The organism is Acidimicrobiia bacterium (assembly GCA_036396535.1).
Classification (GTDB): Bacteria; Actinomycetota; Acidimicrobiia; order Spongiisociales; family UBA5794; genus DASWKR01.
This window is the reverse complement of the sequence record DASWKR010000056.1, coordinates 1-56843: the sequence shown is the minus strand read 5'-3', so window position 1 is coordinate 56843 and position 56843 is coordinate 1. Positions and strand designations below refer to the sequence as shown.

Below are 56843 nucleotides of genomic sequence, written 5' to 3'. Positions count from 1 at the left end.
ACGGTGTGGCCCTCGGCGTTGCGATGGAGATCGAGGGTGTCCACGTGTACGCGGTGCCGGGGGTTCCCGGCGAGATGTCCGCCATGGTCGATGAGGAGGTGCTGCCCAGGTTGCGGGAAGCCTCCGGCGAACCGGCCGTGGTGCGCAGCCGCGTCATCAGGACCTGGGGGCTGGGGGAGTCGCGGGTGGCCGAGATCCTCGATGACCTCTATGCCTCCGCGAACCCGACGGTCGCCTTCCTCATCACGGATTCAGAGGTGAAGGTGCGCATCACCGCCAAGGCCGAGTCCGTCGCCGCCGCAGACGCCATGATCGACGAGCTCGACGCCGTGGTGGCATCTCGCCTCGCCGGCGTCGTGTTCGGGAGGGACGACGAGACGATCGAATCGATCATCGTCACGCGCTTGCAGGACTTGGGGTGGCGGATCGCCACGGTCGAGGAGGTCACCCTCGGCACGGTCGGGTCGAGGATCGCCGAGGCGGCGGCGGGCACGGCCGTCTATGCCGGGACGCTCACGGTCCCATCGGGGGCGGCGGTGAACGAAGGGCGGGCAGCCGAGTTGCTCGGCGTCGTCGACGGGTTTCTCGAGGCCGACGTCGTCCTGGCCATCGGCGGCGTCGACAGGCAGGTCACGCCGGACGACTCCACGAGATCGGTCGGCGTGGCCGTCAGGACCCCTGCCGGGACGACGACGGACACCGTAGCCCTGTACGGCGGAGACGACCGAGTCCGCAGGTTCGCGGCGGTCGGAGCGCTCCACGCCCTCCGAAGGGCACTCGCCTAGGCCGACCCGGACCGGTTCCGGCGTCCCGGCGGGTCATATGTGCGACGGAGGTACGCCGGAACGGGTCGTCCTCTGTGCGATAGTCGCTCCATGACGTCTCCCCACACGGAGTTGCGAACCGGTCGGCTGGTGCTGGCGCCGCTCGAGGTCGACGACGCCGAGGAGATGGTCGCGGTACTCGGGGACGCCCGCATCTACGAGTACACGGGCGGCGACCCGCCGAGCCTCGACGACGTCGAGTCTCGATATCGATTCCAGGTGGCGGGGTCGCCGCGCCCCGGCGAGGTGTGGCACAACTGGATCATCAGGCTCGCAGGCGTGTCAGTCGGGTACGTCCAGGCGACAGTCGTCGGGGCGACGGCCGACGTCGCCTGGGTGGTCGGCGTCCCGTGGCAGAGACGTGGGATCGCATCCGAGGCCGCCGGCGCCATGTGTGATTGGCTGACTGCCGGCGGCGTCACACGGCTGACCGCCCACATCCACCCCGACCACACCGCGTCGGGGCGGGTCGCCTCATCCGTCGGGCTGACGCCGACCGGAGAGATCGACGAGGACGGTGAGGTCGTGTGGGCCTCGATGTGACATGCCAGCCGGACCGAGTCGGCGATCGATCGCCACCGGGGAGAGCGGGAAGGAGCCCGGATCAGCCGTTCATCGAGGCGGCGACCGCCTGGGCGGCCGCCTCCTGCGAGAGTGGCAACTCGACGACCTCGCCGCTCGCGGCAGAGAGGTCGGCGGCCATGTAGACCTCCATCGTGGTCCGGGCGAGGCGCGGCTCGACCATGACGGGACGGTCGAAGGCGACCGCCTCGACGAAGTGGATCGTCTCGCGCTCCATCGGACCGGCGTAAACGTGGTCGACGTACTCGCCCGGCATCGTCGACAGCGGGAACACGACGCCGTTCTCGACAGTGTTGAGGACGACGTCCCGGTGGCTGTCGTCGGCGATGATGGCACCGTCCGTGCCGATGAACTCGATCCACGTCGTGCAGGCGTTCGGATAGCCGGGGGGCAGCGACATGCCTGCCTGGACCGTGACCACCACGCCGTCGTCCATCGTGATGACGCTCATCTGCGTGTCTGCGAGCCCGTGGATCGGAGCCCGCACCCCGTACGCCGATTGCGAGTAGACCCGCACGGGACGCCGGGGCTGCAGGCACCACAAGGCGAAGTCGATGTCGTGGGTCGCCTCCATGGCTGCCGGCGACAACTTGATGCGGCCCCCGATCTTGGCACCGAGGGATCGGGTGATGTGCCGGCTCACGAGGACGCTGACCGGCTCACCGAGGGTGCCCTCCATCAGGCTTCGCTTGATCATCGCCTGCTTGGCGCTGAAGCGCTGCGAGTAGCCGATCGTCAGCTTGAGCCCACGCGACTCGGACGTCTCCACGAGGTCGTCGGCCTCGTCGAGCGTGAGTGCCATCGGCTTCTCGAGCAACACGTGCTTGCCCGCCTCGAGGGCCGCCTTCGTCATCGGATAGTGGAGCGTCTCGGGGGTGGCGGACACCATGATGATGTCGATCGCCTCATTGGCGACCAGCTCCTCCCAATTGGCGGTGGCCGAGACCGGGTGGGTGAGCGCCTTGACCTCGTCGAGTCGATCGGGCCTGGTCTCCGCGATGTGGAGCTCGTCGACCAGGGCGCTGTTGGCGCACGCCACGGCGCGGATGCCGCCGCACCATCCGGTGCCGATGATGCCGACGTTGACCTGGGTCATCGATCGTCCCTCCGCTGGAGCAGTGCATCAGGCTCGATCGGGAGCACGACCGCTTCACCCCTCCGAGCCGAATAGTCCATCGCCATCGTGAGCATGAGGTTGTTGTGACCGTCGCGGGCGGTGGCGTGCGGGGTCTTGAACCCCTTCGCCAGCCGGTTGTACCAGGTGAGCGTCTCCTCACGCATGGGGCCCCACAGCATCCCGTCCGACACGTCGCCCGGAGGATACGAGCCGACGAAGTCGACATGGCGCGGGGCAGCCGCGTCGAACCCGCGACTCCTGTACCCGGCGCCTTGGGCGACCTCGGAGGCGATGATCACGTCGCGGTGGGTGTCCTCGATGTCGATGACCCCCTTCGTTCCGACGATGCCGATCTCGAGGCCGTAGACGGCGCCCGGCCAGACCTCGGGCAGCGCCCAGTTGATGCTCATGGAGAAGACCGCCCCATCGTCCATCGTGACGACTCCGAATGTGCCGTCCTTCGTACCCCACTCTCCGAGGACGGCATCGACGGAGCGGGCGTACACCTCGATGGGCGTCTTGCCCTCCATCAGCCACATGCACATGTCGAGTGCGTGGGTGCCTGAGACGACCATTGGGGTCAGGTTTGTCCGATCCTCGGTCTTCTGGAGCGTGGCATAGGGGACCATGCGATTCATGAACGCCCTGGTCACGACGCTGGTGACGTCGCCGATCTGCCCGTCGCGGAGGCGCTGCTTGACGGTGAGGAATCTCCGCCTGAATCGCTGCGTGTACCCGACCACGGCGTCGACGCCGGCCTCCTCGATGGCGGCGAGCACCCTTGCAGACTCGACCGGATCCGTCGCCAGCGGCTTCTCGATGAACAGCGGAAACCCGTGCGCGACCGACTGGAGGATCGGGTCGACGTGATCGTTCTCGGTCGTGGCGACGATCACGGCAGTCACCTGCGGCTGTGCCAGCAGGTCGGCGACGTCGGTGGTGACGAAGTCGGCTCCGGTGTCGGCGGCGAGCCGCTTGGCAGTCGGCTCGTGCGTGTCGCACAGGCCGAGCCAGGCGATGTTCGGGTGCTCACGTGCCAGCACGGCGCGGACGCGCCCGATCGTGCCGCACCCGATCACGGCGAGCCCTATGCCGGCCATGCCGTTCACACCCTCCTTGGCCTAGACGATCCCGAGCAAGCGGGCTGCGTTGCCGCCCGCGATGAGGTCGATCTGTTCCTGGCCGAGCCCCGGGACCCGGCCGAGGAGCCCGAGCGGGTCGTCCTCGCCCATGTCGAACGGGTAGTCGGTGCCCAGCATCACGTGGTCGGCACCGTACTTGTCGACGAGGAATCTCACCTGATCAGGATCGAACACCATGGTGTCGAAGTAGAACTTGCGCAGGTAGGTGCCGGGCGGATTGGGGACGCCGGCCCGCACGTCTTGCCGGGCGCGCCAGGCGTGGTCGATTCTCCCTGCGTAGGAAGCCAGGTAGCCGCCGCCGTGCACCATCACGATCTTCAACCCGGGATGGCGCTCCATGACGCCGTCGAAGATCAGCCCCGCCGTCGCCAGCGTCGTCTCGAAGGCGTGGCCCAGGATGTTGAGGAAATTGTGCTCCTGGAGGCGGGCCCGCTCGGTGTGTCCGTTCGTGTGGACGACCACGACGGAGCCGAGCCGCTCGACCTCGGCCCAGAACGGGTCGAGCCTGGCGTCCGAGATCTCGGAGCCGTTGACGTTGCTGTTGATCTCGAGGCCGCGAAACCCCAGCTCATCGGCGCAGTAGCGCAGCTCTGCGATGGCGGCGTCGGCGTCCTGGAGAGGGACGGAGCCGAGGGGGAGGAGGCGATCTGGGTATTTGGCGGTCGCCTCAGCCAACTCGTCGTTGACGACTCTGGCGACCTTGGCGCCGATCTCGGCGTCCGCCCAGTAGTAGTACTGATACACCGCCACTGCGACCGCTTGCACGTCGACGCCCATGGCGTCCATGTCGGCCAGCCGGTGCTCGAGGCTCTCCATCTTCGGGCGGATCTGCTCGAGCTGCTTGCGGTTCACCTCCCTGGTGAGCTCCGAGCCGTACTGGAGCCTCACCCGGCCGAGACGTGCCTCCTCGGCCTCCATGATCTCGGTTGCCGGCACGCATTCCCGGTGACAGTGGATGTCGATGACCGGACCATCGGATCTCTTCGCTCTCGTCAACCCAGGACTCCTTCCCCGTGGAACAGGCTGCGCCCGAGCGAAGGTCCTCCCTTCTCGCCGCCGCCTTCCGATATTGCATGATATACGATCTGCGGATGAGAGCCTGCCTCCCACCAGACCGCAACCCGCGCCGCCCACAGACGGTGCTTCCCGCCGGGTCGATCGATAGCCACGTGCACGTGTTCGACCGCCGGTACCCGATGACCGCTGCCAGGGGATACGACCCGCCGGACTCGACGCTCGACGACTTGGGACATCTCCACGCGACGCTCGGCATCGACCGGGTCGTGCTCACGCAGCCGTCCGTCTACGGCACGGACAACGCCGCCATCCTCGATGCCGCCGATGCGCTCAATCACGAGACGCCCGGTCGGGCGCGCGCCGTGGTGGCAGTCTCCCTCGACGTGCCGGACGTCGAGCTGGCTGCGCTCGAGAAGCGTGGGGCTCGCGGCGTGAGGCTCAACATGGACAACGCCGGAGGCATGCCGATCGAGATCGGTGACGTACCGAGGCTGGCCGAGAGGGTCGGTGAGCTCGGCTGGCATGTCGAATTCCTCTTTCCCGGCGAGGCCATCGTCGAGCTGATGCCGGTCTTCACCCGGCTTCCCGTTCCGATGTCGATCGGCCATTTCGCGTACCAGAAGGCGGCCGCCGGTGTCGCCGCACCCGGGTTCCAGGTCCTGCTCGAGCTGGTGCGCCGCGGCAACACCTGGATCAAGATCTCCGGGGCAAACAGGGTGAGCGCCACCGACCTGCCGCCGTACGACGACGTCGCCCCGATGGCGCACGCCCTCATCGAGGCGGCGTCCGACAGGGTGATGTGGGGAACCGACTGGCCGCACCCCAACAAGTACGAGGCGAACCCGAACGACGGCGACCTGGTGGACGCATTCGGCGGGTGGGTCGCGGACGAGTCGCTGCGGGCTGCCATCGCCGTCGACAACCCCGCCGCCTTCTACCGTTTCTGAGCATGGATCTCGCAGTCATCGGGCTCGGGTTGATGGGTGGGACGCTGGCACGGCATCTCCTCGCAGACGGCCACGCAGTGGTCGGGTTCGATCCCGAGGCCGAGCGCGCCGGCGAGCACGCGGGGCGCGGTGGCGTCGTCGCCTCCTCCGTTGCGGAGGCGGTCGCCGGTGTGGAGGTGGCGCTGCTGTCCCTCCCGAACAGCTCGGTCATGCTCGAGGTGGTGCATGAGATCGCGTCCTCGACCCGCGACGGCCTCCTCGTGGTCGACACGACCACCGGCGAGCCCGACGATGCCGTTGCCGCATGGCGGGCGCTTGCGGAGGCGGGCGCCGACTTCGTCGACGCCACCATCTCCGGCAATGCCGCCCAGGCGGCGGTCAGGGACGTCATCTTCATGGCGGGCGGCTCGCAGGAGGCGGTGGCGGTGGCCACCACGCTGCTGCGGCCGCTCGGGCGGGCCGTCTACCACGTCGGGCCGGTCGGGTCGGGCGCCATCGCCAAGCTGATCGTCAACCACGTGCTGTCCATCAACAGAGCCGCGGTCGCCGAAGGGCTCACGGTTGCCGAGAAGGCGGGAGTCGACCTGGAGGAGATGCTGCTCATCCTGCGCGACTCGGCGGCGTACTCCAAGGCGATGGACATCTGGGGAGACCGCATGGTCGCCGCCGACCACTACCCGCCGTCGTCTCGCGTGCGGCAGAGCCACAAGGACTCGCGGCTCATCAACGGGTTCGCCGAGTCCGTCGGGGCGTCCCACGTGCTCGCCGACGCGGTGCGTCGGGCGCTCGTCGACGCCGAGGATGGTGGCCTCTCGGACGCCGACAACTCGTCTGTGATGGAGGTCATGCGGCGCAGAGCAGGGATCGGCCGCCACGAGTGATGGGGTTGGCCCACACGCGCCGCCTCCAGGATCGCTCCGATCATGGGAACAGCATTCGCTCCGGACCTGGCAAAACCGTCTGCTCGGCACGCTCCGAGCGGTCTCCCGTAGGATCGCCGGAGGGCAGGTTTCGGCGCCGATGACGGCATGAGGAGGACGGCGATGGCCGGACGGGAGATCGCATATCGCGAGATCGTGTACGAGGTGCGCAACGACGCGGCGTGGATCGGTATCAACCGGCCCGAGGTGCGCAACGCCTTCAGGGAGCAGACACTCGACGAGATCGCAGACGCACTCAACCGGACCCGGGAGGATCCGACCATCGTCGCCGTGGTGGTCTACGGGGTAGCCGGCCACTTCTCGGCCGGCGGTGACTTCCACGCCATGATGAGGCTCAACAAGGCGAACTCGGCGATGTGGAACGACCGCATGCAGATGGTCGCCATGACCTGCCGCAACCTTCCGATCCCCGTCATCGCCATGGTCGAAGGCGCATGCGTCGGCGGAGGCCACGAGTTGATGCTCTGGTGCGATCTCGTGATCACCGCCGAGGACGCGGTCTTCGGTCAGACCGGCGCCATGGTTGGCGCCTGCCCCACCGTCGGGGCCACTCAGTACATCGGCAAGCTGATCGGCGAGCGGCGCGCCAAGGGGATGATCTTCCTCTGCAAACGGTACACGGGCGCCGAGGCGGCTCAGATCGGGCTCGCCAACGAGGCCGTCCCGACGGAGCGCCTCGTCGAGCGTGTCGAGGAGATCGTGTCGCAGATCCGCGGCTACAGCTCGCAGACGATCAGGGCGACGAAGGTGTCGCTCAACTTCGACTCGGATGGGTTGTACCCGTCGTGGCAGCACGGCATGGAGTTGCTTGCCAACATCTGGGGAAGCGAGGAGTCCCTCGAAGGCATGAACGCCTTCCTGGAGAAGCGTCCCCCGGACTTCCATCAGTTCCGGGTCAGGAGCAAGGCCGCCCTGGCGACCTATCTCGACGACTTCGCCGAGGGCCGCAACCAGTCGAAGCGGTCGGCGGCTGCGAGGGAGGCCTGACCGGATGACGGCCCTTGCCGACCTGCGCGTGCTCGACCTGACCCGGGTGCTCGCCGGTCCGCTGTGCACGATGTGGCTCGGTGACATGGGGGCCGACGTCGTGAAGATCGAGCGCCCGGACGGCGGCGACGACACCCGATCGTGGGGGCCGCCGTTCGCCGCGGGGGAGTCCGCCTACTTCCTGGGTGTCAACCGGAACAAGCGCAGCGTGACGCTCGACCTCGGAGGCGAGGAAGGCATCGTGATCCTGCGCCGGCTGGCGGCGGGCGCCGACGTCGTCGTGGACAACTTCAAAGCGGGCACGCTCGAGCGTTGGGGACTCGACGACGCCTTCTTCGAACAGGTTGCGCCGCGGGCAGTGCGCTGCACGATCAGCGGGTACGGCTCCACGGGACCGAAATCGGGGATGCCCGGCTACGACTTCATCCTTCAGGCCGAGACCGGGCTCATGGCGATCACCGGAGAGCCGGGAGGCGAGTCCATGAAGCTCGGCGTCGCCATCGTCGACATCTGCACCGGCATGCTGGCGTCGATCGCGATCCTCGGGGCGCTCCATGCCAGAGACGTGACCGGGAAGGGCCAGCGGACCGAGGTGTCCCTGCACGACACGGGCATACAGATGCTCGCCAACGTCGCCGCCAATCACCTCGTGTCGGGCGCCGAGGCGGCCCGTCACGGCAACGGCCATCCCAACATCGTCCCGTACAGGACGTATGCGGCGGCCGACGGGGAGTTGGCGCTCGCCGTCGGAAACGACGCCCAGTTCGCCAGATTCTCGGCCGTCGCCGGCCGGCCCGATTGGGCGCACGATCCGCGATTCGCCCGCAACCGGGACCGCGTCGCCAACCGGGCCGAGATCGACGCTCTGATCGCCGGGGTCGTCGCCACGAGGACGAGGGCGGAATGGGTGGTGCTCCTCGAGGCAGCCGGGATACCGTCCGGTCCGATCAACCTGGTTTCGGAGGCGCTCGCCTCGGAGCAGGCGCGCGTCGCGGGCATGGTCACGGAGGTAACGCATCCGCTCGTCGGGACGCTGCCGATGACCGGCATCCCCTTCTCGCTCTTCGGCACACCGCCGACGATCCGCCGCCCGCCGCCCACCCTGGGCGAGCACACGAGCGAGGTGCTCGGCGAGGTGCTCGGGATCGACGAGTACGAGTTGGCTCGTCTGGCGGCGGCGGGCATAACCCAGGCACACCACGACGGCGAGGAGGGCGCATGAGTGGTGAGTGGTGGCAGGAGCTCGCCCCCAGGTGGGAGCCGACGACGGCGCAGAGGCCTCCCGCCAAGACCATCGACGTCCACACGCACCTGGTCGTTCCCGAGGCTGGGGCACTCGCCAAACCGTTCTTCCAGCCCGAGATGGATCCCCGGACGTTCTTCTCGCCCGCCGAGAGCAGGCGATACAACGAAGAGCTGAGGGCGGCGATGGCGCACAAGTTCGAGGAGCCGGAGGCGCGCATCGAGGACATGGACAAGCAGGGCGTCGACATGCAGGTCCTCTCCGTGGCGCCCCCGCAGTACTTCTACTGGCTCGACCCAGAGAACGGTCGTCGGGCGGTCCACCTCCAACACGAGCGATTCGCCGAGGTCGTCTCCGAGTTCCCCGACCGGTTCGTCGCGGTCGCCAACCTCCCGATGGAGCACCCGGACGTTGCAGTCGAGGTGATGGTCGAGGCCAAGGAGACGTACGGGTTCAACGGCTTCGAGATCAACGGCGACGTCAACGGGGCCGACTACGACGAGCGTCGCTTCGACCAGATCTGGGACAGGGCGTGCGAGCTCGGCATGACGGTGATCCTCCATCCGATGGGCTTCACGCATGGGCAGCGGATGGACGACTACTACCTCGTCAACGTGATCTGCATGCCTCTGGCCTCGACGGTTGCGGTCTCCCGGATGATCCTCGGCGGCGTCTGGGAGCGCCATCCCGACCTGAGGATGGTGGTCGTCCACGGCGGCGGCTACCTGCCGTTCTATTTCGCCAGGACCGACCACGCCTACGGAGTGCGCCCCGAGCTGCGCAAGCACATCAGCCGGCCCCCGAGCGAATACCTCCACCTCCTCAACTTCGACACCACGGTGTTCAAGCCGGAGATGGTGGAGTACCTGGTGGCCGAGTTCGGGGAGGACCACGTCCTCATGGGAACCGACTACCCGTTCGACATGGGTCCGACCGATCCGCTCGGTTTTCTGGCGGGCGCCCGGCTCACCGAGCGCCAGCGCGACCTGATCGTCGGCGGCAACGCCGCCAGGCTCTTCGGGATCCCGCGCTGATGGCACGTCTGCCGCTCGTCACGAACCGCCCGGTGCCCGATGGACCGCAGGCCGAGGCCTTCGACTGGATCGTCGCCAGCCGCGGGAAGATGATCAGGCCGTACGAGGTGCTCCTCCACGTCCCGGCGCTTGCTCGCCCGGCAGCCGAGTTGGGACACGTCATCCGTTTCGAGGGGACATTGCGCGACCACGACCGGGAGCTCGCCATCCTCACCGTGGCCGCCAGTCACGGATGCGCCTTCGAATGGGACAGCCACGTCGATCTCGCCAGGTCCGCCGGCGTCCGGGAAGCTGCGATCGGGGCGGTCCGCAGCGGAGCCGGCAGCCTGGACGAGTCGGAACGGGTGATCGTCGACTTCGTCACCGAGCTGTGCGCCGGAGCCGCCGTCTCCGACGCGACGTACGCCGCGGCCGCCTCGGCGATCGGCGAGACGGGTGTCGTCGAGTTGAGCGCCCTCGCCGGCTACTACACCTTCCTGAGCTACGTCATGGGGGCGACGGGGGCATGCTGAGGCCGGTCACCGCTCGTTGGAGGATCCCGGTCGGCGCGGTCGAGGCGCTCGGTCCGGCGGACGACGATCTCGAGGGCGTGCGGCATCGCAACGCCGAGAGCTTCATGCGAACGCCGACCGGCGCGTGACCCAATACCATCGATGACGATCCGATGAGGCGAGGGACTCTGGACGATCAGGAAACGGCAGACCGGCCGGCGCAGAACCTCCTCGAACGGATCATCGCCGTGCTCGAGGCGCTCGTGGATGAGGGCGAGCCCGTCGGCCCGCGCGCCCTGGCGCGAGCCACCGGCGTCGACCGCAGCGCGGTTGGACGCATCATGCAGCAACTCGAGGACATCGACGTGCTCGAGCGGGTCTCTTCGGGGTACATCGCCGGACCCCGCCTCTTCATGCTGTCGCGCATGCTCGGCTCGCTCGACACCCTCCCGAATGCCGTCAATGCCGTGCTCGCCGACCTCGTGGCTCGCTTCGACGAGGCCTGCTACGTCTGCATGCGGCGGGGCGAGTCGGTGGTCTTCCTGTACGAAAAACAGGCCACCAAGCCCCTCCGCTACGTCGTCGAGCTGGGCCGCCCGGTTCCGTTGCATGCAGGCGCCGCCGGCAGGGCGATCATCGCCGGCTTGCCGGACGACGAGGCCGCATCGCTGCTGTCCTCCGCTCCGCCGTACCCGCTCACCGAGTGGACGATCACCGACCCCGCCGAGCTGCTCGAGATGGCCCGCGCCGACCGGGAGCGCGGCTGGTCGGTGAGCCATCAGGAGCGTGTCGAGGGCGGCCTCGCCATCGCATCGCCGTTCTTCGATCACACCGGGGCATGCCAGGGCTCTGTGGTGTTCACCAGCCCGCTGAGCCGCATGGAGGGCCGCGACGAGGACCTCATCGGAGCCGGGGTGCGCGACTCCGCTTCGGTTCTCTCCGGTCGCCTCGGATTCCTCGTGTCACGGATCGCCACGTGACCGAGCCCGGCGGCACATGATCATCCACTGCCCGGGATGGCAGCGGCGTCGAGCGCCAGCCACCCGCGGCCGTCCCAAACGAGCGGATTGAGCTCGACCTCGTCGATCACGGGCGTCGCCACCAGGCCCGCACCGAGTCGAGCGACGACCGTCGCCAATGATTCGGCCGCCCCCTCGGTTCCAAGCCGTGCCACGGCAGCGGCCACCGGGGAGCGGGTGACCAACGAGCCCGCCCGACCGAAACCGAGCGGAGCTGGCGCCATGGCTACCGTCGAAACGGCCTCTGCGAGGGTCCCGCCGAAGCCGACGAGCACCACGGGCCCGAACGTCTCGTCGCGAAGGGCGCCGACGATCAGCTCGAGTCCCCTGACCTCACGCTCCACGAGGACTCCGTCGACGACGGCATCCGGCGCACGACTGGCTGCTGAGACGAGGATCGCCCGATGGGCGAGGCGAACGGCGTGCTCGTCGCCGACGGCGGTGCGGACGCCTCCGATCGCTTCCTTGTGGGTCACGTCGGGTGAGCTGAGCTTCACCACGACCGGGTAGCCGATGGCCGCCGCGGCGGAGACCGTCTCCTCCTCCGACGACGCCAGCCTTCCCTCGACGACCGGGATGCCCCACGCGGCGACGAGGTCCTTCGCCTGGCGCTCCGTCATCTGCCCGGGCGGCGACGACGGGGACACCTCGACGAGGACGTGATCCTCCTCTGTCGCGGCGCGCCGCGACATCATGCCGGCGAGCGCGATGATGGCGGCTCGCGGCTCTTCGGTGACCGGCACGTCGGCGTACCGCAGGTCGGCGAGGCCCTCGGCGCCGAGGTCGCCGGCCATCCACAGGTGCACGATCGGCGGATGGTCCGGGAGCCCGAGAAGACCGGAGACCCGCAACCGGGTGTGGGACGGAGGGTGCGCCGACGTCACGGCGAGCGTCAGGTCGTACTCACCCGAGGCACCGAAAGCTCCCACGGTCTCGGCGAACCGTCCCGGGCCTCCGATGATGCCCCCCATGTCGAGCGGATTGGACGGGCGGGCCTGTTCGAGGAGCGGTTCCAGCCGGGCGGCGAGCGAGGCACTCGGCGGGTCGAGCCTGAGACCGTGCCGCTCGGCGAGATCGCCTAGGAGGATGGCGATCCCTCCTGAGTGGGAGACGACGGCGGTCCGATCGCCCGCCGGCTGCGGAGTGCGCGCCATGATCTCTGCGACGTCGAGCATCTCGGCGGGCGTCTCGACGAGGGTTGCGCCGACGGAGATGCACACCTCCTCGATGACCCGCTCCTTCGTCGCCATCGCCCCGGTGTGGGTGCGCATCATCGCCCTGCCGCGGGCAGTCGTCCCGATCCTGTTGACGACGACCGGCTTTCCGGCAGCTACGGCAGCGCGCACGGCGTCCAGGAACGGCTCGCCTCGGCGCACCGTCTCGAGGACGACTGCGACGGCGCCGACGTCGGGTCTGGCGACGAGTGCCGCGATCCCGTCTGCGACGTCGAGGTCGGTCTCGTTCCCGGTCGAGATCGAGATCGCCAGCCCACCACCGCGCTCCGCCGCCAGGTTGTGCACGTAGCTGCCCGTGCCGCCACTCTGGGTCACCAGCCCGACGGGGCCCGGCCTGATCTGGTCGGCGGGGCGGTCGAGGCACGTGAGAAAGCTCATGGCGACTCCGTCGGCGGGTGCGATGACTCCTCCCGAGTTGGGGCCGACAACCCGGATCCCGGTGCTCGCCGCTGCGGCCCGCAGCCGTTCCTCGAGCTCGGCGCCTGGAGGTCCCGTCTCCGAGAACCCGCCCGAGAAGACGACCGCGAATGAGGCTCCGGCTGCGCCTGCCTCCTCGACGGCGCTGGGCACCCGTGACGCCGGGATCGCGATGACTGCGACGTCGGGAGCGGTGGCTAGATCGGCGATCGACGCGACGACCTCGACGCCGGGGATGGCCGGAAGTCGCGGGTTGACTCCGGTGACGGTGCCCTGGAAGCCGAGCTTGCCGAGGTTCGCCAGCACTCTGGCGCCGTGCTTCGCCTCGTCGGCTGAGAGCCCCACGATGGCGATCGACCGCGGGCGGAGGAGGCGGTCGAGAAGGGGGCTCATCTCACGTGTCCTCTTGATCGCTCGAGCATGCGTCCCCCGGTCCGCATGAGCACCGCGGCCGCCAGCATCGAGCCGGCGACCGCCAGCCAGGCGACCTCGTACGAGCGCCACTCGACGAGTGCCCCGAACATCACGGGGCCCACGGTGCCCCCTGCGTACGTGCCGGTTGCCACGATCCCCGAGGCGACGGCGGGAGCCTCCGGGGTCCGCGAGACGATGGCGAAGTTGAAGATGCCCGGCCAGGCCCACCCGAACCCGAACACGAGGACGGTGGCGATGGCGAGCGATGAGACGGAGCCGGCCCGTCCGAGTGCCGCGAAACCGAGGCTGCCGATCACGAGCATCCAGACGATCATCGAGACGTGCCACGCGTGGCGCACACCGCTGAGCCATCCCCAGGCGATGCGGGCACCGATCCCGAGGACGCTCCCGCCCGCCAGCAGCGTGCCCGCCACAGCCGGCGACCTCCCCGATGCGACTGCGGACTCGACATAGAACGCCGCCAGCGAGCTGCCGCCCACCACAGCGAGGGCGGCGGCGACGGCGAGCGCCACGAGAGCAGCCGTCGGCAGCCGGCCGCTTCTCGCCTTCGTCGCCTTGCCCGATCGCCTGCCGAGACCGCGGCCCACGAATACGAGGGGCAGTGCGATGAGCCCCGCCAACACGAACGCCCATCGCCATCCGACCGTCGCGCCGAGCGCCGGCACCGACGCTCCTGCCAGGAGCGTCGCGATCGGTCCGGCCGACTGCTTCAGCCCGAACGAGACGCCCTGGTGCCTGGCGGGGACGCGGCGCGCCAGCGCCACGTTCGACGCAGGAAGGGCGACGCCGTTCACAGCCCCTGCGACCATCATGAATCCGGTGAGAACCAGCCAGCTTCGTCCGAGGACGGCGACCCCGAACAGCGCAACCGTGCTCCCCACAGCCGCCAGAGCGATGCTGTTTCTCACTCCAACCCGCGTGGTCAGCCGGCCTCCCGGGACCGAGGAGAGCGCAGACGTCAGGTAGTACAGCGAGGCGGAGACCCCGAGGGCCGCCTCGCCGAACCCGAGCTCGGCGCGGATGAACACGGCAAGTGCCCCCAGGAGGAACACCGGCAGCGCAGCCAGGGCGATCGAAACGGTGGCGACCACGAGGGCGGCGACAGGTCCGACGACGCGCTCCGGCGCTCCGGTGGAGGGAGAGCTCGTCTGTTCGATCACCCCCGCCGCCACGTGACGGCGACGCCGCGCTCGACGAGAGCCGCAAGATCCCCCTCGGCGATCCCTGCCCTCTCCAGGAGGACCTGGTCGGTGTGCTCCCCGAGCATCGGGGCCGGCCGATTCGGCAGCTCCCAGCCGCTGAACTTCACGGGGCTCGGCTGGAACGTCACCTTCCCGATCGTCGGGTGCTCGTAGCTCTTGATCATGCCGCGCTGCTCGACGTGCGGGTCGGAGAAGAGAGAGGCGAGGTCGTTGACGGGCGCGGACGGAATGTCGTTCTCGTCGAGGATGGCGATCCACTCGTCTCGCGTTCTCGCCGCGAACGCCTCCTCGAGCACGGGCACGAGCCAGTCCCGATTGGCGACGCGAGCGGCGTTGTCGATGCTGCGCGGGTCCGACTTGAGCTCCGGTTTCCCGAGGGCGCCACAGAGGTTCTGCCAGAACTTCTCGTCGCGGGCGGCCACCACGACATGTCCATCGCTGGCCGCGAACGCCTGCCAAGGGACGATATGGGCATGTCCGGAGCCCTGCCGCTCGACGCTGGCGCCGGTCGTCAGGTGATCGAGGGCGTCGTAAGCCAGCAGGTGGATCATGGCGTCGAGCATCGCCACGTCTGCGTGGCGCCCCTCGCCGTGGAGCGACCGTCCGACGAGGGCGGCGAGGACTGCGATGCAGCAGTAGATGCCTCCGCTCAGATCGGCGAGAGGGACTCCGGCGCGGGCGGGCGATCCTCCCGCCTCGCCCGTGATGTCCATGTGGCCGCTGTACGCCTGGACGACGAGATCGAACGCCGCCTTGTCCTTGAGGGGGCCCGTCTCGCCGAACCCGGTGACGCTCACGGTGATGACCTGCGGGTTGTGACGCACCAGGCTCTCGTGGTCGATGCCGAGGCGAGCCATGACACCGGGACGGAAGTTGTCGACCACGACGTCCGCCGACGCCACGAGCCGGTAGAACACCTCGAGGCCCTGCTCGTCTTTGAGGTCGAGGACCACGCTCTTCTTGCCCCTGTTCATGAAGAGATGGATGGCGCTTTCGCCTCCGAGCGGCGCGATGCCGGCGTTGCGCGCCGTGTCGCCGCGCGGGGGCTCGATCTTGATGACCTCAGCGCCCAGATCGGCGAGGATGACCCCACCGAACGTGCCGGCGATCACCTGCCCGAGCTCGAGGATCGTCACGCCTTCGAGCATGCCCGCCAACGGTCACATCCCCCAGGTGATCGCAACGACCTCACCGGTCGTCGCCGACTGGTCGACGGCTCGCGAGACCGCCAGCACGTCGAGGCCTTGGCGACCCGTCGCCAAGATCGGGTCCTGCCTGCGCTGGCCGACGCTGTTGACGAAGGCATGGGTCTCCTCCTGCATGGCGCCGAAATGCTCGCCGAGCGCCCAGTCGCCCGGCATGTACGAGCCGAGCATCGCCACGTTCATGGTGACGTGTGGCGTGTACGGAGCCGGGACGGGCTTGCGGGACGCCATGAGAATGTCGCGGTGGTCGTCCTTGACGCTGATGACACCCTCTCTGCCGAACAGCTCGAAGTCCATCGAGGCGACATATGCCGGCCAGAACTCCGGCAGCTCCCAGCTCACGCCGAGGTTGGCGACGGCTCCGCCGTCGAAGGTCAGCACGCACCACGTCGAGTCGAGCGACCCGTACTCCTCGTGGATGGCGCCCTTGCCGCCCGCCGCGTATGCCGATACCGGCTTGGCGCCGCCCAAATACCAGATGAGCAGGTCGAAGAGGTAGGTCATGGTGTTGATCGAAGGCGTCGTCGTGCCCGCCCTCGAGATCACCGAGCGGGCCACTGCCTGGGTGAGGTAGATCGTCGCCTTGGCGCTCGTCACATCCCCGACATACCCCTGGTTCACGTGCTCCTTGATGGCCAGGTAGCGCCGCCTGAAGCGCTGGGTGAACCCCGTGTACACGTACACGCCGTATTCGTCGGCCGCCGCGAGCAGTTTCTCACCCTCGCTCGGCAGGATGGTGAACGGCTTCTCGATGAGGAGGTGCTTGCCTGCCTGGATCGCCGCCATGGCGGGCTCGAAGTGGCTGTCCTCGGTCGAAGCGACGATCACGCAGTCGACCTCGTCCCTCTCGATCAACTCTCGGGCATCGTGCGTCACGGCATCGGCCGAGCAGGCCTCGCCGAGACGCCGCGCCCTCTCGTCGACGACGTCGCACACCCCGATGAAGTCGACCGAAGGGTGGCGGTGGGCGATCTGGGCGCGTAGCGTCCCGATCGAGCCGGAGCCGATGACGGCGACGCCGACCCCGCCATCGATGTACCTGGTGCGATTCGACGTGCTCGCCATCACGACGCTCCTTCGGCTCGGGCGGCAGCGTGCTCGGCCAGCTCGGCACGCGCCAGCACGGCACGGGCTACTCGAGCTACGGCGTAGTCGACCATCTTCCCGTCGACTGCGATCGACGCCGATCCCGAGGCGAGGGCTCTCTCGAACTCTTCGATGATGCGGCGGTGGTGGGCGACCTCGGCGGCGGAAGGCGTGAACACCTCGTTGATCACCGGGACCTGGGCCGGATGGATCGCGACTTTCCCGACATAGCCGAGCCTGCGGACGAGCTGCGCCTCGACGTCGAGGGCTTCGAGGTTCCTGAAGTCCATGAACACGGCGTCGATGGGGTCGGTCACTCCGGCGGCCCTCGCCTCGAGCAGGACCCTTGCCCGGGCGTGGTGGAGCCCCGTCCCCTCAGGGGTCCACTCGACTCCCAAGTCGGCGACGAGGTCGCCCTGCTCGCCACCTCCGAACATGACGGTGGTGACCCGGTCGGCCGCCAGCATCATGTCGTACGTGTTGCGCACGCCGATGGCGCTCTCGATGAGGGGGACCACGACGATCGAGCCGACCTCGTGCCCGCTCGTCATCTCGATGGCGCGCAGGGCGCCGTCCACGGCCGTGAGCAGCTCGGCGTGCTCCGCCTTCGGGATGACGATGCCGGCGACGCCGGCCAGCCCGCATGCGACGACGTCTTCCCAGAACATCGCCGTCTCCGGCCCGTTCGTACGCACGAAGAGGGGAACGGTGGAGTCGGGGAGGTCGGCGAGGCCATCCCTGGCGCTCGACTTCTCGCCGATCGCCACCGCGTCCTCGAGGTCGACGATGACGGCGTCCGCTCCGGAGCGGATCGCCTTCTCGATGAGGTCTCTGCGGTGGCCAGGCGTGAACAACATCGAGCGGATCGGGTGCATCACGCCCGGCTCATTTGATCGCCATCGGGTTGAGCGGCGAGCCGACGGCTCGTGTGAAAGGCAGCGGAGGCCCGCAGAACATGAACTCGTAGACACCGTCGGCGGCGCAGTCGGCGGCGATCGGGTCGAGGTCGAAGATCTCGCCGAGCCACAGGCCCATGTGGACGATGAGCACGATGTGGAGTGGCTGGTTCGTGTCGGGAGTCTCGTTGGGCCTCACCTCCAGGCCCCACGTGTCCGTGGCGACGGCGGAGACGCTGCGCTCGGCGATCCAATCGACCGAGTCGAGCCCGAGGCCGGCCGCTTCGCCGCCTGCGTAGTCCCCCCACGCACCGCGGCGACGCACCTGGGTCATCGCCCCGGTGCGGACGAACACGATGTCACCTATCCCGACGGAGACTCCTGCGGCGGCGGCGGCGGCGTCGAGGTCATCGCCTCCGATGGCGTGGCCCGGCTCGAGCCACTCGACCCCCATGGTCCGGGCGACGTCGAGGAGGACGCCTCGTCCGACCATCGACCCGGCGCCTTGGGTGACGTCGTTCTTGAGGGCACCGAGGCTCGTCACCTCGGTCGCCGGGAAGCCGTTGTAGATGTGGTCCTCGAACACGACGTGGCCGAGGGCGTCCCACTGGGTACCGCATTGCAGCGGCATGATGACGAGGTCGTCCGTCCCCCTGAAATGCCGGTCGACCCCCCCGTAGAAGTCGCGAACGGCCGTGCCGGCGACGACGTCTGCCCCGTCACGGAGCATCAGGTGGATGGGATTGAACCGGCGCAGCCCACCCGTCTGTGGGCCGGCGTCGTCGAAGGGGAGTGCCATGGAGATCGCCTTCCCTTGCCGGACGAGGCGAGCGGCGCCGACGATGTGGTCGGGGGTGATGAGGTTGAGCGTCCCCTTCTGGTCGTCGTCGCCCCAGCGACCCCAATTGGAGTGGCGCTTGGCGAGGGCGCGCACGGTGTCGATGCTCGGCGTCGTCATGGCCATCCATGGTCGTCTCGGCGTGTGAGCGGCCGTCTTGCCTAGTGAGACACTGGCTTGCTGGCTGCGCCGACAATATGCTGTGGCGATCAAGGCTGTCAATCACGGGGGCCGCTTGGAGACGGATCTCACCCAGGAGCAGGATCTGTTCCGTTCGACGGTCCGTGACTTCTGCGAACGGGAGATCTCGCGCCAGTACGTTCGGGAGTGCGATCGGGAGCACCGCCCGCCGCGCCAGATGTACGACAAGCTCGGCGAGCAGGGATGGCTCGGGATCAACATCGCCGAAGAGCACGGGGGGGCAGGCGGGGGTGCGGTCGACGTCGCCATCCTGCTCCACGAGCTCGGCAGGGTGTTCCTCGACCTCTCGTTCTGGGTGTTCCGCACCGTCACGTGGGGCGGACTCGCCATCGGCCGTGACGCATCGGACGCGCTGAAGGCCGAGCTGCTCCCGCAGATCGCTGCAGGTGAGAAGACGATCTGCTTCTCGCTCACAGAGCCGCAGGCCGGATCGGACGCCGCCTCGATCTCCCTGTCGGCGGTCGCCGACGGGGACGACTTCGTGCTCAACGGCCAGAAGGTGTTCACCTCGGGGTTCAAGGCGAGCGACTACGACCTGGTCGCCACCAGGACGTCGACGGATGGCAAGAAGCACCACGGCATCACGAACTTCGTCGTCGACACGGACTCGCCCGGCGTGAGCGCCACTGAGATCGAGACCCTCGGCCATTGGCCGCTCGGGACCGCCATGGTCTTCTTCGACGACGTGAGGGTGCCCAGGAGCAGGATGCTCGGGAGGCTCCACGAGGGCTGGGCGGACCTGGGCGTCTACCTGCGCTATGAGCGGCTGTGCCTGTCGGCGGCTCGAACGGGGGCAGCCCAGGCGGCGCTGGCCGACTCGATCGCATACGCCAAGGAGCGCAAGCAGTTCGATCGCCCGATATCGGAGTTCCAGGCCGTCAGCCACCGTCTTGCCGAGATGCAGATGCTCACCGAGATCTCCGAGATGCTCGTGTACCGCTATGCCTCGCGGCTCGACACGGGTTCGGCCACCACCCGGGACGCCGCCATCTTGAAGCTGTACGCCTGTGAGGCGTACAAGTCGGTCGCCGACATGGGGCTCCAGGTGCTCGGCGGATACGGGTACACGATGGAGTACGACCTGCAGCGCCACTACCGGGAGTCCAGGCTCGGCGTGATCGGAGCGGGCACGTCCGACATCCAGCGCAACATCATCGCCAAGACGATGGGCCTGTGACGTGGCACTCGTCACGAATGAGGCGAGGCGTTGGGCGGAGCAGGCGTTCCCTCCGCACACCGTGACCGTCAGCCGGACCGACATCGCCCGCTACGCCAGGGCGATCGGCGAGACCGACCCGATCCACTTCGATCGCGAAGTGGCCGTCGCAGCCGGCCACCGCGACGTCGTCGCCCCCGTGTACTTCCCGTACACGCTGCGAGTCCAGGCGACCACGCTGGCAGGTGACCTCGAGCCGGACGGCTCGTCGTCCGCCGAGGTGCCCCCGCTTCCGGCCAGACGCGCCATGGCAGGCGAGACCGCCATCGAGTTCGGCAGCGACATCTGCGCAGGAGACGCCATCACCATCGACAAGCGCATCGTCGACCTCACCGAGAAGCACGGCCGCTCCGGGCCGCTCGCCCTCGTGACGACCGAGTTCACGTTCCACAACCAGGAGGGTGATCTCGTCATGCGAGAGCGCTTCACCCGCATCTACCGATGACCCCGGGCACCGAGATCCCGCCCGTCGAGCGGACCCCGACGGCCGCCGACCTCTTCATGTTCAGCGCGGCTGCCTGGCTCGTGCACCGCATCCACTACGACGTGCCGTTCGCCACCGAACACGACGGCCACCCCGGCCTCCTCATCCACGGACCCCTCCAGGGCGTGTACCTGATGCAGACAGCCGTGGCGGCCATGCGGCCGCGGCGCCTCGCCTCGATCATGTATCGCCACACCGCGCCGGCTCATCTCGGCGACACGCTCACGTGCGGTGGCACCGTTGTCGACGCAGCAGGTGGGCTCGTGACCGTCGAGGTGTGGGCGAGGAAGGCAGACGGGACCGTCACGACCGAGGGCCATGCGGTCTTCGAGGAGGTGTAGATGGCAACGGGCGCCGAGGTCATGGCGGGCATGCTCGACGGGTACGGCGTGACCCACGTCTTCCACGTCCCGGCTGTTCTCCGTCGCACGATGGCGGAGATCGAGCGGCTCACCGACATCAAGAGGGTCAGGCCACACGGTGAGAAGCCCGCCGCCTACATGGCCGACGGATACGCCAGGGCATCGGGAAGGCCGGGCGTCTGCATGGCGCAGGTCGTCGGGGCTCTCAACCTGGCTGCCGGGCTGCGGGACGCCCATTTGGCTCATTCGCCGGTGATCGCCTTCACGGGTGGCCGTGACCCGCACACGAAGTTCCGCGGGGTCTACCAGGAGGTGGACGACCTTCCGGGGTTCGAGCAGGTGACCAAGTGGAACGCCACGGTCGACTCGGTGGAGCGCTTCCCCGACATGCTCCGTCAGGCGTTCCGGGTGGCGACCACCGGAGCGCCCGGCCCGGTGCACCTCCAGTTCCGCGGTAACGAGGGGCAGGTCGACCTGGACGAAGCCGACATGGACGCCTCCGTCGAGCAGGAGTACACGGCGGTGCCCCCCCACCGGCCGGTGCCCGGCGACGCCGAGGTGGTGCGGCGCGCAGTGTCACAGCTCCGGGCCGCGCATCGGCCCGTGATCATCTCGGGCGGCGGGGTGCGCGCCTCGTTGGCGGCCGCAGACCTCGTCGCCCTCGCGGAGCGTCTCCGGATCCCGGTGGCCACCTCCCTCAACGGCAAGGACACGATCCCGGGCACGCATCCTCTGGCGCTCGGGGTCGTCGGCACGTATTCCAGGGCGCCGGCCAACCGCATCGTGAACCAGGCCGACCTCGTGTGCTTCGTCGGGACGAGCGCCGCCGGGATGACGACGCACTTCTGGCAGGTGCCGCCGATCGGGACGCCGTGCATCCAGATCGACATCGATCCGGAAGTGATCGGCCGCAACTACCCGCCGGTCGTGGCCGTCAACGGGGACGCCAGGTCGGTCCTCCGGCTGATGACCGCCGAGGTCGGTGCCGATCCGGGCGTCGATCGAACCGGGTGGGTGGCACGGGCGGCCGCCGCCGTCGACGGGTGGCGCGACGAGGTTTCCCCCCTCCTCGGCTCCGCGGACGTCCCGATCCGCCCGGAGCGGCTGTGCGCCGAGCTCACGGACCACGCGCCCGACGACGTGTTCGTCGTCGTCGACACCGGCCACGCCGGAATGTGGATGGGGGGCATTTTCGACACGCGGGCTACGACACAGAGCTACGTGCGCTCCGCCGGCCACCTGGGGTGGGCCTTCCCGGCCTCGCTCGGAGTGAAGTGCGGCGTTCCCGATCGTCCGGTTGTCTGCTTCACGGGCGACTCGGGGTTCTGGTACCACGTTGCCGAGATCGAGACGGCGGTTCGGTGGAACATCGCCTCGGTGACCGTCGTCAACAACAACCACTCCGGCAACCAGTCGCTGCGCGGATTCGATCGGGCGTACGGAGGCAAGCAGACGGAGCGGGCCCGCAAGGAGCTGTGGGAATTCACCGATGTCGATTTCGCAGCGCTCGCCGAGCACATCGGCGCCGTGGGCATTCGGGTGGAGAAGCCGGACCAGATCGGCCCGGCCCTCGACAGGGCGTTCGCCTCCGGACGGCCGGCGGTGGTCGACGTCGTGACGGAGATCGAGGCACTGGCGCCGCTCGCCGTCACGCAGTGACCTCACTCGTAGCTCGCCCACGCGCCGTAGCCGGGGTGGCGAAAGCGGTTGGGGATCTCGATCACGACAGGCTCTGTCGCGTCTAGGGCCGACTCGACAGTCTTGCCGACGTCTGCGAGGTCGTCGACGCGCACGCCGGCGGCGCCGAAGGCTTTGGCGAGCGCCACGAAGTCGGGCGCCATCATGTCGACGCCGCTGCGGCGCCCATAGAGGTGGTCCTGGTGGCGGCGCTCGACGCCGTACCCCTCGTCGTTGAAGATCATCACGATGACGGGGATGCGGTGCTCGACCGCAGTCATCAGGTCCTGAATGGTGAACATGACACCGGCGTCGCCGATCACCGCCACCGAGGCATGCTCGGGAGTAGCCACCTTGGCCCCGATGGCGGCAGGCAACGCGAACCCGAGCGTGCCGAATCCGGACGGGACGAACCAGGTTCGCGGCTCCTGGGCCATCCACGAGGACCGCGCCCAGAAGGCGATGGTCGTCGGGTCGTTGAACACGCGAGCCGACGCCGGGATGGCCGACCGCATCTGGTCGAGCACCGCCAGCTCATCTGACGAGCCGACTGCAGCCGCGATGCGTGCCAGGGCGCCCGCGACCTCGTCGGCCCGGCTGGGGCGCCCGCCGTATCCGAGCTCGGCGAGCGCCTCGCCGAGCGCATCGAGCCCGATCGCCGCGTCGGCTGCGATGCCGATCGTCGCCCGGTAGTTGCGTCCGAGCTCCTCCGGGTCGATGTCGATCTGCACGATCGTCTCCGGGAGGCGCAGGGACCACGCCCCGGTCGGGAAGTACGAGAACCGGGTCCCGACTGCCACGAGGACGTCGGAGCGGGCGAGCAGGTCGCGGACCGGCTGCTCGTTCGACCAGTTGCCGAGGTAGAGCGGATGCTCCGGCGGGAAGGACCCTTTCCCTGCTTGCGACGTCAGCACGGGGGCTCCCGTCCACTCGGCGAGCCGTCGCAGGGAGGTGGCGGCCTCGGCGGCGATGACGCCTCCCCCCGACCAGATGACGGGGCGCTCCGCCGCCGCCACGATCGAGGCAGCCCGACGTACCGCGTCCCGATCCGGCATGCGGTGCTCGATGCGTGCCGGGGCCGCCGCCGGCGCGCTCGTTTGCTCGGCGATGGCTTCCGAGGCGATCTCGACGACAGCGGGCCTCGGCCGCCGGTTGCGCATGGCGTACACAGCTCGCTCGATGGCGGCCGGAATCTCGGCAGCAAGCATGACCTGGGTGCCGAAGCCTGTCACGGGACGGAAGATCCCGAACTGGTCGGACAGGTCGTGGAAGTAGCCCTGGGCCTTGCGGCGCACCCCGGGTGGGTTCTCGTTCATCACGTGGAGCACCGCCGAGCTGTCGGTGAATGCCGTCGACATGGCCGTCACCGTGTTCAGGGCGCCTGGACCTCCGCTCGTCAGCGCCGCGGCGATGCGACCGCTCGACCGGTAGTAGCCGTCTGCCATGAACACTGCCGCTTGCTCGTGGCGCACGTTGATCACCCGCATGTCCGGGTAGTCCAGGAAGGCGTCGTAGATCGCGAGCGTGTCGACCCCCGGGATGCCGAAGAGCGTGTCGACCCCCTGGGCGAGCAGTGATTCGACGAGCACCGTGGCTCCTGACCGCAAGCGACATCCTTCGACGAGATCGTGCAAGCTACCTTGCTCGTCGCCGGACGGCGCGGCGATCGCCCGCCGCGGGCGGCACCGAGGAGGTCGAGACGATGGTCGAGTCGGCTTCGTGCCGGACGGGACGATTCGCCGCCCGGCAGAGGAGATCGCCGCCATGACCCGCCGACTGTTCGAAGCGGTCGGGGTGCCGATCACGCCCGCGGTCCGACAGCAGTTCGAGCGCACCGCCTCCCGACTGAATGTGGACCTCGAGCTGTGACGGGGGTCAGCGCCGCCCTCACGGTCTTCGAGTTGGAGCGGCTCGGCTTCACCCACGCCATCGTCATCCCCGACAGCGAGAGCGCCCGGCTCTTCGACTCTCTCGGCGCTTCCGGCTCGATCGACGTCATCTGCCCGTGCCGCGAAGGCGAGTCGATCGCCATCGCCGCCGGGTTGTGGACTGGTGGCGCCAAGCCGATCGTCGTCATACAGAACACGGGGCTGATGGAAGCCGGGGACGCAATCCGCGGGTGCGGGCTCGGTCCTCGCATCCCGTTGCGACTCATGATCGGCTGGCGCGGGCATGAAGGGTGGGAGGCCGGCCGCCGTCCGATCGATTCGGCCTACACCTACACCGAGCCGGTGCTCGCCGCGTGGGGCATCCCGTACGTGCCACTCATGTCAGACGATGACATCGGGACGATCGAGGAGATGGACCGAACGGCCGCTGCCACGTCGATGCCGTCGGCCGTCCTCACCGGGTACCCGTTCCTCCCATGATCGAGCGGATGGACGTCCTTCGAGCGCTCGCCAGGCATCGAACCGACGAGGTCGTGGTGATGACGATGACGACCACGTTGCAGTGGCCCCTCGTCTCCGACAGTGACCTCGATTTCGACTTCCTGGCGTTCGGGATGGGGCACGCCTCCGACTTCGGGCTCGGGCTAGCGCTGGCGCGCCCCGAGCGCAGGGTCATCGTGCTCAAGGGAGACGGCGGGTTGCTGATGAGCCTCGGCTCGCTCGTCACCATCGCCCGCCACGGTCCGGAGAACCTCATCGTCCTCCTCATGGAGAACAGGTCTTACGAGATCACGGGTGGTCAGCCCTTGCCGGAGCGCGTCGACTTCGTGAAGCTCGGGGTCGCCTGCGGCGTGGAGGGTGGTGGCGCAACCGGCCGCGGGACGGTGCGCAGGATCGCATCCCTGTCGGAGTTCGAGGCGGCGGTCGGCGGGCTGCTCACCGCAGCCGGGCCGCACTTCGTGGTGCTTCCCGTGACCAACTCGCAGCCGCTGCCCGCCGTCTCCCACACGGATCACGCCGGCAGGGTTGCCAGGCTGCGGCGTGCCCTCGCCCTCTGAGCGACGCCACCGGTTCCCTCGATCCCGTCCCCTGTTTCGGCGGTCACGACCCGTCGAGGTGCGTGCAGACCATGCCTCAACCCCTCTCGCACGAGGCAGCGACGTGCCGCACCTCGCCGACCCACAGCTCGGGACGGGCAGCGCTCCCTGCGACGAGGATCCTGTCACGCCCGACCGACGCATGCATCCCGCCGATCTCGTCCGGAAGCGGATCCCAGCACGAGCCGTCGATCGACACCCAGCCGAGCGTCCCGTCGCCGCTCGTGTCCTCGGCGAGGATGATCCATCCTGCAGGGCCGGCAGCCACCGAGATCGGTTGAAACGAGTCTCCCAGGGGGGTCAGGGAGCCGGGGGAGAGGGCGCTCCACTCGACGGCGTCGGCCGAGGTCCAGACGACTCCGGCGTCACCGATCCCGCCGACAGCGACGAAGACCCCCTCCCGGTACGCCACGTCGTAGATGTGCGCCTCTTCGGGGAAGACCGGGACCGGGGACAGTGGCGCCCAGCCAAGGCCGGACTCGGAGAACCACGGCTGCGGGCTGCACCCCGGGTAGAGGCCATGGGGGGCGTCGGGTGACCCCGACACGAAGGCGTAGAGGCCCGCCGGGGCCTCGACGAGTGGGGCGTAGTCGTTGGATGCCAGCTGTCTCGGGTGACACGGGAGACGAGAACGCGGGGCGGTGGCGGCCAGCCACGGGTCGTCGATCGCCAGCCCCCATTGCCCCCGCTCGACGGCTTGGGCGAATCCGCCATGCGGCTCGCCGAAGAACAGCTCGCCGTACACCGATTGGATCGCCAGGCCGCGCGAGGTGACGGTGATGGCCGGTCGGGCTGAGTCGTAGCCGAGCCGCACGAAGGCCGGCAACTCGAACTCGGCGACGATCGCCAGGGCGTCTCCGGCACGTTCCAGGCGGGTGCCGGATGCTCCTCGGAATGAGATGACCCCTTTGCCGTCTCCCACGATCCCGGTCGGCATTGCAGGAAGAGCCGCCTCCCGCCAATCGATCCCGTCGGTCGTCCACCAGACCCCGGGTGTCGATGCAGGGGTCGCGCCGACGGCGGCAAAGCCACCATCGAAGGCCGCCACCGTGCGCGGGTTGATCGAGATGGCCGGCGCCGGCCCCGACCAGGCGACGAGGTCCGTCGTGATCTCGCCGGGTGCGTCGACGTCGACTGCCGGCGCCGGGGTCGGACGGGGTCCTGTGCCCGCTGCTTGCCAGATGACCACGAGGGCGATGCCGGCGCCCACCGTGGCGGTGAGCCGTTGCGATCGTGACGCCGAGCGAGGAGGCGCTCCGCCCGGCGTCCCGCTGCGAGCACCCGGTCTGCGATCGAAGTGCGCTCCCGCACGGCTGCTCACGACATGGCTCCTCCGCGTCCCAGCGCCTCCCACACGTGTCCGATGGCGGCGCGGAAGCCGGGCTCTGCCTGGCGACCGGAGCGGGGCCGGGCGAGGTCGACCGTGATCGTGTCGACCATCCGGCCGGGGGCGTGCGACATCACGGAGACCCTGTCAGCGAGGAGCACGGCTTCTTCGACGTCGTGGGTCACGAGGATGAATGTGCGCGGCTCGAGCTGCCAATGGGTCTCCAGCTCCTCCTGCATGAGCCTTCGCGAGATGGCGTCGAGGTGCACGAATGGCTCGTCGAGCAGGACGACGTCCGCGTCGTGCGCGAATGCCCTGGCTATGGAGGCCTTCGTCTGCATGCCGCGCGAGAGCGCCCGAGGAGCCCGATGGCGGAACTCGCTCAGGCCGAACTGTTCTGTGTGGAACCGGGTCACCCGCTGGTACCAGGCCCGCGGTTTGCCGCTGAACTCGGCGCCGATGCCGACGTTACGCTCGACGTTCCACCACGGGAGGAGAGTCGGGTCCTGGAAGATGAACGCCACCTGATTCTCTCTGCGGCGAGTACCCGTGAACGAGATCGTTCCGGACGACGGCTCCTCGAGGCCCGCGATGACCCGCAGCAGCGATGTCTTGCCGCAGCCGTTCGGGCCGACGATGGCGTGAACGGATCCCTCGGAGACGACCAAGTCGACCTCCCGCAGGGTGTGATTCACCGACCCGTCCTGCGCCGGTCGTATCAGCGAGACTCCGGCGACGGTCACCTGCATGCGGGTTCCCCTTCGCTGGACGCGTTCCTCAGCACGGGAATCATATGTGATATATGATGCATTCAAGACCTCGTCGGAGGGCGCCGGGGGGAGATGGCGCACGATCGGCGATGTTGCACGGCGACGGGAGGAAGGTTACGAAGACAATGAGACGCATGCGTTGGCTCATACTCCTCGCAATGTTGACGCTCTTGGCGGCCGCCTGTGGGTCGGACGGCTCGACCGACGGGGAGGGCGTGACTCAGGAGGACCTGCAGGAAGCGATAGACGCGGCGAACCAGGCACAGGAAGACGCTGCGGCCGCTCAGGCCGCCGCCGACCAGGCGATCCAGGACGCACAGGACGCTGCCGCCGACAGTGGAGGCGAACCCGCCGTTCCGGAAGACCAGCCGGCGTCCATCATCAGGTTCTCGTTCGCACCGGACCCGGTGTGGGACTACCTGACGGACACCGGCACACTGGCGGCGTGGGAAGAGGCGAACAACATCCGCATCGTCACGAGCACGACGTGGGATGAGTTCACGTACTTCGCGGGCGGCCATGGAGACATCGTCTCGATGGGTACCCAGGAGATCCCGGTGCTCGAGGCGACGACGTCGATCGAGACGGTGACGTTCGGCAAGTACAACTTCCAGCGCTCGCCGATGATGAAGCGCGCCGGCGATCCCTACGAGACGCTCGCCGACGTGCCGCTCGGCTCGAACATCTGCGTGAGCAGCCCGGTGTCCAACACGGGGTTCTGGACTGTGGCGGCGCAGCAGTTGCATGACCTCGACTATCGCGTCGGCGGCGGCGACTTCAACCTGCTCGTCAACGACCATTTCGTCAACCCGGGCAACCTGCTCCGCGGTGACTGCGAAGTGGCGGTCATCATCCCGGAGGCGGCCGCTCCCCAGCTCCGGTCGGGCGAGATCGAGCTGATGTACGACGGGCAGATGCCGTTCCAGCTCTACAACCAGTTCTCACCCATCGACGATGGCGAGAACCACGTGATGTCGAACCTGTTCACCGCGACGGCGGGGTGGTACGAGGAGCACGCGGCCGAGGCACAGGCGTTCCTCGAGCTGTGGCAGATCGGCATCGAGCTGTGGGATGCCAACACGGCAGAGATCGTCTCGATCTACCCGCAGCACTTCTCGGTCGAGAGCGAAGAGGACATCGCCTGGATGACCGAGTTCATGCAGGGTGCCAACGACTGGTTCGTCGAGTCGGTGTATCTCGACGACGCGTGGATCGAGAACGAGCGGGCGATCTGGGACTTCATGACCGGCCTCCATCCCGAGAACCCGAACGTGCTGCCCGAGGGCTTCACCCAGCCACGCTTCGAGGCGATCGCGCCCTAGCGGCGACGCTGAATGCGACAACCGGGTGCGGGCCGCTCAGCGGCCCGCACCCGGACGAACCGGACACAGACATCCGAGGGGAGAGCGGCCGTGGCGACAACGGTCGAGCAGGAGCGACCTGAGGCGGCGTCTACCGAAGAAGCGCTCCTCAGGCAACGACTCCGGCGCGAGCGAATCAACAAACTGGTCTTCCGGTTCCTGGGGTACGTGTTCTTCCTCGGGATCTGGGAGTTCGCCTCGGGTCGGATCCTCGAGGAGGCGCTCATCCCGGGTCCGACCCGCGTCGCCCAGACGATCGGGGACATCTGGGGACGCGGCGACGTCCCGGACGCCTTCCGCGCAACGCTGCTGAGGATCTTCGTCGGTTTCACCATCTCGTTCCTCATCGGGGCGATCATCGGGATCATCTCCCAGAACCGGTGGTTGGAGGGGTTCTTCAAGGACGCGGTGCTCGTCTCGCTCACTGCCCCCGGGCTGATATGGGCGCTCATCACCGCCATCGTCTTCGGCAACCGGGAGATCGGCCCGATCATCGCCATCGTCCTGACGACGTTCGCCCTCGTGACGGTGAACGTCTCCGAGGGGATCCGGGCGTTGCCGAAGGATCTCGTCGACATGGGAAAGGCGTTCGACGTGGGCCTGCTGCGCCGCAACCGGCACATCGTCATCCCCCACCTGGCGCCGTACCTCTTCACAGGCCTTCGTTTCGGGTTCTCGATCGCCTGGAAGGTCACCGTCCTCACCGAGGTGTTCTCGTCGTCGCGTGGCATCGGCTTCGAGATGCGCCTCGCCACCCAGCTCTTCCAGACCGACGAGTTCCTCGCCTGGGTGCTCATGTTCTTCTTCTTCGCGTTGTTCCTCGAGAAGGTCGTGCTCCAAGCATTCGAGCGACGGTTCTTCCGGTGGCGCCAAGAAGTGGCGGCGGCGTGATGGGAGCGACCTGATGGCAAACGTTGCTCGCAAGCTCTCGGCGCCTCGCCGTGGTGTGGGCAACGCCTTCTGGAGCTTCATGAAGTCGCCCGGGTTCGCCAGGATGCTGTTCCCCGTTGCCGTCATCCTCTTCTGGCTCGGCGCCATGAACGTCATCATCTCGATCTGGCCGTTCATGGCCGAAGTCCTCCCCACGCCGCTCGAGGTGTGGGGCGCGATGTGGGACGAGCTGATCGACCCGTTCGTCGACGGCATCCAGGCAGCGACGAGGGCGAACGTCTACGCCACGTTCGGCCGATCGCTCATTCGCCTCGGCGCAGGCTTCGCCATCGCCATGGTGCTCGGCACGATCATCGGCCTCGCCATGGGCCTCTCGAAGTCGGTCGACGCCTTCTTCCACGACTGGGTGATGGCGATCCTCGCCATGCCGGCGCTCGCCTGGGCGCTCTTCTTGAGCCTGGCATTCGGCTTCGGCCACACCGGCCCGATCCTGACGGTGATCCTCACCGGAATCCCGTTCGTGATCGTCAACATCAGGGAAGGCGTCAGGAACACGCCGCGTGAGCTGTTCGACATGGCCCGCTCGTACCAGGTCCCGCAGCAGCGGATAACCCGCCACGTCCTCGTCCCGTCCCTGATGCCGTTCATGTTCGCCGCGGTTCGCTACGCCTTCTCGATCGGATGGAAGGGGCTCGTGATCGCCGAGGTGTTCGGCGGCCAGGACGGGGCAGGCTGGACGATCAAGTTCTGGTATGACGCTCACCGGGCGCACGCCGTCGTCGGGTACGCCTTCTTCTTCATCCTCTTCGCGATCGTCCTCGAGAAGATCGTCTTCGACCCGATCCAGAGGCGAGTGTTCAAGTGGCGCCCGCAGATCACGAACCTCCAGCTGGTGGAGAAGATGTTCGACGAGCCGCGGCTGGCTCTCGACATGGCCACGGTGGCCGACGCAAGTGCCCAACCCGACGGCGAAGGAGACAGGATCGATGGCTGAGATCTCGGTGCGCAACCTGCACAAGGAGTTCGGCATCGGCGCCGACAAGGTGGTGGCGCTCGAGAACGTGAACCTCGAGGTCGGCGGGCACGTGTTCGTCTCGATCGTCGGGCCCTCGGGGTGTGGCAAGTCGACCCTGCTGAACATCCTGAGCGGCATCGAGACCCCGACGTCGGGCAAGGTCGAGATAACCCAGGAGGGTCACGAGGCGGCCCCCGGCTACGTGTTCCAAGCGGCCCGGCTCCTCCCGTGGCGCACGGTGCTCGACAACCTCCTGTTCGTGCAGAAGGAACAGACAGCGGAGACCAGGGCGCGCTGTCAGCGATATCTCGAGATGGTCCAGCTCGGAGACAAGGGAACCAAGTACCCCGGGGAGCTGTCGGGCGGCATGCAGCAGCGGGTCGGGATCGCCCGCGCCTTCTCGATCGAGCCCGACGTGCTCTTCATGGACGAGCCGTTCAGCCACCTCGACGCCATCACGGCTCGCTCCCTGAGGCGCGAGCTCCACGAGATGTGGAAGGAGACGAGGAAGACCGTCCTGTTCGTAACGCACGACGTCGGCGAGGCCGTCGAGCTCTCCAATCGCATCGTCGTCTTCGCCAAGGGTGGCAAGCTGGAGGACGACATCACGGTCGACCTGCCGTTCCCGCGCGATCCCGCCGACGAGCGGGTCGCCGTCGCCAAGGCGCAGGTGCTGCGCAAGTTCGAGGAGCTCGACCTCGTCGCCACCTGACCGCTGCCTCAGGCGTCCCCGTCCCTGGTCGCCTCCTGGATGGCGTGCCAGATGCGCTGCGGTGTGAGCGGCATGTCGACGTGGCGAACCCCGAAGGGGCGCAGCGCGTCGAGCACCGCGCCGTGGATCGCCGGAGTCGACCCGAGCGTGCCCGCCTCGCCGATCCCCTTGGCACCGAGCGGGTTGAGCGGCGAGGGTGTCACCGTTCCTCCCACTTGGAAGGAAGGAAGGTCGACCGCGGTGGGGATCGGGTACGTCGTGAGGTTGGCCGTCAGCGGCTGGCCGTGGCTGTCGTAGCGCACCCCCTCGAAGAGCGCTTGACCCGCTCCCTGGGCCACGCCCCCGTGCTGCTGGCCCCTGGCGAGCATCGGGTTCACCACCGTTCCGCAGTCGTCGATGGCGACGTGGCGGACGAGCCTGGCCCACCCGGTTTCTATGTCGAGCTCGACGACTGCCACATGGGCGCCGAACGGGTATGTGTTGCCGTCGACGGAGAAGAGCCCATCCGCTTCGAGCGTCTCTCCGAGCTCGGCCGCCCTGGTTGCCAGGTCGCCCCACGAGACGTGGGCCCCGGGCACGCCTACGACCCCGACGCCTCCTTCACGAACGACGAGGTCGTCCTCGGCGGCCTCGAGGAGGTCGGCGGCGACCTTGCGAGCTGCGTCGATGACGCTGTCCGACGCGACGACGATCGAAGAGCCGACCAGCTGGAGCGTGCGGGATGCGAAGGTCCCCGCCACTCCCTCCGGGACGGCGGCGGTGTCGCTCTGCAGCACCGTGACCTGCTCGATCGGCACCTCGAACGTGCCGGCGACGAGCTGAGACATCGTCGTGACGTGCCCCTGGCCGTGTGAGCTGCCACCGATGCGCACTGTGATGGTGCCATCGGCCTCGACCCGCACAGCCCCGAACTCGCGGGGAGGCAGGATCCCGATCGTCGTCTCGATGTACGACGCAACCGCCACCCCGAGCTGGATCCGGTCACCGCGCCGTCTCCTCTCGTCGCGCTCCGCGATGAGGTCCTTCCAGCCGGCTCGGTCCAGGGCGAGATCGAGTGCTGCCTCGTAGTTGCCTGAGTCGTACGTGGCTCCACTGGCGACCGTGCGCGGCTCGGCGAACGGCTCGAGGTAGTTGATCCTGCGGACCTCGACCGGGTCCATCTCGAGGTCGAGCGCCAAGAGGTCCATGAGCCGCTCGAGCATCTGTGCCGCTTCGGGTCGTCCCGCCCCCCGGTACGCCCCCGTTGGCGTGAGGTTCGTGACCGCCGCTTCTGCGGTGATCTCGATGCGCGGGATGTCGTAGACACCGGAGCTCATCTGGATGGTGTAGTTGCCGAACGACGCCGCGATGGTCGGGTACGCACCGGCGTCGTTGATCACATGGGCCCGCAGCCCGACGATCCTGCCGTGGCGGGTCGCCCCCAACTCCGCAGACTGCAGCTGTGCCCTCCCGTGCACCATGTTGACGAGGTTCTCGGTGCGTCTCTCCACCCACCTGATCGGACGGTCGAGCCGCCTCGCCAGCTGTGACACGACGACGTGCTCCGGGTACGTCGGACCCTTCGCACCGAAGCCGCCGCCCATGGCGGGAACCACGATCCGCAACCTGTCACGCGGCATCCCGATGGCGTCGGCGATGACGTTCCTCGCCCTGGACGGGTCCTGGGTGCCCAGGTTGACGAGCAGCCCTCCGGAACCGTCCGGTTCGGCGAGGATCGCGCCACCCTCCATCGGGACGGGAGCGACCCGCTGCTGGACGAAGTCCTGCCTCACGATCACCTCGGCGTGCTCGAGGGGGTCGCCGTCGCTGGCGAACTTCCGTTCGAAGGGCCGGTTGCTCTCCGCTTCCGGGAACAGCAGCGGGGCATCGCGGGCCAGCGCCGCCTTCGGGTCGACGATGGGGTCTCGCGGGTCGTATTCGACGAACACGAGCGATGCGGCGTCGACGGCAGCCGCTTCCGAATCGGCGAGCACGACCGCGATCGGCTCGCCGACGTAGCGGACGACGCCTGCTGCGAGCACGGGACGGCCGAATCGCTGGTCGAGCATGTGAGCCGGTTGGATCACGATGTCGACATCGTCGTGCGTGTAGATGCGCACACCATCGGCGACGTGCGAGGCGTCGACTCCGGTGACGTCGGCCCAGGCCATCGCAGATCGAACGAACACGGCGTGGAGCATGCCGTCGCGGTCGAGATCGCCGATGTACGGCCGGAGTCCCCGTATCAGGGCAGGGTCTTCCCGTCGTTTCACGGCGTGGCCGAGCAGTGAGCCGCCCGTCAGGCGGACGCGATCGTGCATGATGCACATTCTGGCGGATCGATGGCCCGACTGCCGACGCTCCGGCACCGGAGGAAGCCTGCGTTCGGTCGGTGGTGCGGCTATGCCGTCGGCCAGGTCAGAGACTGCTGCACTGATCCTCTTTGTTGCCCGACACCTGGTTCTGGCCACCGTGAGGCTTCGGGTCGTTGCCTTTGCACTGCAGGTTGCCGTCGATCTGGTTGCGATAGATGCGGAAGCCGCCGTCGTTGCTGAACGCCTGCAGGTCACCATCGATCCGATTGTGGACGGCGACCTGACGCCCGGAGTTCTGCTTCACCTGGAGATCGCCGCCGATGACGGCCTTGGCGACCCTGCCACGCTTGCCGGAATCGAGCTGGATGTCTCCCTCGACGCGGGACTTCACCGTCCGGTCACCGACCTCACGGGTGGTCACGATCACGTTGCGGTGGTTCTCCGCCTGGATGTTCCCGTCCACCTTCACGCCGCGTGCGACGAGCTTGGCGTCTCCCTTGACGATCACATTTCCGTCGACGCGGGTGCCTCGCAGGGTGCAATCTGCACCTTGTGGGACGATGACGTTGCCGTCGATATGAGTCGCACCGATCGTTCCGGTGCAGCGACGATCATCGGCTGAGGCCGGAGCGGCGACGAGCAGGGATGCGGACATCACGAGCGTGATCGTGAACAGCAGGCGTTTCATGAGGGAGCCTTTCATGGCGGTGGTGATTCCTGAGCACCAGACTGCCGGGCAGCGGTGAGATCACCATGAGATGCCGATGAGAATGCTCTCACCGCGAAACGCAATGGTGTTCGACACGAGGGTGACGATCCACGGCGGCGGTGAGCACTGGGCTCACCTCTTCGCGGCCGATCATCCCATCGCAGGCCGAGCCGGGCGACGAGGCGCCTCCCGGCTGAGGAGCGGTCAGCTCGACGCCGGCTGCGGGTCGGCGTCGCCGGGGCGGAGCACCCCGGGGGCGTCGACGCCGAGGGCGCGAGACCCCGCACTGCGGGCGGTGTAGCTCATGGTGACGAGCGTCGCCGACAGAACCGCTACGCCGAGCCACTGCGTCCCCGTGAGGGTGGTGTCGAAGAAGGCGTAGTTCAGCGTGATGGCCGAGACGGGGAAAGCCAGCTCGGCCAGTGTCGCCAGCGAAGCCGGCGTCGACCGCAGGCCTCGGTAGTAGATCGACAGGGCGAGCAGTCCCGGGACGAGAGCCAGGAGGATCAGAGCGTCGACGTCGCCGAACCCGATGGCCAGGCTGCCTGTGCCACCGTCGATCACGGCGAGCGCTCCCGCCGCCGGGAGCCCAATGGCGAACCGTAACGCCGTGATCTCCTGGGACGGGAGATGAGCCGTCATGTGGCGGCCGAGGACCGTTCCCATGCCCCACAGCACGGCGGCTCCGATCGCCAGCAGGGCGACCTTCGTCGCCCCGACCGCGACCTCCGTCGGATCGCTGAAGGCGATGAGCCAGGCGCCTGCCAGCCCGGCGACCAGAAAGAGCGAGAAGCGCGGTCGGAGGCGCTCCTGGAGGAGGATGCGGGCGGCCACGATGGCGACGAGCGGCTGGAGCTTCTGGAGGAGGAGCGGGGTGCTCGGGTCGCCGTAGCGGAAGGCAGCCGTGAACAGGGCCGTGGCCGTGGCAGATGCGCCCGCCCCGATGAGGATCAGGTACACCCACTCTCGTGCTCCGAGCCTGCGAGCCGAGGCGATGCCCCGCTGGAGAGCCGGGATCGTCACGAGGACGAGGATCACGTGCTCCCAGAAGACAACGGTCGCCGCCGGCAGTTCGAGCGCCAGCCCGCGCCGGAAGACGCCGTCCGCGCCCCAGAGGGCGGCCGCGACGGCGACGAGTGCCAGACCCCACGCCAGAGGTAGCTTGCCGACCGCCGACCTCGAGTCGACGTCGGGGGCGAGTGACACCATGGCCTCCTTCTCGTCTGCCCGCCGCAAGAGTAGACAAGGCCGCCGGGGCCGACTCGCGGTACAGGCGGCGAGCCCGGTCCGCACCGGCGTGGGGGTGGAGGCTCTCTTCGGGGGGTGCGCCTTCGAGTCGCCACCCGAGCGCCTCGGTGAAGACGTATGGTGCCGGCGATGACGGGTCTCGGGAGAGGATCGGCGCCGGGATCGGCGCGCCTCCTCCCTGTGAACGAACCATTCGCCAGACAGGAGCTTTTCGACTTCGTCGCAGCCCGAGCCATTCCGGGCGTCGAAGAGGCAGATGCCCTCAGCTACCGGCGCTCCATCGCCTCAGAGGGAGGGGCGACCGTCGTCACGGTCGACGCCGGCCCCGCCGGGATCCGGCTGTCCACGTCCCGGCGCTCGTCGCTCACCGAAGCCCTCGTGGCCGGGATCAGCGTCATGTTCGGCATGGACGTCGACCCGCACGTCGTCGACCGGCACCTGAGCGGCTCCCGGCTGTTGCGCCCGCTCGTCGCTCGGCGTCCCGGACTGCGGGTTCCGGGGACGCTCGACCCCTTCGAGCTCGGTGTCAGGGCGATCCTCGGGCAGCAAGTGACGGTCAAGGGTGCCTCGACGCTGGCGGGCCGGCTCGTCGCGGCCTTGGGCGAGCCGCTGGAGACCCCGGCCGGCACGGTCACCCATCTGTTCCCGACGCCTCGGCACGTCGCAGCAGCCGACCTGTCGAGAATCGGGATGCCGCAATCGCGGCGCGACACCGTCACCCGATTCGCCGCCGCCGTCGCGGCAGGCGACGTCGTGCTCGATCGTGCCGCCGACTCCCGGCTGGGGCGCCGCCGGCTGCTCGCCATCCAGGGAATCGGACCGTGGACCGCCGACTACATCGCGATGCGGGCCCTTCGCGACCCCGACGCGATGCCGACAGGCGACCTCGGGTTGCGAAGGGCGATCGAGAGGCTCGCCCCCGGAAGCGAGTTGGCCGCCCAGTCGGAGGCGTGGCGACCGTGGAGGGCGTATGCCGCAATGCACCTGTGGGCTTCGCTCGCCGACGCGCGGCCCGACTGAGCCCGCTTCCTGCGGTACCGAGGTCTGCGGGGTCGTGGCGGCCGTTCTCAGAGCAACGCGGTGGCGACCGCCAGGAAACCGGCGAATCCGACCAGGTCCGTGAACGTCGTGAGGAACAGGTTCGACCCGAGCGCAGGGTCGAACCCGAACTTGCGGAGGGTGAGGGGAATGGCGGCGCCTGCCAGGCCCGCCAGCACGAGGTTGGCCCATGCCGCCACGGCCATGGCCAGGCCGACCCGGTACGGATCAGGCCCGGCTCGGAGTGTCTGTAGCCCGTAGCCGAGGCCGCCGGCGAGGACGCCGATCACCGCACCGTTGACGATTCCGATGGACACCTCCCGACCGATCACCCGAGTCACGTCGCTCCCGGGGATCCCGTCGGTCGCCAGCCCCCTGATGACGACGGCCAGGCTCTGCGCCCCGGAGTCGCCGCCGATCCGGGCGACGAGGGGCATGAGGGCGGCGAGGACGACGAACGTGGTGAGGACCTCATCGAATTGGGTGACCGACCAGACGACCAGCGCCGACATGACGATGTCGATGGCGATCCACGGCAGGCGGTGCCGGATCGACTCTCTGACCGGGACGTAGACCGAGTCTTCCGCCCTGGTGCCGACCGCGACCGCGAAGTCCTCCGATGCCTCTTCCTGGATCGCCTCGATGAGGGCGTCGGTCGTGACCATGCCGACGAGCCGGCCCTCGTCGTCGACGACGGGCAGCCCGAACAGGTGGTAGCGCTGCACGAGGTCGGCGATCTCCTCACGGTCGGTCGAAGTCGTCACCGAGATCGGGCTCGGCAGCATCGCCTCGTCGAGCCCATCACCCGGGCGCCGGAACACGAGGTCCCGGAACGAGACGACCCCGATCAGGCGACCGTGCGGATCGACGATGTACACGTACGAGAGGTCCTCCAACTCGTCGTGGAGCCCGCGGATCCGCTCGACGGCTTCCCCGACCGTCATGCCGATCGGGAGGGCGGCGATGTCAGTCGTCATCAGGCCGCCGGCCGACTCCGGGCCGTAGGCGAGCAGCTCGCGGATCTCGACTGCACTCTCCGCCTGCATGCTGTCCAGCAGGTCGTTGACGATGGCTGCGTCGTCCACGGCCGCCAGCACATCGGCGGCCGCCTCAGGGGGCATCTCCTCGAGGAGCCTGGTGGCGTCTTCGGTGGTGAGGTCCTCGATGATGTCGGCGGCGAGGTCGTCGCGCAGCTCCTCGAGCAGCTCCGCCGCCTTCCCAGGGTCGAGATCGGCGATCAGCTCGCCGGCGATCTCCTCGTCGATCGCCTCGAGGATGTCGGCGGCGTCGCTCGGGCTCGCCTCGGCGAGAGCCGGCCACTCGGTGGCGTGACCTCGCAGGTAATCCTCGGCGTGACGCGGCCTACGGCGCGCCAGGAGGCGCAGCGACCGAGCCATCTCCCGCGGCGTCCGTACGATCCGCCTCATCCACCAGCCACCTCAGGATCGGCTCCATGTACGTGGCATCGTACCGCGGACCTTCCGGGCGGCATCGGCAGCGATTCATCGGGTGCGGGTCACCTTCTCCAAGCCGCGCGGGTTGTCGGGGTCATGGCCCTTGGCGATCGCGATGTGATGACTGAACAGCTGAGCAGGCACGATCCCCACGATCGGGGCGCACCGCTCGGCGATGTCCGCATCGATCCGGAGGAGGTGCGTCGCCCCCAGGTCGCCACGGTTCGTGATGGCGACGGTCGTCGCCCGGCGATCGACCCGGAGGTCCTCGAGGAGCGCCGCGGCCTCCGCGAAGAGCGGGCCGTCGGCAACGGCGGCGAGGACCGGGAAGCCGGCCCCGACCATCGCCCGGGGACCGTGCTCGAAGTCGGCGGTCGAGTGTGGCTGGGCGACGATGTATGCGAGCTCTTCGAGCTTGAGCGCCCACTCGAAGGCGGTCGCGTAGTGATAGCCGCGGCCCAGCACCGCGCAGGCCGTCTCGGCGGCCAGCGCGGCTGCGACCTCCGCCACGTGGTCCTCGTCGTCGAGCGCCGCGGCGACGGCGGCGGGCACTCGTCGCAGATCGTCGACGAGCCCGGCGCCGGGATCCATGGCGTCGGAGAGGAGGGCCACGGCGGTCAGCGACGCCGTGTACGTCTTCGTGGCGGCCACTGCTCGCTCTTCGCCCGCTCGCATCCACATGACGAAGTCGCTGACACCGGCAAGCGGGGAATGGACGTCGTTCGTGATGGCGATCGTCGGGGCGCCTTGGCCGGCTGCGGCGGAGACGACTTCGATGAGGTCCGGGGATTGCCCCGATTGAGAGACGGCGACGACGAGCGCCCCCTCGAGTGACGGCCTGGCGCCGTACCGGCTGAAGATCGAAGGCGCCGCCAGGGTGACGACGAGTCGGTTGTGGATTCCCCAGAGGTACTGGGCGTACCGGGCGGCGTTGTCCGACGACCCCCTGGCGGCGACGACGACATGCTGGAACCGGCCCGCGATCGACCGTGCGATTGCCGCGGCTTCGGCGGGACCGTCGCAGAGGAGTGCCTCGAGGCGCTCCGGCTGCTGGAGGATCTCGTCACGCATCGCCATGGTCACGCCCCTCGTGTCCGCGTTCGTGGGCCACGGATCCGCCGACGACCGTTGCGGCGACGGCCAGGTCGCCGTCGAGCACGGTGAGGTCGGCGATCGCCCCCTCCAGGAGGCGGCCCCGTTCGCGGTCGCCGATGATCGTGGCGGCGGTGGTGGCCGCTGCCAGGGCGGCCTCCTCGAGGCGGCATCCGGTGGCTTCGATGAGTAGGCGCAATGCGGTGTCGAACGAGGCGGCGCCGCCCGCCAGGCGGCCTTCGGTCGTGCGGGCAACCCCGCTCGTCACATCTACGGTCACTCCGCCGAGTGAATACCTTCCATCAGCCATCCCGAGGCCGGCCATGGAGTCGGTGACCAGGGCGATCTCGCCTGGTCCCTTGGCGCGCCATGCCAGCCGGACCGCGCCCGGGTGGAGGTGCCATCCGTCGACGATGATGCCGCAGGTCAGGTCGGGATCGGCGAGTAGGAATCCGGCGAGCCCGGGGTGGCGGTGCGAGACGCCCGACATCGCGTTGAACAGATGGGTGCCGTGCGTCACGCCCCAGCCCTTGGCCTGCTCGAGGGTCTCCCATCCGGCGCTGCTGTGCCCGGCGGCGACGACCACTCCTCGACCTGCCAGCTCACGGACGACCCCCTCGGCGCCCGGCAGCTCGGGGGCGATCGTGACCATCCGCACGCCGGGTGGCCGCCACTCCGCCACCGTATCGAGGTCGGGCGCCGCCAGGTGGTCTTGCCGGTGGGCGCCCCGCCTGTCGGCGGCAAGAAATGGTCCCTCGATGTGCAGTCCCAAGACGCCGGCGCCGTGATACCCGGCAGGCGGGCCCGCCGCGACGACGGAGATCGCCTCGTCGATCCTGCGGCGCTCGGCACTGACGATCGTCGGCATGAAGGAGGTGACTCCGTGCTCCGGCAGCCGGGCGCCGACATCCCAGATACTGCGCGGCTGCGACGTGAAGTCGTGGCCGAACCCGCCGTTCACCTGGAGGTCGATGAATCCGGGAACGACCGTGCAGCCGGAGGCGTCGAGCGCCTCACCGCCGCGCAGGCTCGTCCCGATACCGGCGATGCGGCCGTCTGCGACGTGGATGTCCGCCTCGATCGTCCCCTGAGGGGTGACGACCCTGCCTCCGCCGATCACGAGGCTCACGTGCGGACTCCGTGACCTGTTGGATAGAGGCCGGGTATCGGCGCAGGAAGCGTCCCTGGGAAGCCGGCGGCGCCGAACAGAGCAGCCGCCAAGGCGCCGAGCGATGGCTCGACGATCCCATACGTGCATGCGTAGGTGGGCGCACCGGGGTATGCCACGAGGTCGTGCGGGTTGCGCACGGCGACCGTCACGACGTCTCCGCCGAGGTCGAGCACCGAGTCGACGAGCGCCGCCTGGGCAGGGTTCGCCCAGGCGTCGATCGTCGCTACCACCACGTACCTCGCTCCGGCTGCGGCGCGTCGCACCGCTTCGATGTCGGCGGATGTCGGTGAGTGCCGGGTCCTCACCTCGACGGTGCGCCCGTGGTGGCGGCGCAACGCGTCCCCCAATGCTGCCGGCTCGGCGCTCGACGTGTCGGCCGGAGTCAGGTCGCGCGGCTCGGGGATCACGGCGACCACGGTGTCGTCCGGGCCCGGGCTGAGCGGGAGCACGGCGCCGTCTCTCACCAGCGTGAGGGCTCTGGCGGCCGCTTCGGCGGCCAGGTCGGCGTGCGCGGCGCACCCGACGACGTCGAGGTCCGGCTGGACGAGCGGTTCCACATGCTCTCGCAGCGCCGCGATTCTCGCCACGGCTGCGTCGTGGTCGGTGTGGGCGATCAGTCCCCGCTGCAGCGCCCTGGCGAGGCCTGCCCGCAAGGCCTGCTGGCTCGAGGCGTCGCCGACGCACAGGAGAACGTCGACCCCGGCTGCCAGGGCGGCTATTGCCTCCACGATCGACTCGGCCCCTTGCCCGAGGGCGTGCATGTCCATGGCGTCCGTGATGACGACCCCGTCGAAGCCGAGCCGGCTCCGGGCGAACCACACGGCGTCGCGGCTCACGCTGGTCGGCGTCCCGGGGGCCCCCGTGATCGCCGGCACGTCGTAGTGCCCGACCATGAGCATCGAGGCCCCGGCGGACATCGCAGCACGGAACGGGACGAGCTCGAACGACTCGAGGCGGGCTGCGTCGACGGAGAGCGAAGGCAGTGCCCAGTGAGGGTCGATCGTCGCCTCGCCTTTCCCCGGGAAGTGCTTGGCCACGGCTGCGATGCCGGCCTCGGCAAGGCCCGACACGGTTGCTGCGCTCAAGGCTGCGACCCTCTCGGGATCGGCCCCGAACGACCGAATGCCCAACGACGGGTTGGCCTGGTTCGATGCGATGTCGCACACGGGGGCGTAGTCGACGTTGATTCCGAGGGCGGCTAGCTCCCGGCCGGTTGCCGAGGCGACCCGCCTCGCCAGCGCCGGGTCTCCGGTCGCCCCGACCGCCATGTTCCCCGGGAAGGCCGTCGTGCCTGCACCGGCGCCGCGCAGCTGGCCGCCCTCCTGGTCGACCGCGATCAGCAACGGGAGCGTCCCGCCTCGCGACGACTGCAAGGTGGCGGTGAGCTTCCTCGTCTGCTCGGGGTCGACGATGTTGCTGGCGCGAAACAGCGTGACCCCGGCCACGTCGCTGGAGGCCATGACGTCCGTGAGCCATGGCGGGGGGGTGGGTCCATCGAATGCGAGCAGCATGCGGGGGCCGATGTCCGGTCTCTCGGTCGACGCGTCGGGACTCATCCCTTGACAGACCCGGCGAGCAGGCCCCTCACGAAGTACCGCTGCAGCCCGAGGAAGACCGCGACGGGCACGATCATCGTCACGAACGCCCCGGCGGTGAGGACATGCCAGTCCTGGCCGCGGGAGCCGACGAGCTCGTTGAGCCTGGCGGTGAGCACGGCCACCTCGGAGTCTGTCCCGAGGAACACGAGGGCGACCAGCAGGTCGTTCCACACCCATAGGAACTGGAAGATGGCGAAGGCGGCGAGGGCAGGCATCGAGAGGGGCAGCACGAGGCGGGTGAACGTCGTGAGGTGCGAGGCGCCGTCGACCGAGGCCGACTCGAGGATGTCGCGAGGAAGCGACGAGATGTAGTTGAAGAGCAGGTAGACCGCCAGCGGAAGCCCGAACCCGGTGTGCGCCAGCCATGTGCCGACGAACGAGCCGGTCAGGCCGAGGACGTTGTACGCCCGTAGCAGCGGCACGAGCGTCATCTGCAACGGTACGACGAGCAGCCCGACGACGACGGCGAAGAGCAAGGCACGTCCGCGAAAGTCGATCCAGGCGAAGGCGTACGCCGCGAAAGCGGCGATGGTGATCGGGATCACGGTCGCCGGGATGGTGACGATGAGGCTGTTGAAGAAGGCATCGATCATCCCGTCGGAGGTGAGGACGTTCTGGTAGTTCACGAACGTCCACGTCGTCTCGAATGGGTGGGCGAACACGGTCCACCACCCGGACGAATTGATGTCGTTCGGGCTACGGAAGCTGCTGATGAGAACGCCGACGGTCGGCATCGACCAGGTGACGGCGATGAGTACGACGCCGACTCTCACGGGCGTCTTCGACCAGAAGCCGGTCCCGACCGGGTGGATGCGAGCGCCTCCGGTCCCCCTCGTTTGGCGGGTCGTCACGGGGGCGGTCATGCGCCGATTCCCTGTTTACGCAGGTTCCGCACGTTGATCACCATCACGGGAACGACGACGAGGAGCAGGGCGACCGCCAGCATCGACGCTCGCCCGAAGTTCCTGAAGCGGATCATCTCTTGGAACATCCGGTTGGCGATCACGTCCGAGTCGAATCGGCCTCCCGTCGTGACGAAGACGATGTCGAACACCTTGAGGATTGCGATGAGGATCGTCGTCGCCACCGTCAGCACCGCCCCGCGGATCGACGGCAGGACGACCCGCATGAACGTCTGCGGCTCGCTCGCCCCGTCGATACGGGCCGCCTCGAGCAGCTCCGTCGGCACGGCCTTGATCGCCGCAGAGAGGACGACCATGGCGAACCCGGTTTGCAGCCAGATCATCACGACGATGAGCGACAGCGTGTTGAGCACCGGCGTCTGCAGGAACGGCGTTGGCTCCCGGCCGAGCGCTGCGAACACTCCGTTGAGGAGCCCGATCTGCTCCTCTCCTGCAGGCCTCCAGTAGTAGACGAACCGCCAGATAACAGCCGCACCGACCATGGAGATGGCGAGGGGGAGGAACACGAACGTCTTGGCGAGTGCCTCGCGCTTCACCCTGTCGACGAGCGTTGCGAACGCCAGGCCGATGAGGACGCTTCCCGCCGTCCCGACGACGATCCAGAGGACGTTGTTGCGCCACGCCGACAGGACGTCCGGCTCCGTGAACACGAACTTGAGGTTCTCGATCACGCCGCCGTCGTCTTTGAGAGCCCGTACGAGCGTGCCCACGGCCGGGAACACGAGGTAGAACCCGAGCATGACGACGGCGGGCCCGACGAAGACCCATGGGCGCAGGGCCCGGGCGGTGCGGTCGGGGAACTGGTCCACGAGCCTGTTGGTGGCGAGGTAGACGCCCCAGATGCCGCCGACGCCGAGCAGCATCGCCACGACGGCGACCATCAGCTTGGCGGCCAGGGGGTCGAACCCTCTGGATGCGATGGCGTCCGCCTGACCCTCGAGGCCGATGCGGCGGTACAGCCACGTCATGAGCCTCTCGGGCCCGGCGTCCGCCTTGAGGAAGAGGTAGCCGCCGGCGAACGCCAGTCCGAGGGCCACGAGCCCTGCCAGAGCCGTCGTCAGGTCGCGGGCTCGCCTGGTGCGCCCTTCCACGGCTCGGCTCATGGGTCACCTCGCTCCTGCGACGCTCGGGGAGCGCCACGCACGGCGCTCCCCGAGCAGCGAACACGTCGCACGTTACGTCAGCTCGCCGGCCAGCTCGCTTCGATCTCGGCGAACACTTCCTCGGTGCCGCCACCGTTGGCGGCCACCCAGTCGATCATGCCCGCCCAGAACGATCCTTGGCCGACCGCCGCCGGCATGGTGTCCGAGGCGTCGAACCTGAATGTCGATGCGCCTGCGAGGATCTCGGCCAGCGCGTCGTTCGGGTAGGTCGAGTACCAGTCGAGCGGCACGCTCTGGTTCGGCGACACGAAGCCTCCGGCGTCGATCCAGCCCTTGGCGGCCTCCGCGGTCGCCAGGTACTCGAGCGTCGCCCTCACTTCCGGCCTGTCGTCGAACATGACGAACATGTCACCGCCGCCGAGCACGGGTGACCCGTAGTCGGCGTCGATCGGGGGGAAGTAGAAGAAGGAGCTGTCGACTCCGGCTTGCGTGCCCTCCGGCCAGAATTCGGGGATCCAGGCCGCCTGCTTGTGCATCCAGCACTTGGGCCCGGCCGCGTCGAACATCGGCGTCTGTGTGTCCCCGACCCATGTGCCGTTGATGGCGTCGGTGCCACCGAAGACGTATCCGTCCGCGAACCACACTTCACCGACGAGGCCGGCAGCGTTGAGCACCGCCGGATCGTCGAATGCGATCTCGTGGTTGACCCATGCGTCGTATGTCTCCGGCGGGGCGGTCCTCAGCAGCACGTCCTCGATCCAGTCCGTCGCCACCCAGCCCGACACGTCTCCGTGCTCCATCGAGACGCACCACGGTGACCCGTTGCCGTCGGCGACGATCTGGTCGCTGAGCGCGATGAGCTCGTCCCAGGTGTTCGGGATCTGGTATCCGGCGCTTGCGAAGGCTTCCACCGGGTACCACACGATCGACTTCAGGTCGCCCTTGAAGTACACCCCGTAGACGCTCCCCTCGTAGGTCGCCAGGTCGACGAAGGACGCGATGTAGTCCTGCGAGAGCTGATCGAGGTTGAACCACCCCGACAGGTCGACGAGGTTGCCTTCCGAAGCGAGAGACTGCATCAGGCCCGGCTGGGCGATCTGGGCGAGATCGGGGGCGTTGCCTCCATCAACCCGGGTGCGCAGCACCGTCTCGTAGTCGGTGATCCCCTCGAAGTTGACGTCGATCCCCGTGGCGTCGATGAACGGCTGGAGAGACGCCTGGAAGTTGGCGGCTTCGGCGTCGATCCACTGAGCGAGGATCTCGACCTCCGTGCCTGCGAACTCGCCGGCCTTTGCCCGATCGAGGAACTCGTACGGGCCTGTTGCCACCGCCTCTGTCGTCGTGGGTGCCGCGGTGGTCTCCGTGGCGCCGCTGGTCGTCGTCTCTCCTGCTGTGGTCGCCGTTGTCGTGTCGCTCGGCGCCCGCGTCGTCGTGCTCGAGCCGTCGGCGCACGCCCCGACGACCACTGCGAACGCGACAACGAGGACGAGCGGTGTGAGTCTTCTCATGTGCCTCCTCCTGTCTCTGCATGGCTGATTGCCCTGTCGGCGAGGACGGTCGTGAAGCGCTGGTGCGCGAGCGCAGCCGCTCCGACAGCCCCGATGGGAACTTCTCCTGTCGCGAACCTGAGGCGAGCCGGGTCGAACAGACGTCTCCCGAGGCTCGACGCCTCCACACGCGAGGCGAGGACGGCGACGACCCGGTCGGCGAGCGCTCTTCCGCCGGAGACGGCTACTCCACCGCCAACCACGATGAGGCTCGGGTCGTGGACCGCCGCCAGCCACTGGACGGCGGTTGCGACGTGCTTGGCGACGTCGTCGGCGATGCGGCGGGCGCCCTCCCGCCCCTCTTCGGCCATCGCGAACATGTGTCTGGCGTGATCCGACGCGACCTGCGGCCATGCCTTCGAGATCGCCGGCCCGGAGATGACCGTCTCGAGGCAGCCGACGAGACCGCACGAGCAGATCGCTCCGTCGTCGAAGACGGGCACGTGGCCGATCTCGCCCGCGAGCCCGTGGCTCCCTCGCACCAGCTGGCCGTCCCGCAAGATCCCGGCCGAGACTCCGGTGCCGAGACCCAGGTAGACGAGGTGGCGCACCGGGGTTCCGTCTCCGTAGTGGTCGGCTGCCCCGACCGCTGCCACCCGGGCGTCGTTCTCGACGGTCACGGGCACTGCCAGGGCGTGTGCCAGCTCTGGGCCGACCGGGAAGCCCTCTTCGCCGATACCGAGGTTGACGGCCGTGTGGACGCTCCCCGTCTCGGGGTCGACCCTGCCCGGGACCCCGACGCCGACCGCCGCGATCTGGTCGATCGTCTCTCCAGCCGCTGCGAGTGCCTCGGAGAAGGACTCGAGGACCGAGTCGATGAGCCGCCTGCCTGCCATGACGAGGGTCGGCCGCGTGTCTCTGCCGAGGACCGTGCGGTCCGGCCCGAGCACGACGGAGTCGATCGTCGTACCGCCGATGTCGATCCCGCCCATGAGGTCGCTCATCGCAGGACGACTCCGAGCTGATCGGCCAGCACGGCTGCGCCGGCACCGGCGAGGACGAGATCAGGCCCGATCCGGGTCGCCTCGACCGTCACATGCTCGGCCGTCGCCCGTAAGAGGCGGCGCCTGAGCTCCCCGTCGACGGCGGTGACCAGGGCGTCGTCCGCACCCTCGAGCTCGGCGGTGACGACGATACGTGTCACGTCGAGGATGCCGACGACGTGGGCGAGGGCGGCTCCGAGATGGCGTCCGGCGAATGCGATCGCCTCGTCGGTGGCGGCGGTGCCTGCAACGCCGGCGACGGCCTCCCGGGTCCACGGGATCGAGTCCGGGTCGAGGCCGCCTGCCGCTCTCCTGATGATCGCCGGCACCGAGGCGAAGGTTTCGAGGCAGCCTTGCTTGCCGCAACGGCAGAGGGGACCTTCCGGGTCGACGACGACGTGGCCGAGCTCCCCGGCGGCGCCGTGATCGCCGCGGTGGATCGAGGAGGCGAGGACGAGCCCGGTTCCGACACCCTCGCCGAGCTCGACGAGGACGAGGCTGTCGGCGTCGGTCTCGAAGAGGCGCAGCTCGCCGAGGGCTGCGGCGTGGGCGTCGTTCGTGACCACCGTGGGATGTCCGAGCCGCTCGGTCAAAAGGTCGGCGAGCGGGACGTCGTGCCAGCCGAGGTTCGAGGCCTCGACGACGGTTCCGTTCGCATCCACCACACCCGGCGTGCCGACCCCGATGCCGAGCACCGGGGTCGTCGCCGAGGCGAGGAGTCGGGAGGCGAGCGCAACGACGTCGTCGACCGAAGGGCGACCGTTGGCGGGAGAGTGGGACTCGCGATGGAGTACGGTGCCGGCGAGGTCGAGGAGCGCGCCGCGGATCGGACGGTGGCCCAGATCGATGACGACGATGGTGCGGGCCGCCTCATTGACCGTGAGCAGGGTCGCCGGTTTGCCCCCGAGCGGGTTGGCCGAGGTGCCCGCCTCGTTGATGAGAGACTCGTCGATGAGCTCGGACACGAGGTTCGAGACGGCGGCTCGCGTCAGTCCGGTCGCTCGTGACAACTCGGCCCTGGTGGAGGCGCGCCCGCTGTAGAGCGCCTGGAGGATCGTTCTGAGGTTGCGGACCCGGGCATCGCGCTTCGTCGCCTTCGGCAGATCGGTCGTCGAGCGGATTGGTGCGAGGGACATCAGGAATGAAAGTTAACTAAACAAACAAACCTCCGCAAGTAGTTTGTACGGTCTTGCTCCGTTCGGGCTTCGTTCTTGCGTCCCCTCGCCGCATCGAAGCGATGGGGGGACGCAAGACGGCGGTGCTCAGCCGGTGAAGCCGGAGAACATGTCGCCTGCGATGTCGGATACGTCGGTGACCTCGCCGGCGGGCGGTGCCTCGACGACGATGGGCATGTTGTAGGAGGTCACCTCCATCGTGATCGTCATCGACTCGAACGTCTGCTCGGGGGAGAGCTCGAGCCCATCGCCGGCGTACACCATCTGCAGCTTGCGGATGAGACCGTCATCGCTCACCCAGAGGTCGATCGGCAGCTCACCCCCGGGCAAGGCGCCGAACTGCTCGAGGTCCTCGAGATCCGCGGGGTCGGCGAGCTCGGTCGCCTGCTCCATGTCGACGACGATGGCGTAATGGGTCGTCTCGATGCCGTTGTGCGTCTCGCGATCCAGCTCCGTGACAGTCGCTCCCTCGAAGCCCTCGAACGCCTCGAGCATCTCGGCAGGGTTCGTCGGAGCGTTGGCGCCGAAGCCCTCGGCCGCCAGGTCGGCATCCTCGGCGGCCATGCTCATCCACTCGGTCTCGACTCCGAGGATTGAGTTGAAGAACGGGAACTTCACGTATGCGGTGTCCTCGATCGACCGGATCTCGATGCTGCTGAACAGGTCGGCCATCTCGGGCGGGATCTCGCCTTCCGGGGCGGCGGCCACCAGGTCGCTCATGTCCATCGACATCGAGAAGAGGCGGCTCTCGAGATCGAAGGCCGTGTTCATGCCGAACTCGAAGGATGATCCCGGCAGCCCCTCGACGCCTTCGACGGCGAAGGTCATCACCATCTCGGCGGACTGCACGTCGTTCCCGGCGCTGGTGACCGAGGCAATGAGGCCAGCGGCGTCGCCGGTGTCCACGGGAGCGACCGTCGTCGGCGCCGTCGTCGGCGCCGTCGTCGGTGCGGACGTCGGTGCGGACGTCGTCTCGGATGCTTCGGTCGTCGACGTGGCCGCCGTTTCGACCGGCGCTGTCGTCGCCGGGTCATCGCTTGCGGCCCCACCGCACGCCGCGACGACGGTGAGGGAGGCGAACACGAGCAACTGGATTCTGCGGGACATGGTTGTCATCCTCGGTAGTTGGTCACGGACAATTGTCGTCGTCTCCCGGGTCAACCTTGAACCGCTCGATCCACCTGATGCGAGCTCGGGGTGGGGCACTCTCGGGTGTGGCGCACCCTCGCGGGTGCGGCGCTCTCGTCAGCCGGGTAGGCCGGATGCCGGCACCGGCGAATCGACGCCCGGCAGCGTCAGCTCGAAGATCGTCGGGCCTCGGGCGCTCACGAGGCTCAGGTCGCCTCCCATGGCGCGCGCCAGCATGCGGGACACCGCCAGCCCGATTCCGAGCGATCCCGACGCCCCGCCGTGCGCGAACAGCTCGAACAACCGAACGGCGACATCCTCCGGTATCCCGGCGCCGTCGTCGGTGACCGTGACGGTGACGCCGTGCGCCGCCGTCGTCGCTGCGAGCTCGACGCGCCCCCCGCCGTGCTTCCGGGCGTTCCCGACGAGGTTTCGCACGATCTGCCTGATGCGCAGCGCGTCGCCGAGCACCGCAAGCCCAACCTCCACCATCACGTCGACCTCGCGCAGGTCGACCGATTCCAGGACGGTCGCCATGTCGAGCTGCTCGGAAGCGACGGCCATCGACCTGCTGGTGGCGGCGGTGAGCAGATCGTCCATCAGAACCGTGATGTCGTCGGCCTGTGTGACGAGCGTTCCGACGAGCTCCTTGCGTTCCTCGTCGGACAGGTCGTCCCAGCCGTCGAGGAGGATCGCCCCGAACCCGACCATGGCACTGACGGGGTGCCTCAGCTCGTGACCAACAGTCGCCACGAGGCGGTCCCGCGACTCGAGGGCGTCCTCGAGCGATCTGAGAGCCGCCCGCAGGTCCGTGACGTTGTGGTCGACGATCACGACCCTCGTGTAATCCGGCCGGCCGCCGTCGAGAGCCGCCTTCCAATGCGATCGGACCACGACGTCGCCGAGCATCGTGGGCGCCGAGTGCTCACGGACGATCGACGTCTCACCTGTGAAGGGCGCCAGGAACTGGAGCCGCATCGAGGTGGCGAGGTCGGGGTGGGTGGCAGGCGTGAACTGGCGTGCATCGAGGTCGGGCGGCTCGGGGGCGAGCGGGGACCCGTAGAGGTCGATCCACTGCGGGCTCACGGCGAGGACGCGCGGCAGCCGTAGGCAGCGGATCAGCTCTCCGTCGTCTGCCAGCCGCAGCGCCACCTCGGGCGGCGCCAAACCTGCGAAGTGCTCGATGATCGGGGTGTAGTCGACGATGAGCATCGGGACGGCGGCGGCGGAGGCGATCAACTCGAGCTCGTCGCGATGATGGAGAGTGTGGCTCGTTGCCATCAATGAGGTTTTCGGCGATTTGCCTGTTGCGCTTGAGGCTGGCGCGCCTCAGTCCTCGGCGATGATGAGGCGCTCCAACGGAGTCCGAAACCGGGGCGTCACCCGCAGGTCGCCGATCCATTCCTCCAGCTCGGCGGCCTTGCGGTCGATGACGGCACGTCGCGCCCGACCGACATCGTCGAGTAGCTCCGTGACGACCTCGCCCGTGCGCCGCTGCGCCCAACCCCCGACGACCCGGCCGTCACACCACACGGTCGGCCCTGCGTTGCCGTTGCTGTCGAACAGCCTCGCCGAGTGGTCACCGAGGTACCAGGAGCGCTGCTTCCAACCCATGACGGTCGAGTCGAGCCCGGGGAGCAGCGCCACCCACGGGTCCGGTTCGTCCACCGACTCGATGTCCCCGGGGAGCACGAAACCGATACCATCCGAGAGATCGACCTCCACGGCTCCGACGTCCGCGAGCGCCGCCTTGGTCTTGGCGACGGTCCAACCCGTCCACCACTTCATGTCGACGAGGGTGCCGGGACCGTACGCCCGCAGCCAGGCTCCCAGCAGGTCGGCAGCTGCCCTTCGCGGGGCGATCCCGGCCAGCGGCTCGCCGAGCCAGTCCTCGGCCAGCGCCCAGCGGTACTGCGTGCTGATCCAGGTCCCGCGCGGTCTGGCGCGCACGATCCTCCCCTCCGTGGCGAGGAGGAACAGCGTGCGGGTCGACAGTCCGATGTCTCCCTCCCACTTCGTGCCGACTCCGACTCTCACCTTCTCACGGAGCCCGGCGACGTCGTCGCGCAGCTGGGTGGCCACGGCCTCGCCTCGGCGGCGCAGAGCAGACACAGTGGCCTCGGCGACACCGTCCAGCCAGGCCTCGGCGTCTGCGACGCCTGCGTCGGTGAGCATCTTGATCGTGCGGGTGTGCTCGCCTGCCGCCAGATGCTGCGTCACGGCGGCGTGGATGACCCTCGCCAGATCGGTGGGCACCACGAACATCGTGCGGCGCATGCCGAGGACCCGCACGAGCGATCGTTCGTCGTAGAGGGCGGCTGCGACGTCATCGGGCGTGACACCGGCGACCCTGGCTTGCGCCGCCAGGTACACCGATGCCGGGTCGGACGAGTGGAGCCCCACGAGCGATCTCGCCGCCGTTGCGACGTCGGCCGCCGCCTTCGCGAGGTGGTGGCGTCTCCCCAGACGAGCCCGTCGCTGCCCATCGTCGATCTGGATCCGCGTCCCGCCCACGTTGCGAGGGTAGAGCGGGCAGGTTCGAGTAAGGCGAGCTGGGGCGCTACCTCGTGTGCCTCTGCCGGCGTGCCAGGCGTCGGCCGGCCACGAGCCGTGACCCCGGAATACGTCGAGAATGCCCGGGTTGACCCCGCATGGACCAATCACTCGAGAGCGCACTACAGCGCGGCGGCATCGTCGACATCACCACAACGGGCCGAAAGTCCGGCACGGCGAGGCGCATCGAGATCTACTTCCACAACCTCGACGGTCGCTACTACATCACAGGGCGACCAGGGTTCTCGCGCGACTGGATCGCCAACCTCGTCGCTGATCCTGCGATGACGGTCCACTTCAAGAGGGGCCTCACCCACGACCTGGCTGCGATTGCCGACGTCATCACCGATCGTGACGAGAAGCGCCGCGTGATCGGCAGGGTCCGCGTCGAGAGCTGGGGGGTCGATCCGGCCGAGGTGGAGGCAGACATCGAGCACTGGGTGGAGACCTCCCCGCTGATCGAGTTCCGACCCGCCGGCTGACTCGCGGCGCTGACGACGTGTCAGTCGAACCGAAAGCGGGTCACGTCCTTCGGGAACTCCTGCCACGCCAATGCTTTGGCCGGCACGAAACGGGAGAGGCCGCCTGCGTGCTCTCCGCTCCAGGAGTCGGGGCCGGGCGCGTACCCGTGCTCCTCGTACTTGCGGATGAACTCCGCCGAGATGGCAGCAGCGAGCTCCGGGGCAGGCGGCGTCGCCGCTCCGGAGGTTCCTTCGAGGATGGTGGCGGCCGACCCGTCTTCGAGGTGGAGCACGCAGCTCGGATTCGAGGCGAGGTTCCTGGCGTGGAGCGTCTCGGGTGACCCGTCGTACCAGAAAGCTCCATCCACCCAGACCCCCCACCGTGGCACGACGTGCGGCTTGCCGTCCGGCCGATTCGTCGCCATCCAGTACACATGCGCCGATCGGAGCCTCTCCTCGACTGCCTGCCACGAGAGGAGTCCGTCCGGCGACCCGGGCACTCCGTAGCCAGCCGGCATGATCGGTCGATCGACCTGCGGTCGGTGTTCGGTCGACATGACGAGCCCTTCCTCGCTGCGTTGTCGGTGGTCGGAAGATAATCCGGCGTCATCGCAACCGGCAGCACGGTCACACCCTCAGGCCGTACAACCTGAAGAAGCCTGCGTCGATGTCGCTCACATGCACCGCCGAGAACCCGGCTTCGGCGGCCAGCGCCTCGACCATCGCAGGCCGGATCACTGTCCCGATCGCCGCAGAAGGCGACTCTGCGAGTGCGGCGGGGAGGCAGTGGACGATGCTCCACCCGTACATCATCCTCTCCAGTTCGTCGCCCTGCGACGTGAACTCGTCTGCGACCTTCTCGTCGGCGACGAGCACGGCCCCGTCGGACGCCAGCGCTCGCCTCGCCGCCGCCAGGACCTCGGCCGGCCGGGCCATGTCGTGGAGCGCCTCGAGGATCACGACGAGGTCGAAAGGACCGTGTGCTTCGAGGGCTGAGGCGTCGGCGAGCTCGAAGGCGACGTCGACGCCTCTCTCCGCGGCGTTCGCCGCGGCGTCCGCGATGCTCGCCGGATCCGAGTCGTAGCCGATCACCTCGGTGTGGGGAAGCGCCGTGGCGAGGGCGATCGTCGACCAGCCGGCTCCGCAGCCGAGGTCGGCGAGTTTGCCTCCTTCGGCGAGGCGAGCCGCAACGTCGGGGACCGCTTGGAGCCACGAGACGAGATCGTGGGTGAAGGCCGGCCGGTTGATGCCTGCCTGGCCGTTCCTGAAGATCGTCCCGTACTCGGCGTACGGGACTCCGCCACCGGTTCGGTAGGCGGCCGCAACGTCGTCGAGGACCCCGGCGATGCCGGCGAACATGTCGGCGAGCGGTGCCACGTGGGCCGGGTGCTCGGGGTCGATGAGCACTGCCGTGTGGTGGTCGGTGAGCACGTACGAGCGTTCGTCCCACTTGGGGGACGGCGCCGCCACGTCGACGAGACCCGCCACGGCCTGCTGCTCGAGCCACTCCCTGGCGTAGCGCTCGTGGATGCCCGCCGCGGCCGCCAGCTCGCCGGGAGTGCGCGGGACGGTGACCGCCTGGTAGAGGCCGAGGCGCCTCCCCAAGTGGATCGACAGCAGCTCCAGCGCCGCCGTCGCAGCCGACACGATGCGGTCCTCGAGTGCGATGTCCTGGTTCGTCATCCCGCTCTCCTCTCTTGCCCGCGTGACGTCTCCGGGTCGCGCCAATCGCGGAACGCCGGGTAGGCGAAGGCAACCACGACGGCGCCGATGGCGGACGCAAGCCCGCCCGTCCAGGCGGAAACGCGCGGGCCATAGGCACCGGCGACGACTCCGGCCTCGGCGTCGCCGACCCTGGGCCCGCCGGCGACCACCGCGATCTGGACGGCCGAGAGCCTCCCCCGCAGGCGATCGGGAGTCGTCACCTGCAGGATCGTCTGCCGGAACACCGCAGAGATTGCGTCCCCTGCACCTGCCATGACGAGGAACAGGATGGCAGGCAACGCCGTCGGCGACAGTCCGAATCCGACCACCCCGGCGCTCCACACGAGCACGGCGGCGACGGTCGCCTTGCCGGGCTGCGTCACCTTGCCGACCCATCCGGAAGTGGCTGCGGCCGCAACGGAGCCGATACCGGGGGCTGCGTAGAGGAGGCCGACCGTCTGGGCATTGCCACCGAGCACGCTCAACCCGAACTCGGGGAAGAGCGCCCGCGGCATCCCGAAGACCATGGCGGAGATGTCGACGGCGAACACGCCCTTGAGCTCCTGCTTGCCGCGCAGGAATCGGAATCCTTCGACGACGGAGGACCACCCAACCGCGGTTCCGCCGCCTTCGGGCGGAAGTGGACGCATCAGGAACAGGGCGAACAGGGCGATCGCGAAGGAGCCGGCATCGATCCAGAAAGCCTCGGCGATGCCGGCGCTCCCGATGATGAAACCGGCGATCGCCGGGCCGACGGCGGCCCCCGTTGTGTACTCGAGGATGTTGAGGGCGAAGGCCGACGGGAGCCGTGCGGCCGAGACGAGCCTCGGGATCATCGCGCTGCGAGCGGGCGAGTCGATGGCGGAGAAGAAGGCGTTGGCCGTCGTGAAGGCGTAGATGGCCCAGACCGTCGGCGCCTCGAGCCCTGCGTTGACGGCGAGGCCGACGCTGGTGGCCGCCATGATGACCTGGACGATCATCAGGATCCTCCTACGGTCGAATGCGTCCGAGAGGGTCCCTCCGAAGAACGAGCCGACGACGAGCGCTGGGAACTGGGCGAGGCCGAGGAGACCGACGGCCAGCGTCGACCCTGTCAGCTCGTAGAGCTGGAACGGAGCCGCCACCAGCGCAAGCTGCCTGCCGAGCAACGAGATGATCTGGCCGCCGAAGAGAAGCCGGTACTCGCGGGACTCTCGGAGGGGCGATACGTCGACGAAGAAGGTTCTGAAGATTTGGTGCTCGTTCGTGCAGGGGGAGTTGCCGGGAAACTACCTCGCCGTTGTGGGTGTGCCGCGCATCGCCCGGGCGCGACCGCCTGTGATCGCCTGATCACAGGCAGCAACCCTGTGATCGCCTGATCACAAGCAGCACGGCCTGTGATCAGGGGACGACACACGGTTGCATCGGCGACCACGAATGTCTCGCTCACGCCGCCTGCACGAGGTCGAGGAATCCTGCGAGCTGCGCGGCGATCCCTGCCGCGTCGAGCCCGGCGTCCGCCTCGAGCTGTTCCCGCGTGCCGTAGCGGCGCAGTTCGGCGGCCGGTGCCCCCACGCACAGCAGCCGGTGCGGCTTGTCCCACAAGGCAGCCGCGATGCCCGCCGCCGACGTGCCTGCCAGGTATGGCTCGACGACGACGATCTCCGTGGCGCTCGATGCGAGCGCCCTGACGGCTCGCCGGTCGAGAGGATGCACGGTCGCCACGTACGCCACGGTCACGTCCCGAGCGGCGGTGGCTGCCAGCACCACGTCGAGCATCGGCCCGACGGCCAGCACCACGGGTGCTCCCGTCGATCCGTGGCGAACCGGAATCACCTCGCCGGGACGTCGCGCCATCGGCTTGCGGTTCGACGCGGCGGACAGCCTGATGTACTCCGAGCCCGTTCCCTCCACGGCCGCCCTCAGCAGAGGCTCCACCTCGTCCGGGTGTCCCGGGACGTGAACTCGCCATCCAGGGAGGCTCGATACCATCGCGACATCTCCAGTCGACTGATGGGTGCGGCCCTCGGTGGAAGCATCGAACGTGGCGCCGATGGACACGAGTACTGCCCCGACGCCCTGGTGTCCCAAGTCGAGCTTCAGCTGCTCGAAGGGCCTCTCCACGAGGAAGGGGGCGTAGCTGTGCACGATCGGCCTGAAACCCTCGAGCGCGAAACCGGCCGCCACCGCGACCATCGCTTGCTCGCGAATTCCGACGTTGATGAGACGGGTGGAGTGGCGCTCCGCCGCTCCGGTCTCCGCCAAGCGGGCGGTGCCGATGTCCGCCAGCACGACGACGACGTCGGGGCGCTCGTCGAGCAGGGCGGTTGCCGTCTCGCCGAATCGATGCCTCACGGCGTCACCTCGGCGACCACCACTCCAGGTGTAGCGGTGTGCCTCACACGTACCGCCCGCTCGAAGGCGTCGTGGTCGTGCCCGTCGACGGTCTCGGCGGCCCAGCCTTCGGTCGTGAACCTCGATGCGATCCCGCCGGGCCAGCCGTGCGTGCTCGAGCCGTTGTCGACGACGATGACCGTCAGGCTGCCGACGCCCAGCCGCCCGGCGATGGCGATCGCCTCATGGTTGCTTCCTTCGTCGAGCTCGCCGTCTCCAACGAGGCAGAACACCCTGGGGATCTCTCGGCCGGCGGCGCGCAGCCCCAGCGCGACACCGACGGCGATCGGCATTCCGTGCCCGAGCGAGCCACTCGAGATCTCGACGCCTGGAACCAGCACCCGGTCGGGGTGATTGCCGAGGATCGACTCGTGCTCGGCGAAACTCGCCAGATCTGACTCCGAGATGAACCCTCTCGCTGCGAGCACGGCGTAGTAGGCCATGGGTCCGTGGCCCTTCGACAGCAGGAATCGGTCCCGATTCGGGTCGTGCGGGTTCGACGGATCGACCCGCAGGATCCTCTCGTAGAGGACCTGGAGGACGTCGAGGGTCGAGTGGGCGCTCGGGGAGTGCTTCTCGTCCCCCGTCATCAGCCTCATGAGCCTGGGAAGGTCGGCGAAGCTGGATCG

54 protein-coding genes (1 of these 54 running past the window's edge) are annotated in these 56843 nt (G+C 68.6%); 22 read left to right on the top strand and 32 right to left on the bottom strand.

Going from position 1 to position 56843, the window contains the following annotated elements:
• Both VGC47_09750 and VGC47_09745 read left to right on the top strand, forming a co-directional pair.
• Window positions 1–785, top strand: partial view of a molybdopterin-binding protein gene (locus VGC47_09750; GenBank protein HEX9855587.1) — the 3' portion only. 391 nt of this gene lie to the left of the window's left edge; 785 of the gene's 1176 nt are visible here — the last part of the coding sequence; the start codon falls outside the window, past its left edge; its stop codon occupies window positions 783–785.
• A 90-nt stretch (window positions 786–875) separates the two neighbouring features.
• Window positions 876–1367, top strand: coding sequence for a GNAT family N-acetyltransferase (locus VGC47_09745; GenBank protein ID HEX9855586.1), 492 nt, complete (start codon window positions 876–878; stop codon window positions 1365–1367).
• 61 nt (window positions 1368–1428) lie between these two features.
• Here VGC47_09745 and VGC47_09740 read toward each other — a convergent pair whose 3' ends face one another.
• Genes VGC47_09740 through VGC47_09730 form a run of 3 tightly spaced genes read right to left on the bottom strand, consistent with a single transcriptional unit; the run spans window position 1429 to window position 4661 of the window.
• Window positions 1429–2502: a Gfo/Idh/MocA family oxidoreductase gene (locus tag VGC47_09740; protein ID HEX9855585.1), complete on the bottom strand. Its 1074-nt coding sequence runs from the start codon at window positions 2500–2502 to the stop codon at window positions 1429–1431.
• Window positions 2499–3623, bottom strand: a complete 1125-nt coding sequence (locus VGC47_09735; protein ID HEX9855584.1) for a Gfo/Idh/MocA family oxidoreductase — start codon at window positions 3621–3623, stop codon at window positions 2499–2501. Before VGC47_09735 ends, VGC47_09740 begins: the two co-directional genes overlap by 4 nt.
• A gap of 21 nt (window positions 3624–3644) precedes the next feature.
• Window positions 3645–4661, bottom strand: a complete 1017-nt coding sequence (locus tag VGC47_09730; protein HEX9855583.1) for an amidohydrolase family protein — start codon at window positions 4659–4661, stop codon at window positions 3645–3647.
• 95 nt (window positions 4662–4756) lie between these two features.
• Between VGC47_09730 and VGC47_09725 the strand changes: the two genes are divergently transcribed.
• The 8 genes from VGC47_09725 to VGC47_09690 all read left to right on the top strand — a co-directional run bounded on the left by VGC47_09725 (window position 4757) and on the right by VGC47_09690 (window position 11305).
• Window positions 4757–5629 carry an amidohydrolase family protein gene (locus VGC47_09725; protein HEX9855582.1) on the top strand — a complete coding sequence of 291 codons (873 nt, stop codon included), beginning with the start codon at window positions 4757–4759 and terminating at the stop codon, window positions 5627–5629.
• Window positions 5630–5631: 2 nt separating this feature from the next.
• Entirely contained in the window at window positions 5632–6510 is an 879-nt protein-coding gene (locus VGC47_09720) for an NAD(P)-dependent oxidoreductase (protein HEX9855581.1), read from the top strand.
• Between the two features lie 162 nt (window positions 6511–6672).
• A complete protein-coding gene (locus tag VGC47_09715) occupies window positions 6673–7557 on the top strand; it encodes an enoyl-CoA hydratase-related protein (protein ID HEX9855580.1) in 885 nt (294 codons plus the stop codon).
• A gap of 4 nt (window positions 7558–7561) precedes the next feature.
• Window positions 7562–8779, top strand: coding sequence for a CoA transferase (locus tag VGC47_09710; protein HEX9855579.1), 1218 nt, complete (start codon window positions 7562–7564; stop codon window positions 8777–8779).
• Entirely contained in the window at window positions 8776–9834 is a 1059-nt protein-coding gene (locus VGC47_09705) for an amidohydrolase family protein (GenBank protein ID HEX9855578.1), read from the top strand. The genes VGC47_09710 and VGC47_09705 overlap by 4 nt, the downstream gene beginning before the upstream one ends.
• On the top strand, window positions 9834–10346 hold the full coding sequence (locus tag VGC47_09700) for a carboxymuconolactone decarboxylase family protein (GenBank protein HEX9855577.1): 513 nt from the start codon (window positions 9834–9836) through the stop codon (window positions 10344–10346). The genes VGC47_09705 and VGC47_09700 overlap by 1 nt, the downstream gene beginning before the upstream one ends.
• On the top strand, window positions 10340–10474 hold the full coding sequence (locus VGC47_09695; protein ID HEX9855576.1) for a hypothetical protein: 135 nt from the start codon (window positions 10340–10342) through the stop codon (window positions 10472–10474). The genes VGC47_09700 and VGC47_09695 overlap by 7 nt, the downstream gene beginning before the upstream one ends.
• A gap of 24 nt (window positions 10475–10498) precedes the next feature.
• Window positions 10499–11305, top strand: coding sequence for an IclR family transcriptional regulator (locus VGC47_09690; protein ID HEX9855575.1), 807 nt, complete (start codon window positions 10499–10501; stop codon window positions 11303–11305).
• Between the two features lie 20 nt (window positions 11306–11325).
• Here the strand turns inward: VGC47_09690 and VGC47_09685 are convergent, their stop codons facing one another.
• Genes VGC47_09685 through VGC47_09660 form a run of 6 tightly spaced genes read right to left on the bottom strand, consistent with a single transcriptional unit; the run spans window position 11326 to window position 18778 of the window.
• Complete coding sequence (locus VGC47_09685) at window positions 11326–13389, bottom strand: acetate--CoA ligase family protein (protein HEX9855574.1); 2064 nt, start codon at window positions 13387–13389, stop codon at window positions 11326–11328.
• Window positions 13386–14591 (bottom strand): MFS transporter, encoded by a 1206-nt coding sequence (locus VGC47_09680; protein ID HEX9855573.1) that lies wholly within the window; start codon window positions 14589–14591, stop codon window positions 13386–13388. The genes VGC47_09685 and VGC47_09680 overlap by 4 nt, the downstream gene beginning before the upstream one ends.
• Window positions 14588–15781 (bottom strand): CoA transferase, encoded by a 1194-nt coding sequence (locus VGC47_09675; GenBank protein HEX9855572.1) that lies wholly within the window; start codon window positions 15779–15781, stop codon window positions 14588–14590. Before VGC47_09675 ends, VGC47_09680 begins: the two co-directional genes overlap by 4 nt.
• 12 nt (window positions 15782–15793) lie before the next feature.
• Window positions 15794–16903: a Gfo/Idh/MocA family oxidoreductase gene (locus VGC47_09670; GenBank protein ID HEX9855571.1), complete on the bottom strand. Its 1110-nt coding sequence runs from the start codon at window positions 16901–16903 to the stop codon at window positions 15794–15796.
• Window positions 16903–17799, bottom strand: coding sequence for a CoA ester lyase (locus VGC47_09665; protein ID HEX9855570.1), 897 nt, complete (start codon window positions 17797–17799; stop codon window positions 16903–16905). The genes VGC47_09670 and VGC47_09665 overlap by 1 nt, the downstream gene beginning before the upstream one ends.
• A 10-nt stretch (window positions 17800–17809) precedes the next feature.
• Window positions 17810–18778 (bottom strand): cyclase family protein, encoded by a 969-nt coding sequence (locus VGC47_09660; protein HEX9855569.1) that lies wholly within the window; start codon window positions 18776–18778, stop codon window positions 17810–17812.
• An 82-nt stretch (window positions 18779–18860) separates the two neighbouring features.
• Here VGC47_09660 and VGC47_09655 point away from each other — a divergent pair, with 82 nt between their 5' ends.
• Genes VGC47_09655 through VGC47_09640 form a run of 4 tightly spaced genes read left to right on the top strand, consistent with a single transcriptional unit; the run spans window position 18861 to window position 22580 of the window.
• Window positions 18861–20036: an acyl-CoA dehydrogenase family protein gene (locus tag VGC47_09655; GenBank protein HEX9855568.1), complete on the top strand. Its 1176-nt coding sequence runs from the start codon at window positions 18861–18863 to the stop codon at window positions 20034–20036.
• A gap of 1 nt (window position 20037) precedes the next feature.
• On the top strand, window positions 20038–20520 hold the full coding sequence (locus VGC47_09650) for a MaoC family dehydratase N-terminal domain-containing protein (protein HEX9855567.1): 483 nt from the start codon (window positions 20038–20040) through the stop codon (window positions 20518–20520).
• Complete coding sequence (locus tag VGC47_09645) at window positions 20517–20900, top strand: hypothetical protein (protein ID HEX9855566.1); 384 nt, start codon at window positions 20517–20519, stop codon at window positions 20898–20900. Before VGC47_09650 ends, VGC47_09645 begins: the two co-directional genes overlap by 4 nt.
• Window positions 20901–22580 carry a thiamine pyrophosphate-binding protein gene (locus tag VGC47_09640; protein ID HEX9855565.1) on the top strand — a complete coding sequence of 560 codons (1680 nt, stop codon included), beginning with the start codon at window positions 20901–20903 and terminating at the stop codon, window positions 22578–22580.
• A 2-nt stretch (window positions 22581–22582) separates the two neighbouring features.
• Here the strand turns inward: VGC47_09640 and VGC47_09635 are convergent, their stop codons facing one another.
• Entirely contained in the window at window positions 22583–24187 is a 1605-nt protein-coding gene (locus VGC47_09635) for a thiamine pyrophosphate-binding protein (GenBank protein ID HEX9855564.1), read from the bottom strand.
• A 276-nt stretch (window positions 24188–24463) separates the two neighbouring features.
• Here VGC47_09635 and VGC47_09630 point away from each other — a divergent pair, with 276 nt between their 5' ends.
• Together VGC47_09630 and VGC47_09625 are read left to right on the top strand one after the other, a co-directional pair.
• Window positions 24464–24967 (top strand): hypothetical protein, encoded by a 504-nt coding sequence (locus tag VGC47_09630; protein HEX9855563.1) that lies wholly within the window; start codon window positions 24464–24466, stop codon window positions 24965–24967.
• The gene (locus VGC47_09625; GenBank protein HEX9855562.1) at window positions 24964–25545 is read left to right on the top strand and encodes a thiamine pyrophosphate-dependent enzyme; all 582 of its coding nucleotides are present in this window, start codon (window positions 24964–24966) and stop codon (window positions 25543–25545) included. Before VGC47_09630 ends, VGC47_09625 begins: the two co-directional genes overlap by 4 nt.
• Before the next feature lie 76 nt (window positions 25546–25621).
• On the opposite strand, the gene VGC47_09620 is transcribed toward VGC47_09625, so the two are convergent.
• Both VGC47_09620 and VGC47_09615 read right to left on the bottom strand, forming a co-directional pair.
• Complete coding sequence (locus VGC47_09620) at window positions 25622–26905, bottom strand: hypothetical protein (GenBank protein HEX9855561.1); 1284 nt, start codon at window positions 26903–26905, stop codon at window positions 25622–25624.
• On the bottom strand, window positions 26902–27660 hold the full coding sequence (locus VGC47_09615; GenBank protein HEX9855560.1) for an ATP-binding cassette domain-containing protein: 759 nt from the start codon (window positions 27658–27660) through the stop codon (window positions 26902–26904). Before VGC47_09615 ends, VGC47_09620 begins: the two co-directional genes overlap by 4 nt.
• Before the next feature lie 155 nt (window positions 27661–27815).
• Here VGC47_09615 and VGC47_09610 point away from each other — a divergent pair, with 155 nt between their 5' ends.
• From VGC47_09610 to VGC47_09595, 4 genes are all read left to right on the top strand, one after another.
• The gene (locus VGC47_09610) at window positions 27816–29003 is read left to right on the top strand and encodes a hypothetical protein (GenBank protein HEX9855559.1); all 1188 of its coding nucleotides are present in this window, start codon (window positions 27816–27818) and stop codon (window positions 29001–29003) included.
• A 90-nt stretch (window positions 29004–29093) separates the two neighbouring features.
• Window positions 29094–29933, top strand: a complete 840-nt coding sequence (locus tag VGC47_09605) for an ABC transporter permease subunit (GenBank protein HEX9855558.1) — start codon at window positions 29094–29096, stop codon at window positions 29931–29933.
• A gap of 13 nt (window positions 29934–29946) precedes the next feature.
• Complete coding sequence (locus tag VGC47_09600; GenBank protein HEX9855557.1) at window positions 29947–30927, top strand: ABC transporter permease; 981 nt, start codon at window positions 29947–29949, stop codon at window positions 30925–30927.
• Window positions 30920–31660: an ABC transporter ATP-binding protein gene (locus VGC47_09595; protein ID HEX9855556.1), complete on the top strand. Its 741-nt coding sequence runs from the start codon at window positions 30920–30922 to the stop codon at window positions 31658–31660. Before VGC47_09600 ends, VGC47_09595 begins: the two co-directional genes overlap by 8 nt.
• Before the next feature lie 8 nt (window positions 31661–31668).
• On the opposite strand, the gene VGC47_09590 is transcribed toward VGC47_09595, so the two are convergent.
• The 3 genes from VGC47_09590 to VGC47_09580 form a co-directional block, all read right to left on the bottom strand.
• Window positions 31669–33960 (bottom strand): xanthine dehydrogenase family protein molybdopterin-binding subunit, encoded by a 2292-nt coding sequence (locus tag VGC47_09590; GenBank protein ID HEX9855555.1) that lies wholly within the window; start codon window positions 33958–33960, stop codon window positions 31669–31671.
• A 97-nt stretch (window positions 33961–34057) separates the two neighbouring features.
• Window positions 34058–34642, bottom strand: coding sequence for a hypothetical protein (locus tag VGC47_09585; protein ID HEX9855554.1), 585 nt, complete (start codon window positions 34640–34642; stop codon window positions 34058–34060).
• Between the two features lie 225 nt (window positions 34643–34867).
• Window positions 34868–35872 carry a DMT family transporter gene (locus tag VGC47_09580; GenBank protein ID HEX9855553.1) on the bottom strand — a complete coding sequence of 335 codons (1005 nt, stop codon included), beginning with the start codon at window positions 35870–35872 and terminating at the stop codon, window positions 34868–34870.
• A gap of 168 nt (window positions 35873–36040) precedes the next feature.
• Here VGC47_09580 and VGC47_09575 point away from each other — a divergent pair, with 168 nt between their 5' ends.
• Window positions 36041–36931, top strand: a complete 891-nt coding sequence (locus tag VGC47_09575; GenBank protein ID HEX9855552.1) for an AlkA N-terminal domain-containing protein — start codon at window positions 36041–36043, stop codon at window positions 36929–36931.
• A gap of 47 nt (window positions 36932–36978) precedes the next feature.
• Here the strand turns inward: VGC47_09575 and mgtE are convergent, their stop codons facing one another.
• The 12 genes from mgtE to VGC47_09515 form a co-directional block, all read right to left on the bottom strand.
• Complete coding sequence (gene mgtE, locus VGC47_09570) at window positions 36979–38376, bottom strand: magnesium transporter (GenBank protein ID HEX9855551.1); 1398 nt, start codon at window positions 38374–38376, stop codon at window positions 36979–36981.
• Between the two features lie 75 nt (window positions 38377–38451).
• Window positions 38452–39480, bottom strand: coding sequence for an SIS domain-containing protein (locus VGC47_09565; GenBank protein ID HEX9855550.1), 1029 nt, complete (start codon window positions 39478–39480; stop codon window positions 38452–38454).
• Window positions 39467–40624: an N-acetylglucosamine-6-phosphate deacetylase gene (gene nagA, locus VGC47_09560; protein HEX9855549.1), complete on the bottom strand. Its 1158-nt coding sequence runs from the start codon at window positions 40622–40624 to the stop codon at window positions 39467–39469. The genes VGC47_09565 and nagA overlap by 14 nt, the downstream gene beginning before the upstream one ends.
• Entirely contained in the window at window positions 40621–42222 is a 1602-nt protein-coding gene (locus VGC47_09555) for a glycoside hydrolase family 3 N-terminal domain-containing protein (GenBank protein ID HEX9855548.1), read from the bottom strand. The genes nagA and VGC47_09555 overlap by 4 nt, the downstream gene beginning before the upstream one ends.
• Window positions 42219–43127 (bottom strand): carbohydrate ABC transporter permease, encoded by a 909-nt coding sequence (locus tag VGC47_09550; GenBank protein ID HEX9855547.1) that lies wholly within the window; start codon window positions 43125–43127, stop codon window positions 42219–42221. Before VGC47_09550 ends, VGC47_09555 begins: the two co-directional genes overlap by 4 nt.
• Complete coding sequence (locus VGC47_09545; GenBank protein HEX9855546.1) at window positions 43124–44290, bottom strand: sugar ABC transporter permease; 1167 nt, start codon at window positions 44288–44290, stop codon at window positions 43124–43126. Before VGC47_09545 ends, VGC47_09550 begins: the two co-directional genes overlap by 4 nt.
• Window positions 44291–44367: 77 nt before the next feature.
• Window positions 44368–45798 (bottom strand): ABC transporter substrate-binding protein, encoded by a 1431-nt coding sequence (locus VGC47_09540; GenBank protein HEX9855545.1) that lies wholly within the window; start codon window positions 45796–45798, stop codon window positions 44368–44370.
• Complete coding sequence (locus VGC47_09535) at window positions 45795–46781, bottom strand: ROK family protein (GenBank protein ID HEX9855544.1); 987 nt, start codon at window positions 46779–46781, stop codon at window positions 45795–45797. Before VGC47_09535 ends, VGC47_09540 begins: the two co-directional genes overlap by 4 nt.
• On the bottom strand, window positions 46778–47956 hold the full coding sequence (locus VGC47_09530; protein HEX9855543.1) for an ROK family transcriptional regulator: 1179 nt from the start codon (window positions 47954–47956) through the stop codon (window positions 46778–46780). Before VGC47_09530 ends, VGC47_09535 begins: the two co-directional genes overlap by 4 nt.
• Before the next feature lie 126 nt (window positions 47957–48082).
• A complete protein-coding gene (locus VGC47_09525) occupies window positions 48083–49102 on the bottom strand; it encodes a hypothetical protein (GenBank protein ID HEX9855542.1) in 1020 nt (339 codons plus the stop codon).
• A 138-nt stretch (window positions 49103–49240) separates the two neighbouring features.
• Window positions 49241–50404 (bottom strand): HAMP domain-containing sensor histidine kinase, encoded by a 1164-nt coding sequence (locus VGC47_09520; GenBank protein ID HEX9855541.1) that lies wholly within the window; start codon window positions 50402–50404, stop codon window positions 49241–49243.
• Window positions 50405–50452: 48 nt separating this feature from the next.
• Window positions 50453–51637, bottom strand: a complete 1185-nt coding sequence (locus VGC47_09515; protein ID HEX9855540.1) for a winged helix DNA-binding domain-containing protein — start codon at window positions 51635–51637, stop codon at window positions 50453–50455.
• A gap of 137 nt (window positions 51638–51774) precedes the next feature.
• Between VGC47_09515 and VGC47_09510 the strand changes: the two genes are divergently transcribed.
• Window positions 51775–52158 (top strand): nitroreductase/quinone reductase family protein, encoded by a 384-nt coding sequence (locus VGC47_09510; protein ID HEX9855539.1) that lies wholly within the window; start codon window positions 51775–51777, stop codon window positions 52156–52158.
• A gap of 20 nt (window positions 52159–52178) precedes the next feature.
• Here the strand turns inward: VGC47_09510 and VGC47_09505 are convergent, their stop codons facing one another.
• From VGC47_09505 to VGC47_09485, 5 genes are all read right to left on the bottom strand, one after another.
• Entirely contained in the window at window positions 52179–52694 is a 516-nt protein-coding gene (locus tag VGC47_09505; GenBank protein HEX9855538.1) for a pyridoxamine 5'-phosphate oxidase family protein, read from the bottom strand.
• A gap of 70 nt (window positions 52695–52764) precedes the next feature.
• Window positions 52765–53820 carry a class I SAM-dependent methyltransferase gene (locus tag VGC47_09500; protein ID HEX9855537.1) on the bottom strand — a complete coding sequence of 352 codons (1056 nt, stop codon included), beginning with the start codon at window positions 53818–53820 and terminating at the stop codon, window positions 52765–52767.
• Window positions 53817–55073: an MFS transporter gene (locus tag VGC47_09495; GenBank protein ID HEX9855536.1), complete on the bottom strand. Its 1257-nt coding sequence runs from the start codon at window positions 55071–55073 to the stop codon at window positions 53817–53819. The genes VGC47_09500 and VGC47_09495 overlap by 4 nt, the downstream gene beginning before the upstream one ends.
• A gap of 193 nt (window positions 55074–55266) precedes the next feature.
• Entirely contained in the window at window positions 55267–56175 is a 909-nt protein-coding gene (locus tag VGC47_09490; protein ID HEX9855535.1) for a transketolase C-terminal domain-containing protein, read from the bottom strand.
• Window positions 56172–56843 (bottom strand): thiamine pyrophosphate-dependent enzyme (locus tag VGC47_09485; GenBank protein ID HEX9855534.1); only part of this gene is annotated, 672 nt, incomplete at its 5' end. The genes VGC47_09490 and VGC47_09485, both read right to left, overlap by 4 nt.

Excerpts from the sequence above, each read along its gene's own strand:
- VGC47_09745 (HEX9855586.1), top strand. The coding sequence starts at position 876 with ATGACGTCTCCCCACACGGAGTTGCGAACCGGTCGGCTGGTGCTGGCG.
- VGC47_09740 (HEX9855585.1), bottom strand. The coding sequence starts at position 2,502 with ATGACCCAGGTCAACGTCGGCATCATCGGCACCGGATGGTGCGGCGGC.
- VGC47_09735 (HEX9855584.1), bottom strand. The coding sequence starts at position 3,623 with ATGGCCGGCATAGGGCTCGCCGTGATCGGGTGCGGCACGATCGGGCGC.
- VGC47_09725 (HEX9855582.1), top strand. The coding sequence starts at position 4,757 with ATGAGAGCCTGCCTCCCACCAGACCGCAACCCGCGCCGCCCACAGACG.
- VGC47_09720 (HEX9855581.1), top strand. The coding sequence starts at position 5,632 with ATGGATCTCGCAGTCATCGGGCTCGGGTTGATGGGTGGGACGCTGGCA.
- VGC47_09715 (HEX9855580.1), top strand. The coding sequence starts at position 6,673 with ATGGCCGGACGGGAGATCGCATATCGCGAGATCGTGTACGAGGTGCGC.
- VGC47_09710 (HEX9855579.1), top strand. The coding sequence starts at position 7,562 with ATGACGGCCCTTGCCGACCTGCGCGTGCTCGACCTGACCCGGGTGCTC.
- VGC47_09705 (HEX9855578.1), top strand. The coding sequence starts at position 8,776 with ATGAGTGGTGAGTGGTGGCAGGAGCTCGCCCCCAGGTGGGAGCCGACG.
- VGC47_09700 (HEX9855577.1), top strand. The coding sequence starts at position 9,834 with ATGGCACGTCTGCCGCTCGTCACGAACCGCCCGGTGCCCGATGGACCG.
- VGC47_09695 (HEX9855576.1), top strand. The coding sequence starts at position 10,340 with ATGCTGAGGCCGGTCACCGCTCGTTGGAGGATCCCGGTCGGCGCGGTC.
- VGC47_09690 (HEX9855575.1), top strand. The coding sequence starts at position 10,499 with ATGAGGCGAGGGACTCTGGACGATCAGGAAACGGCAGACCGGCCGGCG.
- VGC47_09685 (HEX9855574.1), bottom strand. The coding sequence starts at position 13,389 with ATGAGCCCCCTTCTCGACCGCCTCCTCCGCCCGCGGTCGATCGCCATC.
- VGC47_09675 (HEX9855572.1), bottom strand. The coding sequence starts at position 15,781 with ATGCTCGAAGGCGTGACGATCCTCGAGCTCGGGCAGGTGATCGCCGGC.
- VGC47_09670 (HEX9855571.1), bottom strand. The coding sequence starts at position 16,903 with ATGGCGAGCACGTCGAATCGCACCAGGTACATCGATGGCGGGGTCGGC.
- VGC47_09665 (HEX9855570.1), bottom strand. The coding sequence starts at position 17,799 with ATGCACCCGATCCGCTCGATGTTGTTCACGCCTGGCCACCGCAGAGAC.
- VGC47_09660 (HEX9855569.1), bottom strand. The coding sequence starts at position 18,778 with ATGACGACGCCGAGCATCGACACCGTGCGCGCCCTCGCCAAGCGCCAC.
- VGC47_09645 (HEX9855566.1), top strand. The coding sequence starts at position 20,517 with ATGACCCCGGGCACCGAGATCCCGCCCGTCGAGCGGACCCCGACGGCC.
- VGC47_09640 (HEX9855565.1), top strand. The coding sequence starts at position 20,901 with ATGGCAACGGGCGCCGAGGTCATGGCGGGCATGCTCGACGGGTACGGC.
- VGC47_09625 (HEX9855562.1), top strand. The coding sequence starts at position 24,964 with ATGATCGAGCGGATGGACGTCCTTCGAGCGCTCGCCAGGCATCGAACC.
- VGC47_09615 (HEX9855560.1), bottom strand. The coding sequence starts at position 27,660 with ATGCAGGTGACCGTCGCCGGAGTCTCGCTGATACGACCGGCGCAGGAC.
- VGC47_09610 (HEX9855559.1), top strand. The coding sequence starts at position 27,816 with ATGCGTTGGCTCATACTCCTCGCAATGTTGACGCTCTTGGCGGCCGCC.
- VGC47_09600 (HEX9855557.1), top strand. The coding sequence starts at position 29,947 with ATGGCAAACGTTGCTCGCAAGCTCTCGGCGCCTCGCCGTGGTGTGGGC.
- VGC47_09595 (HEX9855556.1), top strand. The coding sequence starts at position 30,920 with ATGGCTGAGATCTCGGTGCGCAACCTGCACAAGGAGTTCGGCATCGGC.
- VGC47_09590 (HEX9855555.1), bottom strand. The coding sequence starts at position 33,960 with ATGCACGATCGCGTCCGCCTGACGGGCGGCTCACTGCTCGGCCACGCC.
- VGC47_09585 (HEX9855554.1), bottom strand. The coding sequence starts at position 34,642 with ATGAAACGCCTGCTGTTCACGATCACGCTCGTGATGTCCGCATCCCTG.
- VGC47_09580 (HEX9855553.1), bottom strand. The coding sequence starts at position 35,872 with ATGGTGTCACTCGCCCCCGACGTCGACTCGAGGTCGGCGGTCGGCAAG.
- VGC47_09575 (HEX9855552.1), top strand. The coding sequence starts at position 36,041 with ATGACGGGTCTCGGGAGAGGATCGGCGCCGGGATCGGCGCGCCTCCTC.
- mgtE (HEX9855551.1), bottom strand. The coding sequence starts at position 38,376 with ATGAGGCGGATCGTACGGACGCCGCGGGAGATGGCTCGGTCGCTGCGC.
- VGC47_09565 (HEX9855550.1), bottom strand. The coding sequence starts at position 39,480 with ATGGCGATGCGTGACGAGATCCTCCAGCAGCCGGAGCGCCTCGAGGCA.
- VGC47_09555 (HEX9855548.1), bottom strand. The coding sequence starts at position 42,222 with ATGAGTCCCGACGCGTCGACCGAGAGACCGGACATCGGCCCCCGCATG.
- VGC47_09550 (HEX9855547.1), bottom strand. The coding sequence starts at position 43,127 with ATGACCGCCCCCGTGACGACCCGCCAAACGAGGGGGACCGGAGGCGCT.
- VGC47_09545 (HEX9855546.1), bottom strand. The coding sequence starts at position 44,290 with ATGAGCCGAGCCGTGGAAGGGCGCACCAGGCGAGCCCGCGACCTGACG.
- VGC47_09540 (HEX9855545.1), bottom strand. The coding sequence starts at position 45,798 with ATGAGAAGACTCACACCGCTCGTCCTCGTTGTCGCGTTCGCAGTGGTC.
- VGC47_09535 (HEX9855544.1), bottom strand. The coding sequence starts at position 46,781 with ATGAGCGACCTCATGGGCGGGATCGACATCGGCGGTACGACGATCGAC.
- VGC47_09530 (HEX9855543.1), bottom strand. The coding sequence starts at position 47,956 with ATGTCCCTCGCACCAATCCGCTCGACGACCGATCTGCCGAAGGCGACG.
- VGC47_09525 (HEX9855542.1), bottom strand. The coding sequence starts at position 49,102 with ATGTCCCGCAGAATCCAGTTGCTCGTGTTCGCCTCCCTCACCGTCGTC.
- VGC47_09520 (HEX9855541.1), bottom strand. The coding sequence starts at position 50,404 with ATGGCAACGAGCCACACTCTCCATCATCGCGACGAGCTCGAGTTGATC.
- VGC47_09510 (HEX9855539.1), top strand. The coding sequence starts at position 51,775 with ATGGACCAATCACTCGAGAGCGCACTACAGCGCGGCGGCATCGTCGAC.
- VGC47_09505 (HEX9855538.1), bottom strand. The coding sequence starts at position 52,694 with ATGTCGACCGAACACCGACCGCAGGTCGATCGACCGATCATGCCGGCT.
- VGC47_09500 (HEX9855537.1), bottom strand. The coding sequence starts at position 53,820 with ATGACGAACCAGGACATCGCACTCGAGGACCGCATCGTGTCGGCTGCG.